The organism is Actinomadura rubrobrunea NBRC 15275 (genome assembly GCF_001552235.1).
Classification (GTDB): domain Bacteria; phylum Actinomycetota; class Actinomycetes; order Streptosporangiales; family Streptosporangiaceae; genus Spirillospora; species Spirillospora viridilutea.
This window is the reverse complement of record NZ_BCQU01000014.1, coordinates 1-57,671: the sequence shown is the minus strand read 5'-3', so window position 1 is coordinate 57,671 and position 57,671 is coordinate 1. Positions and strand designations below refer to the sequence as shown.

General features: G+C 74.7%; 44 protein-coding genes and 2 riboswitches. Of the genes, 14 read left to right on the top strand and 30 right to left on the bottom strand.

Features of this window, described 5'->3' with window-relative positions; translation table 11 throughout:
• Positions 1-953: 953 nt before the first annotated feature.
• The 20 genes from ettA to AR3_RS06380 all read right to left on the bottom strand — a co-directional run bounded on the left by ettA (position 954) and on the right by AR3_RS06380 (position 26,779).
• On the bottom strand, positions 954-2,618 hold the full coding sequence (ettA, locus tag AR3_RS06475) for an energy-dependent translational throttle protein EttA (RefSeq protein ID WP_067909934.1): 1,665 nt from the start codon (positions 2,616-2,618) through the stop codon (positions 954-956).
• A 162-nt stretch (positions 2,619-2,780) separates the two neighbouring features.
• Positions 2,781-4,070, bottom strand: coding sequence for a sensor domain-containing diguanylate cyclase (locus AR3_RS06470; RefSeq protein WP_067909931.1), 1,290 nt, complete (start codon positions 4,068-4,070; stop codon positions 2,781-2,783).
• A 699-nt stretch (positions 4,071-4,769) separates the two neighbouring features.
• Positions 4,770-5,237 carry a single-stranded DNA-binding protein gene (ssb, locus tag AR3_RS06465; protein WP_083951003.1) on the bottom strand — a complete coding sequence of 156 codons (468 nt, stop codon included), beginning with the start codon at positions 5,235-5,237 and terminating at the stop codon, positions 4,770-4,772.
• 80 nt (positions 5,238-5,317) lie between these two features.
• Positions 5,318-7,015: a GTPase family protein gene (locus tag AR3_RS06460; RefSeq protein WP_067909928.1), complete on the bottom strand. Its 1,698-nt coding sequence runs from the start codon at positions 7,013-7,015 to the stop codon at positions 5,318-5,320.
• Positions 7,012-9,171: a GTPase family protein gene (locus AR3_RS06455; protein WP_227023209.1), complete on the bottom strand. Its 2,160-nt coding sequence runs from the start codon at positions 9,169-9,171 to the stop codon at positions 7,012-7,014. Before AR3_RS06455 ends, AR3_RS06460 begins: the two co-directional genes overlap by 4 nt.
• A 64-nt stretch (positions 9,172-9,235) precedes the next feature.
• Positions 9,236-10,492 (bottom strand): uroporphyrinogen-III C-methyltransferase, encoded by a 1,257-nt coding sequence (gene cobA, locus AR3_RS06450; RefSeq protein WP_083951002.1) that lies wholly within the window; start codon positions 10,490-10,492, stop codon positions 9,236-9,238.
• 174 nt (positions 10,493-10,666) lie between these two features.
• On the bottom strand, positions 10,667-12,523 hold the full coding sequence (gene cobT / locus AR3_RS31470) for a nicotinate-nucleotide--dimethylbenzimidazole phosphoribosyltransferase (protein WP_083951001.1): 1,857 nt from the start codon (positions 12,521-12,523) through the stop codon (positions 10,667-10,669).
• Positions 12,507-13,529, bottom strand: coding sequence for an Rv2231c family histidinol phosphate aminotransferase CobC (gene cobC / locus AR3_RS31465; protein ID WP_067910033.1), 1,023 nt, complete (start codon positions 13,527-13,529; stop codon positions 12,507-12,509). Before cobC ends, cobT begins: the two co-directional genes overlap by 17 nt.
• Entirely contained in the window at positions 13,519-14,454 is a 936-nt protein-coding gene (locus AR3_RS06435; RefSeq protein WP_067909926.1) for a sirohydrochlorin chelatase, read from the bottom strand. The genes cobC and AR3_RS06435 overlap by 11 nt, the downstream gene beginning before the upstream one ends.
• A gap of 134 nt (positions 14,455-14,588) precedes the next feature.
• Complete coding sequence (locus tag AR3_RS06430) at positions 14,589-15,185, bottom strand: precorrin-8X methylmutase (protein ID WP_067909923.1); 597 nt, start codon at positions 15,183-15,185, stop codon at positions 14,589-14,591.
• Complete coding sequence (locus tag AR3_RS06425) at positions 15,182-15,409, bottom strand: 4Fe-4S binding protein (protein ID WP_067909920.1); 228 nt, start codon at positions 15,407-15,409, stop codon at positions 15,182-15,184. Before AR3_RS06425 ends, AR3_RS06430 begins: the two co-directional genes overlap by 4 nt.
• On the bottom strand, positions 15,400-17,145 hold the full coding sequence (cobJ, locus tag AR3_RS06420) for a precorrin-3B C(17)-methyltransferase (RefSeq protein ID WP_067909917.1): 1,746 nt from the start codon (positions 17,143-17,145) through the stop codon (positions 15,400-15,402). Before cobJ ends, AR3_RS06425 begins: the two co-directional genes overlap by 10 nt.
• Positions 17,142-18,431 carry a bifunctional cobalt-precorrin-7 (C(5))-methyltransferase/cobalt-precorrin-6B (C(15))-methyltransferase gene (locus AR3_RS06415; RefSeq protein WP_067910030.1) on the bottom strand — a complete coding sequence of 430 codons (1,290 nt, stop codon included), beginning with the start codon at positions 18,429-18,431 and terminating at the stop codon, positions 17,142-17,144. The genes cobJ and AR3_RS06415 overlap by 4 nt, the downstream gene beginning before the upstream one ends.
• 5 nt (positions 18,432-18,436) lie before the next feature.
• Positions 18,437-19,663, bottom strand: a complete 1,227-nt coding sequence (locus tag AR3_RS06410) for a cobalt-precorrin-5B (C(1))-methyltransferase (RefSeq protein WP_067909914.1) — start codon at positions 19,661-19,663, stop codon at positions 18,437-18,439.
• 16 nt (positions 19,664-19,679) lie between these two features.
• On the bottom strand, positions 19,680-20,507 hold the full coding sequence (gene cobM / locus AR3_RS06405; protein WP_067909912.1) for a precorrin-4 C(11)-methyltransferase: 828 nt from the start codon (positions 20,505-20,507) through the stop codon (positions 19,680-19,682).
• Between the two features lie 68 nt (positions 20,508-20,575).
• Positions 20,576-21,934, bottom strand: a complete 1,359-nt coding sequence (gene cobI / locus AR3_RS32040) for a precorrin-2 C(20)-methyltransferase (RefSeq protein ID WP_227023208.1) — start codon at positions 21,932-21,934, stop codon at positions 20,576-20,578.
• Positions 21,931-23,280, bottom strand: a complete 1,350-nt coding sequence (locus AR3_RS06395; RefSeq protein WP_174545424.1) for a cobyrinic acid a,c-diamide synthase CobB — start codon at positions 23,278-23,280, stop codon at positions 21,931-21,933. The genes cobI and AR3_RS06395 overlap by 4 nt, the downstream gene beginning before the upstream one ends.
• A gap of 22 nt (positions 23,281-23,302) precedes the next feature.
• Positions 23,303-23,905 carry a cob(I)yrinic acid a,c-diamide adenosyltransferase gene (gene cobO / locus AR3_RS06390; protein WP_067909909.1) on the bottom strand — a complete coding sequence of 201 codons (603 nt, stop codon included), beginning with the start codon at positions 23,903-23,905 and terminating at the stop codon, positions 23,303-23,305.
• 2 nt (positions 23,906-23,907) lie between these two features.
• On the bottom strand, positions 23,908-25,938 hold the full coding sequence (locus tag AR3_RS06385; protein WP_067909905.1) for a putative cobaltochelatase: 2,031 nt from the start codon (positions 25,936-25,938) through the stop codon (positions 23,908-23,910).
• Between the two features lie 79 nt (positions 25,939-26,017).
• Positions 26,018-26,170, bottom strand: a riboswitch (cobalamin riboswitch).
• Between the two features lie 111 nt (positions 26,171-26,281).
• Positions 26,282-26,779 (bottom strand): ATP-binding protein, encoded by a 498-nt coding sequence (locus AR3_RS06380; RefSeq protein WP_067909902.1) that lies wholly within the window; start codon positions 26,777-26,779, stop codon positions 26,282-26,284.
• Between the two features lie 197 nt (positions 26,780-26,976).
• Here AR3_RS06380 and AR3_RS06375 point away from each other — a divergent pair, with 197 nt between their 5' ends.
• The 3 genes from AR3_RS06375 (at position 26,977) to AR3_RS06365 (ending at position 29,159) form a co-directional block, all read left to right on the top strand.
• The gene (locus tag AR3_RS06375; RefSeq protein WP_067909899.1) at positions 26,977-27,819 is read left to right on the top strand and encodes a helix-turn-helix domain-containing protein; all 843 of its coding nucleotides are present in this window, start codon (positions 26,977-26,979) and stop codon (positions 27,817-27,819) included.
• Positions 27,816-28,016, top strand: coding sequence for a DUF397 domain-containing protein (locus tag AR3_RS06370; RefSeq protein WP_067909896.1), 201 nt, complete (start codon positions 27,816-27,818; stop codon positions 28,014-28,016). Before AR3_RS06375 ends, AR3_RS06370 begins: the two co-directional genes overlap by 4 nt.
• A 126-nt stretch (positions 28,017-28,142) precedes the next feature.
• The gene (locus AR3_RS06365; protein ID WP_067909894.1) at positions 28,143-29,159 is read left to right on the top strand and encodes an LLM class F420-dependent oxidoreductase; all 1,017 of its coding nucleotides are present in this window, start codon (positions 28,143-28,145) and stop codon (positions 29,157-29,159) included.
• A gap of 51 nt (positions 29,160-29,210) precedes the next feature.
• Here AR3_RS06365 and AR3_RS06360 read toward each other — a convergent pair whose 3' ends face one another.
• The 4 genes from AR3_RS06360 to AR3_RS30325 form a co-directional block, all read right to left on the bottom strand.
• Positions 29,211-30,020 (bottom strand): methyltransferase domain-containing protein, encoded by an 810-nt coding sequence (locus tag AR3_RS06360; protein WP_067909891.1) that lies wholly within the window; start codon positions 30,018-30,020, stop codon positions 29,211-29,213.
• 81 nt (positions 30,021-30,101) lie between these two features.
• Positions 30,102-30,341, bottom strand: a complete 240-nt coding sequence (locus AR3_RS06355; RefSeq protein WP_067909888.1) for a hypothetical protein — start codon at positions 30,339-30,341, stop codon at positions 30,102-30,104.
• 185 nt (positions 30,342-30,526) lie between these two features.
• On the bottom strand, positions 30,527-31,351 hold the full coding sequence (locus AR3_RS06350) for a maleylpyruvate isomerase family mycothiol-dependent enzyme (protein WP_067909885.1): 825 nt from the start codon (positions 31,349-31,351) through the stop codon (positions 30,527-30,529).
• A gap of 108 nt (positions 31,352-31,459) precedes the next feature.
• Entirely contained in the window at positions 31,460-31,627 is a 168-nt protein-coding gene (locus AR3_RS30325) for a hypothetical protein (RefSeq protein WP_157406626.1), read from the bottom strand.
• 120 nt (positions 31,628-31,747) lie between these two features.
• On the opposite strand from AR3_RS30325, the gene AR3_RS06345 reads away from it, so the two are divergent.
• The 4 genes from AR3_RS06345 (at position 31,748) to AR3_RS06330 (ending at position 34,835) form a co-directional block, all read left to right on the top strand.
• The gene (locus AR3_RS06345) at positions 31,748-32,947 is read left to right on the top strand and encodes a sensor histidine kinase (protein ID WP_067909883.1); all 1,200 of its coding nucleotides are present in this window, start codon (positions 31,748-31,750) and stop codon (positions 32,945-32,947) included.
• A 19-nt stretch (positions 32,948-32,966) separates the two neighbouring features.
• The gene (locus tag AR3_RS06340; RefSeq protein ID WP_083950999.1) at positions 32,967-33,614 is read left to right on the top strand and encodes a response regulator; all 648 of its coding nucleotides are present in this window, start codon (positions 32,967-32,969) and stop codon (positions 33,612-33,614) included.
• A gap of 136 nt (positions 33,615-33,750) precedes the next feature.
• The gene (locus AR3_RS06335; protein ID WP_227023207.1) at positions 33,751-34,068 is read left to right on the top strand and encodes a hypothetical protein; all 318 of its coding nucleotides are present in this window, start codon (positions 33,751-33,753) and stop codon (positions 34,066-34,068) included.
• 89 nt (positions 34,069-34,157) lie between these two features.
• On the top strand, positions 34,158-34,835 hold the full coding sequence (locus AR3_RS06330) for a DUF4328 domain-containing protein (protein WP_067909877.1): 678 nt from the start codon (positions 34,158-34,160) through the stop codon (positions 34,833-34,835).
• 19 nt (positions 34,836-34,854) lie between these two features.
• On the opposite strand, the gene AR3_RS06325 is transcribed toward AR3_RS06330, so the two are convergent.
• From AR3_RS06325 to AR3_RS06315, 3 genes are all read right to left on the bottom strand, one after another.
• Positions 34,855-38,439, bottom strand: coding sequence for a DNA polymerase III subunit alpha (locus AR3_RS06325; RefSeq protein ID WP_067909875.1), 3,585 nt, complete (start codon positions 38,437-38,439; stop codon positions 34,855-34,857).
• A 12-nt stretch (positions 38,440-38,451) separates the two neighbouring features.
• The gene (locus AR3_RS06320) at positions 38,452-38,727 is read right to left on the bottom strand and encodes a DUF6504 family protein (protein WP_067909872.1); all 276 of its coding nucleotides are present in this window, start codon (positions 38,725-38,727) and stop codon (positions 38,452-38,454) included.
• Positions 38,728-38,888: 161 nt separating this feature from the next.
• A complete protein-coding gene (locus AR3_RS06315) occupies positions 38,889-39,161 on the bottom strand; it encodes a hypothetical protein (protein WP_227023206.1) in 273 nt (90 codons plus the stop codon).
• A 371-nt stretch (positions 39,162-39,532) separates the two neighbouring features.
• Here AR3_RS06315 and AR3_RS06310 point away from each other — a divergent pair, with 371 nt between their 5' ends.
• A complete protein-coding gene (locus AR3_RS06310) occupies positions 39,533-40,495 on the top strand; it encodes a quinone oxidoreductase family protein (protein WP_067909870.1) in 963 nt (320 codons plus the stop codon).
• A 171-nt stretch (positions 40,496-40,666) separates the two neighbouring features.
• Positions 40,667-42,391, top strand: coding sequence for a serine/threonine-protein kinase (locus AR3_RS06305; RefSeq protein WP_067909867.1), 1,725 nt, complete (start codon positions 40,667-40,669; stop codon positions 42,389-42,391).
• Between the two features lie 44 nt (positions 42,392-42,435).
• Here the strand turns inward: AR3_RS06305 and AR3_RS06300 are convergent, their stop codons facing one another.
• A complete protein-coding gene (locus tag AR3_RS06300; RefSeq protein WP_067909864.1) occupies positions 42,436-43,443 on the bottom strand; it encodes an alpha/beta hydrolase in 1,008 nt (335 codons plus the stop codon).
• 127 nt (positions 43,444-43,570) lie between these two features.
• On the opposite strand from AR3_RS06300, the gene AR3_RS06295 reads away from it, so the two are divergent.
• Together AR3_RS06295 and AR3_RS31580 are read left to right on the top strand one after the other, a co-directional pair.
• Positions 43,571-44,971, top strand: coding sequence for an amino acid permease (locus AR3_RS06295; protein WP_217998472.1), 1,401 nt, complete (start codon positions 43,571-43,573; stop codon positions 44,969-44,971).
• Positions 44,972-45,013: 42 nt separating this feature from the next.
• Positions 45,014-47,026: a serine/threonine-protein kinase gene (locus AR3_RS31580; RefSeq protein ID WP_176579567.1), complete on the top strand. Its 2,013-nt coding sequence runs from the start codon at positions 45,014-45,016 to the stop codon at positions 47,024-47,026.
• Positions 47,027-47,057: 31 nt separating this feature from the next.
• Here the strand turns inward: AR3_RS31580 and cobN are convergent, their stop codons facing one another.
• Positions 47,058-50,711 (bottom strand): cobaltochelatase subunit CobN, encoded by a 3,654-nt coding sequence (cobN, locus tag AR3_RS06285; protein WP_067909855.1) that lies wholly within the window; start codon positions 50,709-50,711, stop codon positions 47,058-47,060.
• A gap of 59 nt (positions 50,712-50,770) precedes the next feature.
• A riboswitch (cobalamin riboswitch) is annotated at positions 50,771-50,958 on the bottom strand.
• Between the two features lie 183 nt (positions 50,959-51,141).
• On the opposite strand from cobN, the gene AR3_RS06280 reads away from it, so the two are divergent.
• Complete coding sequence (locus tag AR3_RS06280; RefSeq protein ID WP_067909852.1) at positions 51,142-52,938, top strand: alkaline phosphatase family protein; 1,797 nt, start codon at positions 51,142-51,144, stop codon at positions 52,936-52,938.
• A gap of 113 nt (positions 52,939-53,051) precedes the next feature.
• Complete coding sequence (locus AR3_RS06275; protein WP_067909849.1) at positions 53,052-53,528, top strand: general stress protein; 477 nt, start codon at positions 53,052-53,054, stop codon at positions 53,526-53,528.
• Between the two features lie 8 nt (positions 53,529-53,536).
• Here AR3_RS06275 and AR3_RS06270 read toward each other — a convergent pair whose 3' ends face one another.
• Complete coding sequence (locus AR3_RS06270; RefSeq protein ID WP_067909846.1) at positions 53,537-54,175, bottom strand: LysE family translocator; 639 nt, start codon at positions 54,173-54,175, stop codon at positions 53,537-53,539.
• Between the two features lie 188 nt (positions 54,176-54,363).
• On the opposite strand from AR3_RS06270, the gene AR3_RS06265 reads away from it, so the two are divergent.
• A complete protein-coding gene (locus tag AR3_RS06265) occupies positions 54,364-57,588 on the top strand; it encodes an ATP-binding protein (protein WP_083950998.1) in 3,225 nt (1,074 codons plus the stop codon).
• The last annotated feature ends 83 nt before the right edge of the window (positions 57,589-57,671 follow it).

Here is a 57,671-nt window from a genome sequence, read left to right as displayed (position 1 = left end):
AGCCGGGGCGAGCGGCGCTCCGAAGACCGGGCACCGCCCCACGCCGGGTGGCGGGGGCCGCTACCTGCTCATCGGGTTCGGCCTGGCGTTCGTGGAGGCCGACACGTACTGGCCGCAGGACCACTGGGGCGCGCTGATCCACCCAGGACAGCGCGTGCCCGAAAACCAGCCCCACGAGTCGCCGCCCTCACACTGCCCACCCGCGTGAGCAGCGCACCGGAACTGGCCACCCGAAGGCTGCGGCAGTGGCGCGACACCGACCGCCCCGCCATCGCCGCCTCGAATGCCCCACCCGCGTAGGCAGCACACCGGAAGCGACAACCCCACGGCTACGGGAGCGACGCTGGCGCGACAGCGAGCACCCCGTTGTCGTCGCCCTCAACGCCGCCCCGCAGGTCATGCGGCACTTCTCCGCCACATTGACCCGCACCGAAAGCGACGCCATCGCACCTGCCATCCCCGCGGGGAGCGGGTGATGCGACTGGGCCGATCGCCCAGCAGGCTGCGGGCACCAACGACGTCCGGCGCGGCGCCGGCTCGCCGACTACGACCGCGAACGCGGCGTCTCCTCCTGCCCCAAAGATCCGCGCGGCGTGCGCCGTCCCCGCTGATCCAGCAGCAACAGGAGCATGGCGCCGATCCACCGTTCTGCACCCGCACGAGGCCTGCACCCGCACGAGGCCTGCACGCGCCCAGGTCGGCACGATGCGGAAACTGTGGGATGGCTGTCGTCGCACGGGATGACCGCGTTCCGCTGCCGGGACGGCAGCGGAACGCACCGCGTCATCACAGAACGGGCCCCGGTGCCGGCACGCCCGGGACGGCGGAGCGCCCCGCGGACCCGGGGCGTCCGACGGTCGGGACTGACCGGCCCGAGCGCACCCGCTGCGGGCGGTCAGTGCTCCAAGAAGCGCGCCCCGTCCGCCGCGCGCGGCAGACGGGCCACGTCGACGTCAGTCGCGGGTGAGCTTGCGGTAGGTGACGCGGTGCGGACGCGCCGCCTCGGCGCCCAGACGCTCGATCTTGTTCTTCTCGTAGTCGGCGAAGTTGCCCTCGAACCAGAACCAGTTCGCCCCGCCTTCCCACGCCAGGATGTGGGTGGCGATCCGGTCCAGGAACCACCGGTCGTGGGAGGTGATGACGGCGCAGCCGGGGAACTCCAGCAGCGCCTTCTCCAGCGAGCTCAGCGTCTCGGTGTCCAGGTCGTTGGTCGGCTCGTCCAGGAGCAGCACGTTGCCGCCGATCTTGAGGGTGAGCGCCAGGTTGAGCCGGTTGCGCTCGCCGCCCGACAGGACGCCCGCGGGCTTCTGCTGGTCCGGGCCCTTGAAGCCGAACGCCGCCACGTACGCGCGGGAGGGCATCTCCACCTGGCCGACCTTGATGTGGTCGAGCCCGTCGGAGACCACCTCCCAGACGGTCTTGTTCGGGTCGATGCCGGCGCGGGTCTGGTCCACGTACGACACCTTGACCGTCTCGCCCAGCCGCAGCGCGCCGGAGTCGGGCTGCTCCTCGCCGACGATCATCCGGAACAGCGTGGTCTTGCCGACGCCGTTCGGGCCGATCACGCCGACGATGCCGTTGGGCGGCAGATTGAACGACAGGTTCTCCATGAGGAGCCGGTCGCCGAAGCCCTTGGTCAGGTTCTCCGCGACGATCACGCTGCTGCCCAGGCGCGGGCCCGGCGGGATCTGGATCTCCTCGAAGTCCAGCTTGCGGTACTTGGACGCCTCGGCGGCCATCTCCTCGTACCGCTGCAGTCGGGCCCTGCTCTTGGCCTGACGCGCCTTGGGGTTGGAGCGCACCCACTCCAGCTCCTCCTGCAGGCGCTTCTTGCGCTTGGCGTCCTTGTTGCCCTCGACCTTGAGGCGCTCGGCCTTCTTCTCCAGGTACGTCGAGTAGTTGCCCTCGTAGGGGTAGCAGCGGCCGCGGTCGAGCTCGAGGATCCAGTTGGCCACGTTGTCGAGGAAGTACCGGTCGTGGGTGACGGCCAGGACCGTCCCCTCGTACTTCTCCAGGAAGCCCTCGAGCCACTGCACGCTCTCGGCGTCCAAGTGGTTGGTGGGCTCGTCCAGCAGCAGCAGGTCGGGCGCCTCCAGCAGCAGCTTGCACAGCGCGACGCGGCGGCGCTCACCGCCCGACAGCTTGGTCACGTCGGCGTCCGGGGGCGGGCAGCGCAGCGCGTCCATCGCCTGCTCCAGCTGGCTGTCCAGGTCCCAGGCGTTGCGATGGTCGAGCTGCTCCTGCAGCCTGCCCATCTCCTCCATCAGCTCGTCGGAGTAGTCCGTCGCCATCTTCTCGGCGATCTCGTTGAACCGGTCGAGCATCGCCTTGGTCTCGGCCACGCCCTCCTCGACGTTGCCGAGGACGGTCTTCGACTCGTCGAGCGGCGGCTCCTGCTGCAGCAGGCCGACCGTGTACCCGGGCATCAGCCGCGCCTCGCCGTTGGACGGCTGCTCCAGACCGGCCATCATCCGCAGCAGCGTGGACTTGCCGGTCCCGTTCGGCCCCAGCACACCGATCTTGGCGCCGGGGAGGAAGTGCAGGGTGACGTCGTCCAGGACGACCTTGTCGCCATGTGCCTTACGCACACGCTGCATCGTGTAGATGTACTCGGCCATGCCGTCAAGCCTAGGGGGTTCCGGACACCGTTCGTTGCAGCGTCGACAGGGGTTCGGATTCCCTTGTTCACCACCAGATTCCCGCTCCCGCGGCCCACCACCGGCCTCACCGGCACGGCGCCCGCGACGGCGCGAGGGCGCGCCGCGGGGCCGTCCGACGTCTCAGGCCTCCTCGGCCTTGGAGCCGTCCACGGCGGGCAGGCACACCCGGTCGCGGCCGGACTGCTTGGCGCGGTAGAGGGCCAGGTCGGCGGCCGCCAGGAGTTCGATCAGGTCCTCGCCGTGCATGCGGAACAGCGCCACCCCGACCGAGATGGTCACGCCGACCGTGCCGTCCTCGGCGGGGATGGCCAGCCGGCGCACCCGTCCGCGCAGGCGCTCGGCCACCCGGCACGCCTCGACGGTGTCGGCGCCCGGCAGCAGCACGACGAACTCCTCGCCGCCGAACCGGCCGACGACGTCGTAGTCGCGCAGCTGGTTGCACAGGGTGCTGGCGACCCCGATCAGCACCTGGTCGCCGACCAGGTGGCCATGGGTGTCGTTCACCCGCTTGAAGTAGTCGATGTCGATCAGCAGCAGGGCGAGCGGCTCGTGGGTGCGCTGGGCCCGCGCCAGTTCGGTGTCGGCCTCGCGCTGCCACGCCGCCGCGTTGAGCAGGCCGGTCTTGGCGTCGGTCCGGGCCGCCGCCTGCAGCTGCTGGTGCATCAGGCTGCGCTGGAGCAGCACCACGGGCGGCAGGGCGAGCAGCAGCAGCGACAGCGACAGGGAACTGGTGATCGCGACGAGCACGCCGGCGCACAGCTCCACCACGTCCAGCAGCAGGTTCTCGCGGTTCCACAGCACCTCCCGCCAGCTGCTCTCGGGGTTGGCCATGTACGCCGCGGCGGCGACCAGCGCGGTGTTCATCACCGTGAACAGCGCGGCGCACCCGACCGCGGCGGGAAGGCCCGGGTACCCGTCGATCACCCACTGGGCGCCGCCCTCCAGCGGCCGGGGGACGACCAGGTGGAACAGCATCGAGGCGCACGCGCCGGCCAGGGCGAGCGCGGAGGTCACCATCACCCTGCGGTAGAGCAGAGTGCGCCGGACGCGGAAATGCGACAGCAGCTGCAAGGGGATGGGGATCAGCAGCGCGTACACCGGCGGCAGCAGCAGCGCCACCGGCAGCCACCATGCCGACAGCAGATCCCGCGCCACCCCGGCGGGCAGGCCCAGCCTTCGCGACACCTCGATGCAGGCGGCGCCGCAGACCAGCAGGGCCGCGAAGGTGACCACCTCGTACAGGCGCACCGGGGTGCGCAGCACTCCGACGACGGTCAACGCCAGATGGAGGGCGACGGCCACCGACACGTAGGCCGCCAGCAGGGACGGGCGACCCGGCGCCCCCGCCCGTCGGGGCGTGCGCGCCAGCTCCCCGCCGCGGTCCTCGGCGGACGACTGCACTGCCGTCATCCTTCCCCCCAATGCATCACGTTGTGTAACACGATAATTGCAACGTGTGCGGAGCGGGTCGGAAACCGGTACGTTCGGTGACGCACAATCCGGAGCGGGATACGGTACCTGGCAGACGAAGCGGCGCCATCGCTCTCCTCAGCACCGCCCAGAGAGGGAAGGGATCATGCGAGGCGTTTCCTGGATCTGAGACGGCCGCCCGCCCGTCGAAGCACCGGCCGGACCCGACCGGCGCCCGGTCGACGACGCCGCACGCTCCCATGATCGCCACTCGTGATCCGTGCCCTTCCTCCTCGCCCGCTCTGTCCGCACGGACGGCCCGCCGAGCAGCCGCGCCCGCCGACGTCGTCAACGGCGGCGCTCCAGGCCCGTCGAGCCCTTCGCCCGCAACGGTCGCCCCGCCGCCCCAGGTGCCCCCGCGGCCTGGTCGCTCCACTCTCTAACACCCCGCGGCGAGGCCACCACGAAAAGTGAAAGAGCGTTGAAGAAACGCGATCTGACTGCTCATTCGAGTCCTCAATTCCGTCACCGCTGCCGAAGTCATCGCCCAGATCGGCAAGGGCGCCCCACGCCCGACACCGGGACGACCCGGGGCCCCGCGCGTCGCCGGTCTGCGGGGGCGCGCGGGGCCCCGGGCCGCATGCTCGCCGGATACCTGCGCCTGCGGGGCACACGCCTGCTCGCTGCCCGCTGCGAGCGTCAGGCGGCTTCGGCGGCGGGGTCCTCGGTGACGTCGCCGCCGAGGGCCCACTGGTCGGCGACCTCTTGGGCCTCGCGGCGGTCCTCCTCGGTCAGGGCGCCGCCGCGGTGGACGGGGCGGAACTCCGCGGTGCCGCGGTTGAGGTCGTGCCCGAGCGTGCTGGCCTCGATCTCGGCGGAGAACCGCCACTGGCCGTCCTTCTCGTACTGGCGGATCCGCAGCCGCCCGGTGACCACGACGGGCTGGCCGCGCTGCAGGTCCGAGCCGTGGACGTTGTCGGCGAGGGCCCGCCAGCAGTTCACCGTGAGGAACATGGTGTCCAGGTCCTGCCACTGGCCGGTCTCGCGGTCGTAGCGGCGCGGCGTGCAGGCGACCCGTAACGACAGGAACGGGGTCCCGTTGGCGGTGACGGTGTAGTACGGGTCCGCCGCCACCCAGCCGATCACGGTGATGTGCGCCTCGTTCACCTCGGCCTCCTCTCGTTCGGCGACTCCAGGGTGACGGAGCGCGGCGAACGAGAGAAGGCGTCGGCGAGGTTGTGGAAAACTCAGCCCTGGACGGCGTCGACGTCGGCGCGGAAGCGGGCGCAGACCTCCAGCTCGGCGGCGACCGGCGCGAGCACCTTGGAGTCGGCGACCTGCGCGATCCGCTCCCGCATGTGCTCCTCCATGCGGTCGCCGTGCCGGGCGGACGACAGCGCCACCAGGTTCCGGCACGCCGACGAGGTGAGCGCCCCCATGCCGAGCGTGCAGACGACCAGCACGGCCACGTACGGGATCAGGCCGGTCTCGCCGAGCAGCGGGTCGGACGACTCGCCGCCGGTGACGCCGTAGACCACCAGCAGGACGATCCACGCGACGCCGAGCACGCTCACCAGGGCGAGGAAGTACTGCCACGTCTTGACCAGCCACCACCAGCGCGGCACCTGGTTGAAGGTGGGCAGCGCCTCCCGCACCGCCTCGCCGAGCGCCTCGGGCAGCTCGGCGGCGTGGGAGCGGGCGGCGGCGCGCACCGAGCGGGCCCACGGCTCGGGCAGGGCGGCGGTGACGCCGTCGGTGACGCCCTGCAGGGCGGCGTCCACCTCGCCCTGCTGCGCGCCGACCGGGCCGGTGAACGCGCCGCGCAGCTCCTCGCGCAGCTCGGTCAGCCGCATGCGGCGCAGCGGGTCGCTGCGCAGCCGGGTGATCAGCGCCTGCACCGGCCAGCCCATGAAGTCGGCGGCGCGCAGCTCGTAGGCGCTCTCCATGGCCTCGGCGACGGCGGGCGCCCCGGCGGCGTCGGTGAGGGCCTGGATCAGCTCGTCGCGGCGGACCTGGTCCACGGCGGACGGGAAGTCGTCGGGCGGACGGTGCGCGGCGAACCGCTCGGCGAGCCGGCCGATGTCGGCGGCGAGGCGCTCGCTGCGGGCGCGGCGGGCGGCGACGGTGTCGACCAGGACGTCCCTGAACTGGCGCACGCCGTCCTCCTGCACCGCCGAGGTGGTGATGATGCGGGGGTCGGCCAGGCCCTCGGCCTCCAGCAGGCGGCGCAGGTCGGCGACGCAGTCCTCCACCTCGGCGGGCTGCAGCCGGTCGACCTGGTTGAGCACGATCAGGGTGACGCCCGCGTGCCGGGCGTACGGGACGATGTAGTTGCGGTGCAGGGCCGCGTCGGCGTACTTCTGCGGGTCGACCACCCACACCAGCAGGTCGGCGATGGTGACGAACCGGTCGGCCTCCGCGCGGTGCACGGCCTGGATGGAGTCGTGGTCGGGCAGGTCGATCAGCACCAGGCCCTGCAGGGAGGCGTCGGCGCGTTCCAGGTCGAGGGCGCTGGCGCGGGCGTAGCGGTGCCGCTTGTCGACGTCGAGCCAGTCGAGCAGCGGGCCCGCGCCGTCCAGGCCCCACACGCAGGCGTGCGCGCGGGACGTCATGGGCCGGCGGATGCCGGTGGGCGACAGCTCCAGCCCGCAGATGGCGTTGAACAGCGACGACTTGCCGCTGCCGGTGCCGCCGGCGAGCGTGACGACGGTGTGCTCGCCGGACAGCCGCAGCCGCTGGCCCGCGCGGTCGAGCAGGCGCCGCGCCTCGTCCAGCAGGGACTGGTCGAGCCGGCCGGCGCCGAGGCGGACCAGCGAGTCGAGGCGGTCGAGCCGTTCGGTCAGCGGGGAGGCCGCGTCGCGCGCCGCGCCGGCGGCGGAACCGGCCCCGGGCGGCGTCGCGCCGGAACCCGGCGACGGGTTGACGGGGATCGCCGAGGTGGTCATCGGGCAACCTCGAGATTGTAGGTGGCCTGGTAGAGCTGGACGGGGACGGACTCGTCGGGGATGCCGACCGCGTCGAGCGCCTGTCCGAAGCGGATGGCCTCCTCGTCGAACAGCATCCCGATGCGGCTGCGCAGGTCGGCGCGGGCCTTGGCGCCCATGCCGCGCAGCGACTCGGCTCCGAAGAGCGCCTTGAGGAGCCGCTGCGGCACGGCGCTGGTGCCGCCTTCGACGGAGACCTCGGACGTACCGTAGCCCAGCAGGCCGATGGTGAGCACGAGCGACAGGGCCTCGGTGTCGAACGAGACCAGTTTGGCGACGGAGCGCTTGGTGACGCCCTCCGTGCGGATCAGTTCGTGGACGTGGTCCTGCCAGCCGCTGACGGCGCGGGTGATGCGGCGCGACAGCTCGGGCGAGGCGTGCCCCATCTCGCGGGCCGGCCCGGCCAGCACGTGCGCGCCCGCCGGGTGCTCGCGCCAGCGGGCGATGACCTGCTCGGCGGCGTGCTCGGCCGACGCCTGGATCAGCGACTCCAGCCCGGCCCGCAGCGCGCTCTTGAGGGCGCGCACCCGGGTGGAGGTCCCGCGGCGCCGCCGGTTGGACCGCCGGGCGCCGCGGCCCCGCAGGTGCAGGGAGCGCAGCAGGTCGCCGGTGCCCGCGAAGTCCTGCCAGCGGGCCAGGACCTCGCCGCGCAGCAGCGAGCCGTTGCGGGTGGCCTCGTCCAGCTCGGCCAGGGCGGTGGAGTACGCCGACTCCACCAGCCGCGCCAGCTCGGCGCGCTGCTCGACCTGCGTCTCGACGTGCCGGGCGAGTTCGGGGACGCGGGTGCGCAGGCTGTCGAGCACGCTCGCCAGGGTGTCCTCGATGACCACGTGCCGCCCCTCGGCGTCCTCGGCCACGCCGACCAGCCAGGCGCGCAGGTCCTCGACGGTCTCCTCGGGCAGCCGGGAGTCCTCGACGCGCGTCTCGGGGATGGTGAAGCGGCGCACGTCGCCGACGCCGTGCTCGTCGAGCATCTCGGCGAAGTGGTCGACGACCTCGGCGCCCACGCCCTGCGGCACCCGCGACAGCACGACGCCGACGGTGGCGCCGTTGTCGCGGGCGCGCTGCAGCATCTGCCACACCATGGCGTCGGCGTAGCGGGCGGCGGTGGTGACGCACAGCCACACGTCGGCGGCCGCCATCAGCTTGGTGGCGAACTCGTAGTGGTCCTCGAAGACCGAGTCGAAGTCGGGGCTGTCCAGCAGGGCCAGCCCGGGCGGCAGCGCGTCGGTGGCGATGACGACGAGCTGGTCGCCGGCGATGGCGTCGGGCGCGGGGCCGGGGACGCGGCCCATCCCGGGCAGCAGCGGCCCCTCCAGGAACCACTCGGCGTGGTCCGGGTGGCAGACCAGGATCGGGCTGCTGGTGGTGGGGCGCAGCACGCCGGTGGCGCTGACGCGGGACCCGACGAGCGTGTTCACCAGGGTCGACTTGCCCGCGCCGGTCGAGCCGCCGAGGACCACCAGCAGCGGCGTCCCGGCGGCCTGGATGCGCGGCAGCACGTAGTCGTTGAGCTGGTTGCGGATCTCCAGCTGGGCCTCGCGGGCCTCCTCGACGCCGGGCACGTCCAGCACCAGTTCGAACGAGCCGAGCCGGTCGCGCAGGTCGCGCAGGACCCGGATCAGCTCGCCCTGGCGGACCGTGGTGCGCCGTTCCCGAGGCGGCGGCGTCCGGCCGGACAGCGCCTCGGTCTGGGTGAGGTCCACGGCGCTGGGCGGCAGCGGCTCCTCCGCGGCGGCGGTGGACTCCTCCGGAGGCGTCGCCTGCGCGCGGGTCGTGCGCCGCCGTCTCGGCGGTTCCTCGCCCGCGGGCGCGTTCCGGCGCGCGGCCGTGTCCTCGCGTGCCTCGGTGTTCTCCTCCGCCGTCTTCGTGCCGGCGGAGCTCTCGGCGTCGGCCGCCTTGCCCTTCTTCGAGGACGTCCTTCTGCCTCTGGACGAGCCCTTGGCCTTGGACGTCCCCTTGCCCGACTCCTTGGCGCCCGGGGCCTTGTCCGTGGACGGCGGCCCGCTGGGGGTCGCGTCGGTGTCCGCGGGGACGGGCCGGTCCGGAGAGGTGCTCTCCTCCGCAGCGACGTCCTGCCCGGCGCCACGGCCGGGCACTCCCACCGCGCCGCTCACGTGACACCCCGGCGGAACGCCACGGCCCAGAGGCGGCCGACCGAATCTCCCGTCATGTACCTGGTCACGGATCCCGCCCCATGTCCGCTCGAATCATGTCGATCTCTCGTGCCACGTTCACCACGTCGCCCACGACCACGATCGCCGGCGGCCGGATCCCGGCCGCCGCCATCTCGCCGGCCACCGTGCCCAGCGTGGCCGTCAGCGCCTTCTGCCCCGGGAGGGTGCCTTCCTGGATCACGGCGACGGGCGTGTCGGACGACCGACCATAGCGTATGAGGGTCTCGGCGATCAGCGTCATCCGTTCCACCGCCATGAGCAGCACCAGCGTCCCCGTCGACCGGCCCAGCGCGGCCCAGTCGACCGTGGAGGCGGGGTCGTCCGGGGCCGCGTGCGCCGACACCACGTGGAACTCCTGGGTGACGCCGCGGTGGGTGACCGGGATGCCCGCCGCCGACGGCACGGCCACGGCGCTGGTGACGCCGGGCACGACCGTCACCGGGACGCCGTGGCGGGCGCAGTGCAGCACTTCCTCGAAGCCGCGTCCGAACACGAACGGGTCGCCGCCCTTGAGGCGGACCACGAACCGGCCCTGCCGGGCGTGCTCGACGAGGTAGTCGTTGATGCGCTCCTGGGTGACGGTCCGCCCGTAGGGGATCTTCGCCGCGTCGATCACCTCGGTGTCGGCGGGCAGCTCGTCCAGCAGCCCGCGGGGGGCCAGGCGGTCGGTGACGACCACGTCGGCCTGGGCGAGCAGCCGCCTTCCGCGCACGGTGATCAGGCCGGGGTCGCCGGGGCCGCCGCCGACCAGCGCCACCCCGACCGGCTTGCGGCGGTGGTGGCGGGCCTCCAGGGTGCCGTCGCGCAGCCCGTCGACGATCGCGTCCCGCACGCCCGCGGCGTGCCGGGGGTCGCCGCCCGCCAGGACGCCCACCGTGGTGTCGCCGACCCGCCCGGACGCCGGGGTCCAGGCGGCCGACGACTCGGCGTCGTCGGCGCGCACGCACCAGACGCGGGCCTGCTCGGCCTCGGCGGCGACGGCCGCGTTGACCTTAGCGTCGTCGGTGAGGGCCTGCACCAGCCAGGCGCCGGCGCAGTCTCCGGGGCGGTAGGGGCGGCGGTGCCAGACGATCCGGCCGGGACCGTTCCCACCGCGGGAGACGATCAGGTCTTCCAGGGACGGCGTGACCTCGGGGGCGACCAGCTCCACCGCGGCGTCCGCGGCGAGCAGCGCCGGGACGCGGCGCTGCGCCACCCGGCCCCCGCCGACGACGAGGACGCGTCGTCCGCTCAGTCGCAGGCCTAGCAGGTAGGGGGGCACGTCGCTCTCTCGATCGGGGCTGGGCTGGCGTTCCCGGACGCCGGGGACGGATACGGGTGTTTGTGGACCAAAGGTACTCGGGTTGCGGTGCTCATGGAGAGTGCTCCCTCCAGTCGATAGCCGAGCGTGACTCACGGCGCGCTCGAGCCCCGGCCGACACCGGCGCCGTGCGCCTCACCTCTCGCCGCCGTTCTCGTCACCGTCCCGCCCGTCGCGCTCGTGGCCGTCCTCGCCGCCGTGCGGGGACCCCGCCGTCCGCGGCTGCGCGTCCTTGCCGCTCACCCCGGCCGCGTCGAAGGTGGCGACCTGGTGCAGCACCCGGACCGCGCCCTGCACCAGCGGCAGGGCCAGCAGGGCGCCGGTGCCCTCCCCGAGCCGCAGCTCCAGGTCCACCAGCGGACGAAGTCCCAGGTGAGCAACGGTAGCCGAATGTCCCGGCTCGACAGAACGATGACCGGCCACACACGCCGACAGCGCGTCGGGGCACAGCGCGCCGGCGACCAGCGCGGCGGCCCCGGCGATCACTCCGTCGAGCACCACCGGGACGCGCAGGGCGGCGGCGCCGAGTATGTAGCCGGCCAGGGCGGCGTGCTCCAGGCCGCCGACGGCCGCGAGCACCTCCAGGGGGTCGCGGCCGGCCGCGCCGTCGCCGGCGTCCAGGCCGTGGCGGGCGAGGGCGGCGCGCACGACCTCGATCTTGTGGGCGAGGGCGGCGTCGTCGATGCCGGTGCCGCGGCCGGTGACCGCCTCGGGCGGCAGGCCGGTGAACGCGGCGATCAGGGCGGCCGAGGCCGTGGTGTTGGCGATGCCCATGTCGCCGGTCAGCAGGCAGCGCGCCCCCGCCGAGACCAGGTCGCGGGCGACCTCGATGCCGACCTCGACGGCGCGGCGGGCCTGCTCCGCGGTCATCGCGGGGCCGGCCGTCATGTCGGCGGTGCCGTAGGCGACCTTGCGGGGCAGCAGGCCGGGGGCGGGGTCCAGGTCGCGGGCGACGCCCACGTCCACCACGGTGACCTCGGCGCCGACCTGGGCGGCGAACGCGTTGACGACCGCGCCCCCGGCCAGGAAGTTGGCGACCATCTGCGCGGTCACCTCCTGCGGCCAGGGGCTGACGCCCTGGGCGTGGACGCCGTGGTCGGCGGCGAAGACGGCGACGGCGGCGGGCTCGGGGATCGGCGGCGGGCAGGTCCCGGCGAGCCCGGCGAGCCGCACCGACAGCTCTTCCAGCGCGCCGAGCGACCCCGGCGGCTTGGTGAGGCGGGCCTGGTGGTCGCGGGCGTCGCGCATGGCGGCCTCGTCCAGCGGCCGGACGGCGGCCACGGTCTGCTCGATCAGGTCCATGATCTCCTCTCCTGGCAGGCCGCGTCGCCCGTACCGCTCGTGGTGCACGGCCCAGGCGAGGGGGCGGCGGCGGGCCCAGCCGGTCAGCGCCAGCTGGGGCGCGGGCGGGAATCCGGCGACGCGGCCGACGCACAGGTAGGCGACGACGTCCACGTGGCCGGGGAGGCCGAGTTCGTCGGCCAGCTCGCGTTCGTCGAAGAAGCTGACCCAGCCGACGCCGAGCCCTTCGGCGCGCGCGGCCAGCCACAGGTTCTGCACGGCGCAGGCGACCGAGTAGTGGGCCGTGCGGGGCTGGGCGTGGCGGCCGAGGGGGTTGCGTCCGCCGCGGGTCGGGTCGCAGGTCACGGCGATGTTCACCGGCGCCTCGCGGATCGCCTCGACCTTGAGCCGCTGGAACGCGGCGGCGCGCGGGGCGGTCAGGGAGGCGGCGTACGCGGCGCGCTGCCGGTCGGCGAGGGCGCCGATGCGCGCGCGCAGCCCCGGGTCGCGGATGACGAGGAAGTCCCAGGGCTGGGTGAGCCCGACGGACGGGGCGCGGTGCGCGGCCTCGAGGATCCTCGTGAGGACGGCGTCGTCCACGGGGTCGGGGAGGAACCCGGTGCGCATGTCGCGCCGTTCGGCGATCACCCGGTAGACGGCGTCGCGGGTCGGGTCCGGGTAGGGGGCGGCGGGTTCAGACGCCGAGGTCACCGAGCACCTCCAGGAGGGCGTCGTTGGTGGCGCGGTCGCGGACGGCGATGCGCAGCCAGTCCGGTCCGAGGCCGGGGAAGGTGTCCCCGCGCCGCACGGCGTAGCCGCGTTCGCGCAGCCGGGCGCGGATTTCCAGGGCGTCGGGCACGTTCACGCACAGGAAGGACGCGCGCGCCCCGGGCACCACGTAGAGGCCGCGCGCGTTGAGCTCCCCCGCCAAGCGGTCGCGTTCGGCGGCCATGCTCGCGGCCCAGCGCTCCGCCTCGGCCAGCGCGGACGGCTCGCAGCACGCCTCCATCGCGACGAGGGCGGGCGTGGACACCGCCCACAGGGGTTGCGCCTCGGCCAGGCGTTCGACGAGTGCGGGCTCGGCGAGCACGTACCCGGCGCGCAGCCCGGCGAGGCCCCAGGTCTTGGTGAGGCTGCGGATCACGACGACTCCGGGTGGGAGCGTTCCAGCCAGGCTTTCGGGTTCGCCGGGGACGCAGTCCATGAACGCCTCGTCCACCACGACCGTGCGGCCGGGGCGGGCCAGGGCGGCGAGGGCCTCGGCGGGGTGCAGGACGGAGGTCGGGTTGGTGGGGTTGCCGACGACGACGAGGTCCGCGTCGCGGGGGACGGCGGCCGGGTCGAGCGCGAAGTCCTTTTCGAGGACCACGCGGTCGACGGGATGCCCGGCGGCGCGGAGGGCGGCCTCCGGTTCGGTGAACTGCGGGTGGACGACGACGGCGCGCCGCGGCCGCAGCACCCGGGCCAGCAGGACGAACGCCTCGGCGGCCCCCGAGGTGAGCAGCACCTCGTCCACGGCGCGGCCGTGCCTGCGGGCGACCGCGCGGCGGGCCGGACGGGGGTCGGGGTAGGCGGCGAGGTCGGCGATGGACGCGCGCAACCGTTCGGCGAGCCACTCCGGGGGCGTGCCGGGGCGGACGTTCACCGCGAAGTCGACCAGTCCCGAACCGACCTCCGCGTCCCCGTGGTGGCGCAGGTCGATGTCGTCAGTGCGCATGGACGTGTCCGTGTCCGTGTCCGTGCCCATGGCCGTGGCCGTGGGCGGAGGGGTCGTCGGGGTGGTGGTGCGGCACCTGGGGCGCGCCGACGCGGTCTTCGAAACCGGGCATGGCGATGCGGTAGACGCACGTGTCGCAGTTCATGCGGAGGTCTCCGGCGAGGGCCTCCTCGTAGCGTTCGACCACCACGTCCGCCAGCCCGTCGCAGTCGCCGATGACCTCGGCGACGCGCACGTCCAGCTCCGGGTGCGCGGCACCGTATGCACGGGCCTCGTCGGCGACGCGGTCTGGCAGCACGCCGGGGAACAGGAAGTAGGGCAGGACGACGACGCGGCACGCGCCCAGCCTTCGGCACCGCTCCAGCCCTTCAGGCACGCTGGGACGTGCCAGGGAGATGAACGCGGGCTCCACGCACAGCAGCCCGTGCCCCTGGTCGGGGCCGGAAGCGCCGCGTCCCTCCCAGAACAGCCGGGCCACTTTGTGCACCTCGGCGTTGGCGTCGGGGTCGGTCGAGCCGCGGCCCACCAGCAGCACCGCCGTGTCGGGGGTGCGGTCTTCGGGGGGCAGCACGGCCTCCAGGCGCTCCTGCAAAAGCGCAAGCAGGGTCGGGTGCGGCCCCAGGGGACGGCCGTAGCGGTAGGACAGGCCGGGGTGCCGCACGAGTTCTCGCGCCATGGCCCCTGGGATGTCGCCCTTGCCGTGCCCGGCCGACACCAGCATCAGCGGCACGGCGGCGACGAGGCGGTGGCCGCCTTCGTACAGTTCCGCGACCGCCTCGGTCAGCGGCGGCGGCGACAGTTCGATGAAGCCTCCGGCCACGTCCACCGTCATCCGGCGGCGCAGCCGTTCGACGAACCTGCCGAACTCCGCGACGCCCGTGTCGTCCCGCGTCCCGTGCCCGACCAGCAGCAGGGGCGGTTTCACTGTGCTCCCCGGTCCGCCCGGGGGCGTCCGCGAGGGCGCGCCGGGGGCCGTGTCCCCGTCTTTGTCCCGGTCTTTGTCCCGGTCTTTGTCCCGGTCTTTGTCCCGGTCTTTGTCCCGGTCTTTGTCCCGCACCGTCATGGGGTGTCCTCCTCGAAGTAGAGGAGCGCGTTGACGGCCGCCGCCGCGACGGCGGAGCCGCCCTTCTCCGAGACGTTGCTCAGCTGGGGCAGCCCGCTGGCGCGCAGCGCCTGCTTGGCCTCGGCGGCGCCGACGAACCCGACCGGCAGCCCGACGACCAGCGCGGGCGCGACCTCGCGCTCGATGATCTCGAACAGGGCGGTGGGGGCGCACCCGACCGCCCACACCGCGCCCGGGCCGACCTCGGCGTACGCCAGGCGCACGGCGGCGGCCGACCGGGTGACGCCCTCGGCGCGCGCCATCCGGGCGGCGGCCGGGTCGCCGACGCGGCACAGCGTCTCCCGCGCGGTGATCCCGGCGGCGACCATGGCCACGTCGGTGACGATCGGCGCGCCCGACCGCAGCGCCGCCAGCCCGCGCTCCAGGTGCGCCTCGTCGGTGACGAGGTCCACGGCGTACTCCAGGTCGGCGCTGGCGTGGATGACCCGCTCGGCCACCGCGCGCCGCAGCGGCGGCAGGTGCGACAGGTCGACGCGGGACCGCAGGATCTCGTACGACCGCGCTTCGATGGGGTGGCGCAGGCGCGCGCTCATGGGCACTCCTCGATGGCGTCGACCGGGCAGACCTCGATGCACTCGCCGCAGGCGGTGCACAGCCCGTCCAGCACGATCAGGGGGCGGCCGGAAGGCCCGTCCGGGGGCGGCGGCGCGGGGCGGATCGCGTGTTCGGGACAGGTCAGCAGGCACGCCCCGCACCCTTGGCACCGTTCCGTGACGACCACGCCGCGCCCGTCGCGTCCCGCGGCGTCTACGCCCATCGGTAGCCCCTCGGGGTGACGAAGCGGCCCGCCATGGTCCGGCTGCGGCTGGAGCCGACCAGCACGACGGTGTACATGTCGACCTGCGCGGGGTCCGCCTCCGCCAGGGTGGTGAGGGTGACGGACTCGTCCGGCCGTGAGGCGTTGCGGACGATCCCCACGGGGGTGTCGGGCGGCCGGTGCTCCGCCAGGATGTCCAAGGCCTTGGGCAGCTGCCAGTCGCGGGTACGGCTGCGCGGGTTGTAGAAGCACACCGTGAAATCGCCCTCCGCGGCGGCGCGGACGCGCCGTTCGATGACCTCCCAGGGCGTGTGCAGGTCCGACAGCGACACGTAGGCGTGGTCGTGGCCCAGGGGCGCGCCGAGGAGCGCCGACGCGGCCGCGGCGGCGGTGATCCCGGGGACGCCGTCGACGTCCACGGCGTGCGCCGCGCCCTCCGCGGCGAGCATCTCCAGCGCGGGGGCGGCCATCGCGTACACCCCCGCGTCCCCCGACCCCACGAGCGCCACGGCGCGTCCCGCCGCGGCCTCCCGGACGGCGGTGCGCGCGCGTTCCTCCTCCTGGCCGAGCCCGGAGGCGATCACGCGCGTCCCGGGGCGCAGCAGGTCGCGCACCTGGTCGACGTACTGGTCGAGGCCGACGACGACCGACGAGCGCCGCAGGGTCTCGGCGGCGCGCGGGGTGAGCAGGTCGCGGGCGCCCGGCCCCAACCCGACGATGCCCAGCCGGCCGCGCGGCCGCAGCCGCGCCACGGCCGCCGTGGCGCAGGTGGACTTGGTCTTCTCGGCGACCAGCTCGGCGCCGCGGCCGGACGACCGGGCCGCGTGCAGCGCCGCCGCCTCGGCGACGCTGGGGGTGCCGACCTCGGCGGCCACGACCGGGGACGGGTTGGGGACGCGCACGTCGGCCAGCACGTCGGCCGGGTAGGTGACGACCGGCCAGCCGCGCCGCCGCGCGGCCTCCAAGATCCCCTCCTCGTCGGCCTTCAGGTCCACGGTCGCCACGCAGCGCACGGACGCGGGCGACAGGCCCGCCGACGCCAGCGCCCGGTCGACCAGTTCGCCGACCTCCTCGGCGCCGACGCCCCGCGCCGAGCCGACCCCGACGACCAGCGACGGCGGGCGGTAGACGAGCGGGTCGCCGGACCGGCCCGCCCGAGGGATGTCGGCGGCGTCGGTCACCAGGATCGCGGCGGACGGCTCGTCGCCGCCGAACCGGGCGCGGACGTTCGGCGGCAGCGCGGGCAGCGGCCAGTCGTCGGCGCCTTCCAGCAGCACCGGTTCGCCGGACAGGACGGCCGCGCCGACCCGCGCGAGCGCCCCGGGGTCGTGCACGGTGAAGCCGAGGTCGGCGCCGTAGGAGTCCAGGGGCGCGACATCGGCCTGGTCGCTGGCGGTGGTGACGACGGGAGTGCAGCCGAGCACGCCGGCGAGCCGGTGGGCCAGGTCGTTGGCGCCGCGGTGGCCGCCGAGCACCGCGACGGCGAACCGCCTGCCCTCGTCCACGCACACCACGGCCGGGTCGGCGGCCTTGCCGTCCAGCAGCGGCGCCAGCACCCGCACGGTCGCGCCGACGGCGAGGAAGCCGACGATCGCGTCGCACGTCCGCCACGCCTCGCGCAGCCCGTCGGCGGCCTTCACGTCGGTGAACAGGCGCACCTCGTCGGGCCAGGCGGCGGCGAGCGCGGCGGCGGCGGTACGGCCGCTCGCGGTGGCCGCGACTATGCCGATCGTCACTGTGCGCTCCTCGGGTCGTCCTCGTCCGGCAGTTCGGCGATCGTCTGGGGGCGGCGTTCCGCGCGGTCGTCGGGGAAGGACACGGCCGGGGTCGGCTCGCGTTCGCCCCACACCACGAACACGGGGTTCGCGGCGGCCAGGCGGTGCACGTCCCCCGGCAACGGGGAAAGCCGGTTGGCCTGCAGCTGCACGGCCTGGGCCGTGAAGCCCTCCGCGGTGAGCGCGTCCAGGCTCGGCCGCACGCGTTCGACGGCTGCGAGCGCGACGACGACGCAGCGCAGGGCCCTGGAGGCGCAGGCGCGCACCACTTCCGGTCCGCCGCCGCCCACGAACACCGCGTCAGGGTCGGGCAGATGCTCCAGCACGGCCGGGGCCTCGCCGCGCGACACGGCGACCTTCACCCCGTGAGCCCGCACGTTGGCGCGGATGCGTTCGCAGGACGCCGCATCGCGCTCGACCGCCACCACCGCCGCGCCGAAGCGGGCGCATTCGACGGCCACCGAACCGCTGCCGGCGCCCACGTCCCACACCATGTCGCCCACGCGCGGCCCCAGCTTCGCCAAGGCGAACGCCCGCACCTCCGCCTTCGTCACCATCGAATCGCGGTGGTCGAACACCTCCTCCGGCAGCGCCCAGCCCGCCGGTCCCGGGGGCGCCCCGGCGATCCACCTCTTGTCGCCGACCGTACGGGACGGGTCGAGCACCAGCACCACGTTGGGGTCCCGCCAGGGCCGCGTGGTCGCCTCGGCCGGACGCACGTGCACGACGCGTTCGTCGGGCTCTCCCAGGTTCTCGCACACCACGAACGTGCGGGGCGTCTGGGGGAACAGCTCGCGCGCCAGCTCGGCCGGACCGGCGCCGGGCGCGGTCAGAACCGCGACCTTGGGATGGGCGCGGCACGCGTTCACGGCGCGGCGCAGCTCGCGGCCGTGCGCGGACACCACCAGCGCGTCGTCCCACGGCAGTCCCGCCCGCGCGAACGCCCGCGCCGCCGACGACAGCGCCGGCAGGACGCGCGGCCGATGCCCGCGCTCCCGCAGCGCCCGCACGATCCCGAAGAACCCCGGGTCGCCGCTGGCGACGACCGCGACGCGCGCGTCCGCGCCGGCCTTGTCGATCTCGTCGAGGGCGGCGGCCACGTCTCCCAGGACGACGCGGCGGGCGCCGTCGGGGACGGGGACGGCGGCCAGGTGGCGGGCGCCGCCGACGACGAGCGCGGCCTCCGCGAGGCGCTCGCGGGCCTCGGCGGGCAGCGGCGACCCGTCGTACCCGATCACCGTGATCATGGCGTTCACCGCGGCCGCGCCGTCCGCCCGTACCCGGCGATCCTGCGCTCGCCGGTGAAGTCGACCAGCATCGCCTCCGCCGTGAGCGGGCTGCGGTCCGCGCCGGCGGCCTCGGCGGCGAAGCGCTCCAGGACCTCGGCGACGCGCCGGCACAGCTCCCGCCCGCACGGTTCGAGCAGCCCGGCCTCCTCCCACAGCTCGTAGGCGTGCCGGCCGGTGTTGGCCGCGGCGACCCGCTCGGCGAGGTCCGGCGGGCCGCCCGCCGCGGTGGTGATCTCGCCGAGCAGCCCGGTGTCGACGCGCGAGCGCGTGTAGTGCGTCATCAGCACCCCGGAGGCGAGCTTGGTCAGCTTTCCCGGCATGCCGACGAACACCACGTGCGTCAGCCCGTGCTCGACCGCGCGCCGCAGCGCCGCCCCGGTGAAGTCGCCCACCTCGACGAAGCACACCTCCGGCAGCTCCGGCAGCAGCTTCATCGCGCCCCTCTCGGTGCGGCCGCCCGTGCACAGCACCAGCGTCGTCTCTCCCTGCGCCGCCATCACCGACACCGCCTGCTCGACGCTGGCCCGCCACGACGCCGTGGAGAACGGCCGGACGATGCCCGTCGTGCCGAGGATGGAGATGCCGCCGAGGATGCCCAGGCGCCGGTTGGTGGTCTTGCGCGCCATGCGCTCGCCCTCCGGCACCGAGATCACCACGCGGACGCCCCGCCCGGTGGCGGGGTCGGCGACCGCCTCCGGCGCGGGCGGCGCGTCCAGCGGCGCGCCGGCCAGCGCCTCCGCCACCGCCTGCGTGATCATCCGGCGCGGGACGGGGTTGATCGCCGGTCCGCCCAGTTCCAGGCCCAGGCCCGGTTTGGTCACCACGCCGACGCCCTCGCCGCCGTCCAGGTCGAGGCCGGGCGCGTCCCGCCACGACACGTCCGCGGTGATGTGCGCGCCGTGCGTGACGTCGGGGTCGTCGCCCGCGTCCTTGACCACCACCGCCCGCGCCCGATGGCGGACCGCGTCCAGGCTGCTCTCCTCCACCTTGAACGTGACCCGGTTGCCGGACGGCAGCGCGACCTCCACGTACTCGCGCGGACGCCCGCCGTGCCGCAGCAGCTGCGTCGCCGCCTTGGCCGCCGCGGACGCGCACGTGCCCGTGGTCCACCCGGTCCGCAGCGCCCTCTTGCGCACCTTCATCGTGCGCGGCAGGTCCGGTTCCCGAAGCCGCCTGATGTCGTCGTTCATGGCCGCCCTCCGCCGGTCATTGGCGTCGAGCCTCCGGACGGTCGGCCGCGGCGGGCCGGCCGGACGCGGCGCGCAGCCGGCGGCGTGCCGCGGGGTCGGCGCGCCGGAAGCCGTGGAAGTGCCCCGGGTGGTACAGGTGCGAGCGGGTCCCCCCGGCGGCCAGGGCCGGGCCGACCAGCACCAGCGTGTGCTTCCACAGCCGGTGCGCCTTCATCGTCGCGGCCAGCTCGCCCAGCGTGCAGCGGACGACCAGCTCGTCCGGCCAGGTGCACCGGTAGGCCACCACGCACGGGGTGTCCTCGGGATAGCCGCCCTCCAGCAGCTCGTCCTGCAGCTGCTTGGAGCGGGCCGCGGACAGGAACAGCGCCATGGTGGTCCCGTGCCGGGCGAACTCGCGGACCTCCTCCCCCGGCGGCATGGGCGTCTTGCCCCCGCCCAGCCGGGTCAGGATCACCGACTGCGCCACCTCGGGGATGGTCAGTTCGCGCCCCACCGCCGCCGCCACCGCGCTGAAGCTGGACACGCCCGGGATCACCTCGGTCTCCAGGCCCAGCGCGCGGCAGCGGTCGAGCTGCTCCTGCAGCGCGCCCCACAGCGCCGGGTCGCCCGAGTGGATGCGGGCGACGGTCAGCCCCTCGGCGGCGGCGCGCTCGTAGTACGGCAGCACGCCCTCCATCGGCAGCGCCGCCGAGTCGACGATCTCCGCGTCGGGGCGGGCGTGCTCGAGCACGTCCGGGTGGACCAGGCTGGCCGCCCAGATCACCACGTCCGCCGCGGCGATGGCGCGGGCCGCGCGGAACGTCAGCAGGTCGGCCGCGCCGGGCCCGGCGCCCACAAACAGCACCCTGCCGGTCCCGCCGGAGCCAGTCGCCGCCGGACCGGTCGCGGCGGGACCGGTCGTGCCAGGAGCGGTCATGCCAGCTTGCCTCCTCGGGGGCCGCGGCGGCCGGGCACGATCAGCGTGGACAGGTACGGGACGCGCCGGGGGAGGTCGCGGGCGGGCCGCACGTCCTCGCCGGGCAGGCCGAGCCGCGCGCCGTAGACCGCGTCGTCCAGCCGGCCGGCCTCCTCCAGCGCGCCGACCACCTCGTCGGCGACCGAGCCGAACTTGTAGGCGACGACGGTGTCGCACGTTTTGAGCGCGTCGCGGAATCCGGCGACGCCGCCGATGAGCGGCACCAGGCCCACCGACTCGGCGCCCTCGGCGAGGACGGTGCCCGACCGCGCCGCCAGATCCTGCATGGCGGTGATGCCGGGCACGGTCTCCACCACGGCCTCGGGGAGCCGCTCGCGCACCGTCTGGGCGAGGTAGGTGAACGTCGAGTAGACGTTCGGGTCGCCGATCGTGGCGAACGCGACCGTCCGCGCGCCGTCCCGGAAGGCGCGGACGACGCGGTCGGCCGCCGCGTCCCAGGCCGCCGCCCGCCTGTCCGTCACCCCGCCCCGGTCGTTCAACGCGAACACGACGCGTTCGGCCTTGCCGGTGTAGGCGCGGACGACCGATTCGGCCCGGCCCTCCTCCTCCAGCGCCATCACCGGCACGAGCACCACGTCGGCCTCGCCCAGGATCCGCACGGCCTTCGCGGTGACCAGCTCCGGGTCTCCCGGTCCGACCCCCACGCCGATCAGACGGGGCGCCTCCCCGCCCCGCGCCTCGTCCAGGTCGGGACGCAGCAGGCTGAAGACGACCTGGTCCAGGTGCTCGCCGCCGGGGCCGCGTTCGGCGCCGCGCGCGACGCCCTCGCGCCGGAAGCCGGCCTTCTCGGCGACGCGCAGGGAGGCGCGGTTGCCGGTCACGGCGCGCAGCTCCACGCGGTGCAGGCCGCACGTGCGCAGCGCCCACTCCGACACCAGGGTCAGCGCCTCGGTGGCGTAGCCGCGTCCCCGCCAGGACGGGCGCATGCCGTAGCCGACCTCGCAGCTCAGATGCGACCAGTCCAGCCGGAACAGCCCGATGGTGCCGGCGAACGCGCCGGTCAGGCGGTCGGCCACCGCGAGATGCACGCCGGTGCCGTACCGCTGCGGCTGGTGCACGCCCCGGTCCAGCCACCAGGCCAGCGTCTCGGCCTTCAGCTCGCGCGGGAAGGTCGGCGGCAGGACGTCCTCCCCGGCCCGGATCACCTCGATGAGGGCGGCGGCGTCGTCCAGGTCGAACGGGCGGACCACCACCCGCTCGCCTTCGAGGCGGACCGCCTCGCGGAAGGCGCTCATGCGGCGGCCGTCCGCCGGGTCGCGGACGGGGACGGCGCCGGGGTCGTCGGCGGCGGTCATCGGCAGGCCTCCACCATCCTCTGCGCGAAGTGCGGCGCGCCGGCCCAGTGCAGGTGCAGGTAGGACGCGACGCACGGGCCCTGGACGAACCCCTCCGGCCCGGACGGCGACCACTGCCACGCCGCGGTGGCGCCGTGGCCGGGCGCGGTGACGGTGCGGTGGAACTCGTGGCCCCGCACCCGCTCGCCGGTGCGCGCCACCACCGAGTCCGACACCGCGACGGCCGCCCGGTAGCCCAGCGTCAGCCGCGGGGCCATCGTCGCGGTCACCTCGCCCAGCAGTCCGCACATCGGCACGCCGTCCAGTTCGCGCGCCAGGTACAGCAGGCCCGCGCACTCGGCGTACACCGGGCCGGTGAACGACGCCAGCTCGCGCCGCAGCGGCTCGTTGGCCGACAGCTCGGCGGCGTACATCTCGGGGAAGCCGCCGCCGATCACCACGCCCCGCGTGCCGGACGGCAGCCGCTCGTCGCGCAGCGGGTCGAACCGGACGACCTCGGCGCCCGCCGCTTCCAGCAGCTCCTCGTTCTCGGCGTACCCGAACGTGAACGCCGGGCCGCCCGCGATCGCGATCCTCGGCCGCTCCCCCCGCGCCTCCTCCGCGGCGGGAGGCTCCCAGGGGGCCGCCGCCAGCGGCGGGGCGGAGCGCGCCACGGCCATGACGGCGTCCAGGTCGCAGGACTCGGCGACCAGCTCCCCCATGCGCCGGACCGCCGCGACGGCCTCGGCGTCGCGTTCCGCCGCCGGGATGAGCCCCAGGTGCCGGGACGGGGTGGAGACGCCGTCGTGCCGGCGCAGCGCGCCCAGCACGGGCAGGCCGATGTCGGCCAGGGCGTCGCGGCACATCTGCTCGTGCGCGTCCGAGCCGACCTTGTTGAGGATGACGCCGCCGAAGCGCACGTTCCCGTACGTGCGGAACCCGTGCACCGCGGCCGCCACGGACCGGCCCGAGGCCGCCGACGCGTCCACCACCAGGACCACGGGCGCGTCCAGCAGGGCGGCGACGTGCGCGGTGGACGCGAAGTCGCCGCCGGAGTCGTCCCTCCCGGCGCCGGTGAAACCGTCGTACAGGCCCATGACGCCCTCGATGACGGCCACGTCCGCCCCGGCCGCGCCGTGCAGCAGCAGCGGCGCGACCAGCTCCTCGGACGTCAGCCAGGGGTCCAGGTTGCGGCCGGGCCGTCCGGCGGCCAACGCGTGGTACCCGGGATCGATGTAGTCCGGCCCCACCTTGTGGGGGGACACCGCGAGGCCCCGCGCCGCCAGCGCCGCCATCAGCCCCGTGGCGACGGTCGTCTTGCCGCTGCCCGAGGCGGGGGCCGCGACGACCAGGCGGGGAACGCTCATGACGGCGCCCCCGCGGGCGCGCTCACCATTCGATGCCCTTCTGGCCCTTCTGCCCCCGGTCCATGGGGTGCTTGATCTTGCCCATCTCGGTGACCAGGTCGGCGAACTCCACCAGCCGCGGGTCGGCGTCCCGGCCGGTGATGACCACGTGCTGGCGCCCCGGCCGCTCCCGGAGCGCGGCGATGACGTCGTCGACGTCCACCCAGCCCCACTTCATCGGGTAGGTGAACTCGTCCAGCACGTACAGCCGGTACGTCTCGGCGGCCAGGTCGCGCTTGATCTGCTCCCAGCCCTCGCGCGCGTCGGCCGCATGGTCGGCCTCGGTGCCGCGCCGCCGGATCCACGACCAGCCCTCGCCCATCTTGTGCCAGGCCACCGTGCCGCCCTCGCCGCTCTCGCCGAGCAGCCGCAGCGCCCGCTCCTCGCCGATGCGCCACTTGGCGGACTTGACGAACTGGAACACCCCGATCGGCCAGCCCTGGTTCCAGGCCCGCAGCGCCAGCCCGAACGCGGCCGTGGACTTCCCCTTGCCCGGGCCGGTGTGCACGATCACCAGCGGGCGGTGGCGGCGCTCGCGCGTGGTCAGCCCGTCGTCGGGCACGTACTCGGGTCGTCCCTTCGGCATGCCTAGGCCCCCCTCCTCAGCGCGCGCTCCCGCCAGGAGGCCCTGGCGTCCCGGACGACTCCGGCGAGGGAGCCCGCGGCGAGATCCTCCAGCCGGACGACCTCGGCGCCCAGCCGCCCGCCCAGCTCGGCCGCCAGGCCCAGCCGCACCGGTCCCGACTCGCAGTCGACCACCACCGACGCCACGTCCGCCAGGAGCGCCGCCGCGGCGGCCGGGTCGGGGCCGTGGGTGGCGCGGCCGTCGGTCACCACGACCAGCAGCGGGCGCCGGGACGGGTCGCGCAGCCGCTCGACGCGCAGCACCTCGGCGGCGCGCAGCAGCCCGGCGGCGAGCGGCGTGCGCCCGCCGGTGGGCAGCCGCTCCAGGCGGCGCGCCCCCGCCTCGACCGACGAGGTCGGCGGCAGCACCAGCGCGGCGTCCCGGCCCCGGAAGGTGATCAGGCCGACCTTGTCGCGGCGCTGGTAGGCGTCGAGCAGCAGGCTCAGCACGGCGCCCTTGACGGCGCGCATCCGCCGCCGCGCGGCCATCGAGCCGCTGGCGTCGACGACGAACAGCACGAGGTTGCCCTCGCGCCCCTCCCGCACCGCTTCGCGCAGGTCCTCGGACGCGACGACCAGGCCGGGGCCGGTGCGGCCGCGGGCGCGCTGGTGGGGGGCGGCGGCGCGCAGCGTGGCCGCCAGGTGCAGGTCGCGCGTCCCGGGCCGGGCGCCGGAGACACGGCCGTGCGGGCTGCGCGCCTTGGAACGGCGGCCGGGCGCGCCCGTACCGGTGCCGGGGACGGTGAACAGGCGCGGCTTGTAGGCGGCGTCGGCGGGCGCGGGTTCGTTCTCGCGATCGGCTCCCGCCCGGCCCGACCGGCCGCCGTCGCGCTCCGAGCCCGCCGGCGAACCGGACGGCCGCGCGTCGCCGGACGCGTCGGCCGACGCGTCGGGCCGTCCGCCGCCGGGGCCGCCGGAAGGAGGCGGGTCGTCGTCGGGGGGCTCGGGGGACGGGTCGGCGTGCTCGGCGAGCACCTCGTCGAGCTTGCTCTCGTCCAGGCCGGGGGCGTCGAACGGGTCGCGGCGGCGCCGGTGCGGCAGCGCCAGCCGCGCCGCCGTGCGCACGTCGTCGGCGGTGACCTCGGTGCGGCCGTGCCAGGCGGCCAGCGCGATCGCGGCGCGGGCGGTCACCAGGTCGGCGCGCAGCCCGTCCACCTCGAAGGCGGCGCAGACGGCGGTGATCTGCCGCAGGGCCGCGTCGGTCAGCCGCACCTCCGGCAGCCGGTCGCGCGCGGCGGCGATCCGGGCGGCCAGCTCTGCCTCCCGCTCCGCCCACTCGGCGGCGAACGCGGCCGGGGACTCCTCGAAGCGCAGCCTGCGCCGCACAACCTCGGCGCGCTCGTCCGGGTCGCGGGTGGCGGCGACCTCGACGGTGAGGCCGAACCGGTCCAGCAGCTGCGGACGCAGCTCGCCCTCCTCCGGGTTCATGGTGCCGACCAGCAGGAACCGCGCCGCGTGCCGCACCGACACGCCCTCGCGCTCGACGTGCGACTCGCCCATCGCGGCGGCGTCGAGCAGCAGGTCGACCAGGTGGTCGTGGAGCAGGTTGACCTCGTCGACGTACAGCACCCCGCGGTGCGCGGCGGCGAGCAGGCCCGGCTCGAACGCCTTCACGCCCTCGGCGAGCGCCCGTTCGATGTCGAGGGAGCCGGTGAGCCGGTCCTCGGACGCGCCGACGGGCAGCTCCACCAGCCGCGCGGGCCGCCGCTCCGCCCCGTGCCCGTCGTGGGGTCCGTCGGGGCAGCCGGGGTCGGGGGCGTCCGGGTCGCAGGAGAACCGGCAGCCGGCGACCACCCGCACCGGCGGCAGCAGCCCGGCCAGCGCGCGCACGATCGTCGACTTGGCGGTGCCCTTCTCTCCCCGCACCAGCACGCCGCCCACGCCCGGCGACACCGCGTTGATCAGCAGCGCGAGCTTGAGGTCGGCCATCCCGACGACGGCGGAGAACGGGTAGCGGTGCGGGGCGGTCCGCCGGTCGGTCGCCGGACGGCTCATCGGCCCATCAGACGGGGCATGCCTCATCAATCCTTCCCCTCGGGTGTCCACGCCCGTGGCGGTCAGCTGCGACGGCCGGAGTCTCCTGGCTCCCGGATCACCGTTCCGGCACCGTCCCGGTGAGGGACGGCGCCGCTCCCCCGGCCTTCCAGCGTCGTCGCCGTGGCCTTCCGTGGGGGCGAACTCCCCGGTCACAGTTGCGGGCACAGCCCCGGATTCGCACCGGGTTCCTCCGCATCCGTCGACTGCAAAGCATGGCATACCGCCCGCATCCGCCCAAGTGGCGCCCACCCGGGTGCGATGCGGGCGGGCCCGCGGGGCCGTCGCGCGGGGCCCGGTGCGGTCAGGACGCGCCGGCCACGGCGAACCACACGGCCTTGCCCGGCACGGGCGTGTCCAGACGCGAGAACGTGCGCAGCAGGCCCCAGCGGCCGCGCGACAGCTCGGCGACGATGCTCAGGCCCCGGCCGCAGTCGCCGGACGTCCACGAGTAGCCGGGCAGGGTGGCGTCGCCGAAGGCGTCGAACACGGCGCAGCGCACCTCGGCGGGCGGCCGGGCGCCGCCCTCGTCGGCGCTCAGCCACAGCTCGTGCGGTCCGTGGTCGGCGGCGTGCTGGTAGGCGTTGGTGGCCAGCTCGCTCACCATGACCCGGGCGTCGGCGATCGCGTCCGGCGGCACGGCCAGCGCGGCCAGCGCGTCGGCCAGCAGCGTCCTGGCCCGGCGGGCGCACTCCGGCCCGCGCGGCAAGGTCCAGGCCCAGCCCGATCGGACGTCCGGTCCACCGACGGGCGCCGCGCCCGGCGGAGCGGCGTCATGGATGAGTTCTGACGAGGTGTGCACGGGCCCCTCCCCGCGGTCGAACAGTCTCGGCGGACTACGCGGCCATCTCGTCCCGTTACTGTGGGTCTCCTGGCGGTTACGCTTCCATGCAGCGTCGCGTGAGAATCTCATCCGCGCAACACCGTTCGCGAGATTGCTCTTACCGGGTTCGCCAATCGCGTTGAGAGGTACGGACCGAAACGCCAGACTCTGCCGTCATGACGTACCGGCCGACCGTACGAGGTCGTCGACTGGCCCGGGAGCTTCGCCGCCTGCGCGAGAATCTGGGCCTCACGTTGCAGGACGTGGCGGACCAGCTGAACTGGTCGCGCGCGACGCTGTCGCGCGTGGAGACGGCGCAGACCAGGCCCAAGGTCGGCGACGTCGCGCGGATGCTGGAGCTGTACGGGGTGCCCAGTCCGGAACGGGACGCCCTGATGACGCTGGCCCGCGAGGCGGGCCAGCGCGGCTGGTGGACCGCCTACGCCGACGTCTTCACGGGCAGCTACGTGGCGTTGGAGGACGAGGCGTCCGCCATCCACACCTGGGACCCCCAGCTGGTGCACGGGCTGCTGCAGACCGAGGACTACGCCCGCGCGGTGATCACCGCCGGGCGGATGCTGCCGGGCCCGGTGGAGATCGAACGCCGCGTCGCCGCGCGCAAGGCGCGGCAGGCGCTGCTCGACCGCAAGGACGCGCCCCTGCTGCACGTGGTGCTGGACGAGGCGGTGCTGCACCGCCCCATCGGCGGACCTTCGGTGATGAACGCCCAGCTCAGGAAGCTGGTCACGATGGCCGAGCGCCCGAAGGTGACGGTGCAGGTGCTGCCGTACGGGGCGGGCGAGCACGCGGGACTGGACGGACGCTTCACGATCCTTTCCTTCCCGGACGCCGCCGACCCCGATATCGCCTACGTCGAAGGCACCATGGGTGACGTTTACGTCGAAAGCGCAGAGGAAACAGGCGTACACAGGCGTCGCTTCGACCGCATCGTCGAGGCGGCGTTGTCCCCCGAGGATTCCGCGCACCTCATCATCGAGGCAGCAGGGAGCAGCCCGTGAAGAACCTGCATCGCGAACTCACCCGCGCTCTTTGGCGCAAGTCCACATACAGCGGAAGCGGTGACCAGTGCGTCGAAGTGGCGGCGCTTCCGCACGGTCTGCGCGCGGTCCGCGACTCCAAGGACCCGTCCGGTCCGGCGCTGATCCTTTCGGCGGACGGCTGGCGGGCCCTGGTCCGCACCGCACGCTCCGTATGATCCCCTCGGCGCGGTCGGCGGCCTGCCCTGCCCCGAGCCGCTGACCGCGCCGGCGGACGCCGCCGCCCTTCCCGCCGACTAGAACGTGTTCTAGTATGTGCGCCGTCGATCTCCGGAGGGTGCCTCGTGACCGCGGACCTCAAGCTGGGCCTCAACGTCGGCTACTGGCAGCGCGACCCCGACGACCAGACCGAGACGGTGCTGGCCGCCGAGCGGCTGGGCTACTACGCGGTGTTCACCGCCGAGGCCTACGGCTCGGACGCCTTCACCCCGCTGACGTGGTACGCCGCCCGCACCACGCGCATCAAACTGGGCACCGCGGTGGCGCAGCTGTCGGCGCGCACCCCGGTGGCGACCGCCATGCACGCCCTCACCCTCGACGCCCTGTCGGGGGGACGGCTGATCCTCGGCGTGGGCGCGTCCGGACCGCAGGTCGTGGAGGGCTGGTACGGGGTCCCCTTCCCCAAACCGCTGGCGCGCACCCGCGAGTACATCGACATCATGCGCCAGGTCTGGCGCCGCGAAGCCCCGGTGACCAGCGCCGGCCCGCACTACCCGCTGCCGTACCCGGGCGGCACCGGGCTCGGCAAGCCGCTGAAGTCGATCGTCCACCCGCTGCGCCCCGACATCCCCGTCTACCTCGGAGCCGAGGGCCCCCGGAACGTCGCGCTCGCCGCCGAGCTCGCCCAGGGCTGGCTGCCGCTGTTCATCGACCCCGCCAAGATCGAGCCGCTGTTCGGCGCGTCGCTGGCCGGGCGCCCGCCCGGCTTCGAGATCGCCGCGACCGTCGCCACGATCGTCACCGACGACCTGTCCGCCGCCCTGGAGCTCGCCAAGATCCCGCTGGCGTTCTACATCGGCGGCATGGGCGCCCGCGACCGCAACTTCCACCTCGACCTGATCGGCCGCCTCGGCTACGCCGAGGAGGCCGCCCGCGTCCAGCGGCTCTTCCTGGACGGCCGCCGCGACGAGGCGGTCAAGGCCGTCCCCGACGAGCTCGCCGACGCCGTCTCCCTGCTCGGTCCGATCGGCCGCATCAAGGAACGCCTCCAGCTGTGGCGCGACAGCCCCGTCACCACTCTGCTGATCGCGGGCGTCCGCGACGAGCCCACCCTCCGCGCCCTGCGCGACCTGGTCGGCTGAGCGGCGGCCGAGGGGGCGCGCGAGGCGGTCCGTCGGGGCCGGGCGTGGCGGTCAGGGGACGCGGCAGACGATTTCGCCGTGGGTGACGGTGAACCAGCCGTCGTCGGCGGCCGCCCACTGCCGCCAGCCCGCGTAGATGCGGTCCAGCTCGTCCCGGGTGGCATGGCCGCGGGAGACCGCGGTGTCGGCGATCGAGGAGCGGACCATCCGGCCGCCCCACGACTCGCTCCACCAGCGGCGCTCCTCGGGGGTGGAGAAGCACCAGCTGGAGGAGGTGGCGGTGATGTCGGTGAAGCCCGCCTGCCGGGCCCAGGACACCAGGCGGCGTCCGGCGTCGGGCTCGCCGCCGTTGCCGCGCGCCACCTTGGAGTAGACGGGCAGCCAGGCGTCCATGTCGGGCGGCTCGGGGTACCAGGCCATGGCGCCGAAGTCGGCGTCCCGCGCGGCCACCACGCCGCCGGGCCTGCACACCCGGCGCATCTCCCGCAGCGCGCGCACCGGGTCGTCGAGATGCTGCAGCACCTGGTGGGCGTGGACGACGTCGAACACGCCGTCGGGGAAGGCGAGCGCGTAGACGTCCCCGGTCACGAACGTGACGTTGCCGATGCCTCGTTCCGCGGCGTACCGCCGGGCGTCCTTCACCACCTGTTCGGACGCGTCCAGGCCGGTGACGTGGCCGGGCGCCGCCCGTTCGGCCAGCCCCACGGTGATCGTGCCGGGGCCGCAGCCCACGTCCAGCACGCGGGCCCCGGACCGGAGGTGGTCCACCAGGTAGGCGGCCGAGTTCTCGACCGTGCGCCACCGGTGGGAGCTCAGCACCGTCTGGTGGTGCCCGTGCGTGTAGACGCCTCGTCCGGCCATGGAGCCTCCTCTCGTCCCGGAGGCCCTACCTTAGGCCGCACATTCAGAATCTGAGATCTTCGTCTCACACGACGAACAATGTCAGGCGGCCATGGTCTCGATGAGGGCGTATTCCTCCGGACGCAGCAGGCGGGTCGGAACGAGGACGCGAACGGTGCCGCCCCCTTCGGACGCGGAGACGGCGTCGGACTCCTCCACCTCGGCGTAGGCGTTGAGAACGAGGCCGGTCAGCGAGGTCAGCCAGGGCTCGATGAGGATGCGCTCGGCGGGGCCGTACAGCCACGGGCGGGTGAGATGGAACGTGCGGATCGTCTCGCTCACTGCCACTACCCCTTCCTGTCGCCCCGGAGGGTCGGGCAAGCCGCGCTCCAGCGGGAGTTGCACAGAGATACGTACATGGAAAGACCGCGGGTTCGACGGGCATTCCCGCCCACCCGGCCGACGGCCATGAACCTATCCGCCGCCACCGACATTTTCGAACACGCGTTCGACGGGCGGGGGCGGCGTCAGCGGATGATCGACAGGATGCGGCAGGCGGCGGCGCCGAGCCGCGTGTCGCCCTCCAGCCGGGCCCGGGTGACGGCCTCCGCGGGATCGATCATCCGCACGCACAGGCGCCACGCGGTGGCCGGATCGAGGCGGACGACGGCGGTCGGCGTCGGCGCGGGCGGCGGGGCGAGCGACCAGCCCGCGGCGGTCGCGGTCGCCGTCCACGCGCCGGAGCCGTCGACGCGCACCTGCACCTGCGCGCCCTCGTCCGCCGCGACGTCCCGCAGGGTGTGCGGCAGCGCCCGCATGAAGGCGTCGAGCACCGGCTCGGGCGGGCGTTCGTCGCCCAGGCGCACGGCCAGCCGGATCTGCTGGCGGTGCACCCAGTACTCGGTGTAGTCGCGGGCGCAGTCCAGCCAGAGCGGGGCGGGGTCGGCGCCGGCCCAGCTCACCGGCCGCCCCGTGGCGTGCGGGTCGGACCGCTGCCACAAGTCGGCGATCTGCCGCCCGGTCATCTCCAGCGTCTCGATGAGCGACCGGGTGCTGAGCAGGTCGGCGGCGTCCACCCACTGCTGGTTGACGCGGTGGACGAACGCCGCGAACCGCTCGCCGGGCGCGGGCGCGGTCCACGGGTCCGGGCGGCCGTCGCGGTCGCGCGCGAGCCGCCCGTAGTCGTCACCGAGCAGATGCGCGGCGACGTCCTTGACCGTCCAGCCGGGGACGGCCTCGCGCCTCCAGTCGGCCGGTTCCAGTCCTCGCAGCGTGGCCAGGAGCGCACGCCGTTCGGGCGCGAACAGATGCCGCGCGTCGAGGGGCCGTCCCAGCCAGGCGAAGTCGGTCACGGGTCCGAGTTTCGCGTGACCGGCCCTTCCACGCACGCTTTTCCTCGCCGCGTCGGCCTCCGGCGTCTCGTCGGCCGGGTCGCGTCCGTCGAGGCGACGGGCCGGGGGTCACGGCGCCGTCTTCCCGTCCCGGACGGCGCCGGCGTCCCGCGGGGCCGTCTTGCGGCGGCGCATCGACTCGGCCACCTCGCGGGCGGGCATGACGATCCCGCCGTAGACGACGAAGGCGGCGAAGGCCGCCGCCACCGGCAGGTAGATGAGGGTCGCCGCGTCCATGGCTCCAGCGTGCGGGAGCCGCGCCGTCCGCCGCATCGCACGCCGGTGCGGTCTGTGCGCGGGCGTTATCGGCCGAATGGTGGATCCGCGGGTCCGGCCGAGGTCGTACCCTGCGTGCCCATGAGGGGTCCGGGATCGGGGCGGTCGTGGCTGGAGCGCGTCCACTGGTTCGGCGGCTGCCTGATCCGCGTGACGGCCGCGGGGATCGGCGGGCTGTTCCTGCTGGCGTGCCTCCTCGAGGTCAGACCCGTGGCCGGCCCGCTCGACCTGTGGCTGATCGCCCTCGCCGCCGTCGTCGGCCTGGCGGCGCTGGTCCGCCGGCGCGCCGCCGTCTGGACGGCGGCGGCCGTCGGCCTGTCGGCGTACACCACCGTGCTGATGGGCGTCACCGGCGCCGAGATGCACCAGCCCAGCATGTTCATCGAGATCTGCGGGCTGCTGGTGCTGACGCTGCGGGTGGTCTGGCGCACCCGGTCCGAGCGGCTGGTCGCGGCCACCGTGGCGGTGCTCGTGACGATCGTCACGCTCGCCTTCCGGCTGTCGCCGCGGGAGGGCCTGGTGCTGTCCGCGCCGCTGGCCGTGCTGGCCGCCGCCCCCGTCGGCCTCGGGATCTACCTGCGGGCGCTCGACGCCCGGCGGGCCCGGGCGCTGCGCGACGCGCGCCGCGACGAGCGCCTGGAGCTCGCCCGCGACCTGCACGACTTCGTCGCCCACCACATCACCGGGATCGTCGTGCAGGCGCAGGCCGCCCGGTTCGCGGCGCAGTCGGGGGCCGTGCAGACCCCCGAGCAGATCGACGCGGCCTTCGCCGGGATCGAGCGGGCGGGCACCGAGGCGCTGACCTCCATGCGCCGCATCGTCGGCCTGCTGCGCGACGCGCAGAACGGCGGCCCCGCGGCGCCCCGCGACGAGGGCGGAGGCGAGGAGTCGAGCGCGCGCCCCGTCGGCGACCTGGCGCGGGTCGAGGAGCTGGTCGCCGCGTTCACCGATCCGCCCGCCAAGCTGACCGTCGACCCCGGCCTGGGCGGCCTGCCCCCCGAGATCGCCACGTCGGTGCACCGCATCGTGCAGGAGGCGCTCACCAACATCCGCAAGCACGCCGCCGACGCCACGGAGGTCGAGGTCGGGATCACCCGGGCCGCGGACGGCGTCGAGGTCAGCGTGCGCGACGACGGCCAGGGACGCGGGCGGCGGCTGCCGTCCAGCGGGTTCGGGCTGGTCGGCCTGGCCGAACGCGTCGAGGCGCTGGGCGGGCGCATGCGCGCGGGGCGCCGCCCCGAAGGAGGCTGGGAGGTCGTCGCCGTGCTCCCCGTCGGCTGAGGCTGCGAGAATCGGGTCCGTGACCATCCGTGTACTGATCGCCGACGACCAGGACATGGTCCGTACCGGATTCCGGATGATCATCGATTCGCAGCCGGACATGCGGGTGGTGGGCGAGGCCGCCGACGGCGCCGCGGCGGTGGCGCTGGCCCGGCGGCTGCGGCCGGAGGTCTGCCTGTTCGACGTCCGGATGCCCCGCATGGACGGGCTGGAGGCGACCCGCGCGCTGGCCGGTCCCGACGTCCCCGACCCGCTGCGCGTGGTCATCGTCACCACCTTCGACATGGACGAGTACGTCTACGGTGCGCTGCGCGGCGGCGCGGTGGGCTTCCTGCTCAAAGACAGCGGCCCGGCCCTGCTGGTGGAGGCGGTCCGGGCCGCCGCCAACGGGGAGGCGCTGGTGTCCCCGTCGGTGACCGTCCGGCTGCTGGAGCACCTGGCCGTCCCGCCCGCCGAGCCGCGCCGCCCCCGCGAGGCCCTCACCGATCGCGAGCTGGACGTCGTCCGGCTGGTGGCGCGCGGCCGCACCAACGAGGAGATCGCACGGGAGCTGTTCGTGTCGCTGTCGACGGTGAAGACGCACCTCGGCAGCGTCCACCGCAAGCTGAACGCCCGCAACCGCGTGGAGGTCGCCGCCTGGGCCTGGGAGTCGGGCCTGATGCGGTGAGCGAGGGGGCGGCCCGCCGGCGGGGACCGGGCGCCGCGGACCGGACGAGACAGCAGACGACACGAGCGGACGACGGACGAAGGGAGCGGCGCTGGCCCCGCAGTCGCTGTACGGCCTGCCGGAGGCGGTCCTGGCGGTGTGGCTCGCCGCGGCCGCCGGATGGGGCGTGATCGCCGTGGGGCTGCGCCGCGGCCTGTCCGGCACGGCCCGCCGCGCCGCGCTGCTCGCGCACGCCATGACCCTGCCCGGACTGGTGCTGGGCGCCTCTCTGGTCGGCTTCGGCTCCCTGCACGCCACGGTCGCCGTCGCGGCGGAGTGGTGGGCCCTCGCCGCGGTCACCGGCCTGCGCCCGGAACGGCTCACCCAGCGCGGCGCCCTGCCGCGGCTGGCGGCCTGGCTCGTCCTCGCCGCGGCCGCCGCGGCCGCCGCCACGGCGCTGGTGCTGCCGCCGTGACCGGCCGCCCGGCGAACCTCCGCTGGGCGGAGCTGGTCAAACCTTCGTAGGATCCCGGCAAGGGAGCGCAAAATCCACGGAGGTGGATCATGCCGTGTGCGCTGTGCGGCGACATCATCCCGACGGATGTCGCCCGGTGCCCGGCCTGCGGCGCGTGGGCCCGGCGCCGCGATTTCCGCGCGATCGGCATGGCCGTGTTCATGCTGCTCGGGTTCAACGCCTTCGTCGCTCTCGGGTGCGGGCTGAGCCTGGTGCGGCTGCAGGAGCCGCTGCGGCTCGCCACGCGCGACACCTACGACGCCGCCGTCACCGCTCGGGCGCTGGCGCCCTACTGCGACGTGTTCCTGGTGTGCGGCGTCCTCGCGGGCATCACCGGCCTGCTGTACCTGGCCTGGCTGTGGCGGGCGCACCGGCAGTCGGGCCCGCACCGGTACGGCCGCGCGTGGGTTCTGCTCGGCTGGGTCACGCCGGTGGTCAACCTGTGGCTGCCGGCGCGGATCGTGTACGACGTGTGGCTGGGCAGCGGCCGCCCCCTGCGGCCCGCCGAACGCCACGCCGCCGCCCTGGTCGTGGCGGCCTGGTGGTCGTCCGTCCTGCTCGGCGCGGGGCTCGCCCGCGTCTTCACCGGCCTCGGCGTGCAATCGCTCGCCGAGGCGCGCTTCTGCGTCCACGTCGGCGTCGCCGCGGCCGCCTGCCAGGCCCTCGCCGCCGCGTCGTGCATGGCCACCGTCTTCCACATCACCCGCCGGCAGCTCGACGGCGCCTGACCGGGACGGCCCCCGGGCGCTACGGCGTGGGGCCGGAGCTGCCGCCGCTGGCGTGCCAAAGGCGGGCGGGGGGACGCCTGAAGTCGCCGCCGGCATGGCCGATGTCGGCGTACGGGGACAGCGCGAATCCGTTGGCGTACACGATGCGGCGGCCGACCGGGCGCGCGGAGACCGTGCCGCGCCCGTCCCGCGCCATGGCCTCCCGCACGGCGGCGGGGCCGCCGCGCCGCCACGCCTCGTCCAGCCCGACCAGGTCCCAGCACGCGTACGCGGTCAGCGACGCCGGCCGCGCGCCGCCCGGAGCCCGGCGGACGCGTCCCCGCACCACCAGCAGCCACGAGCCGAACACGATCGCGGCGCAGCGGTCCTGCACGGACTCGAAGAACGTCAGGTCGACGGGGCCGGTGGCGTCGTCGAGGGTGGCGAAGATGATCCGCTGCCCGGACCGCACCGCGGGCGTCTGCGTGGCCACCTTGACCCCCGCGACCAGCACGTCGTCGCCGTGCGGGCGCTCGGCCAGCTCGCGGGAGCGGACGACGCCCAGCTCGCGCAGCATCTCGTCGTAGAAGCTCAGCACGTGGCGGCTCACGTCCATGCCGAGGATGTCCAGCTCCGCCTCGACCACCTCGGCGGGCGTCATGTCGGGCAGCTCCCCCACCGGGATGTGCTCGACGACGCCCAGGCCGCCCTCGGTGCGGTCGTGCCCGAGCGGCAGCTGCCCCTCGATGAGCCCGTCGGGCGGACGCGACGTCGCCCGGTCCAGCGCCCCGACGCGGCACAGCAGGTCCCGCCGGTTCACCGCGGCGGGCCGCCTCCCGGCCGGGGGACCCCCGCCGAGCGCGCGATCGCCGGCCGCGGGGCCCGGGCGCGGCGGCATGAACACCGCCGCGCCGCCGACGGCCGACGAGACGACCCCGCGGCCCCCGCCGCTCCCGCCGGCGACGCCCGGACGGGGCGGGCGCAGGCCGTAGAGGGCGTCGAAGGCCCCGGCGAGCACGAGGCGCTCGGCGGTGGGACGGGAGACCCTGGCGCGCCGCCAGAAGTCGCCCAGGGAGTCGTAGGGGCGGTGTTCGACGATGCGTGCCACCTCGGCCTCGCTGATGCCCTTGACCTCGCTCAACGCGACGCGGATGCCGTGGACGCCGGGGGCGACCGGTTCGACGCGCCAGTCGGCGGCCGAGCGGTTGACGTCCAGCGGCAGGATCGGGACGCCGAAGTGGCGGGCGTCGTCGAGGATGGCGCGCTTGGGGTACATGCCCGGGTCGTGGGTGAGCACCCCGGCGTAGAAGGCGGCCGTGTGGTGGCGTTTCAGCCAGGCCGACTGGTAGGTGGGCAGGGCGAACGCCGCGGCGTGCGCCTTGCAGAAGCCGAACGCGCCGAACGCGGTGAGCGTCCGCCAGACCCGGTCGACGGTCGCCTCGTCATAGCCCTTGGCGAGGGCGGCCTCGCGGAACCACCGGCCCGCCTCGCGCTGCCCCTCCTCGTCGCCGAGCGCGCGCCGCACCGCCTCGGCCTCCGACAGCCCGCAGCCGGTCATGACGTCCAGCACGCGCAGCACCTGCTCGTGGAACACCACCACGCCCAGGCTCTCGCGCAGCGCGTCGGCCAGGTCGGGGTGCGGGTAGGACGGGGGCCGCACGCCGTGCCGGGCCTCCAGGTAGGGGGTGACCATGTCGGAGTTGACCGGGCCGGGCCGGAACAGCGAGATGTCGATGACGAGGTCGTCCAGGTTCCGCGGCTGCAGCTTGCCGAGCAGCTCGCGCTGGCCCGGCGACTCGATCTGGAAGCAGCCCAGCGTCCGGGACGTGCGGATCAGCTCGTAGGCGGCGGGGTCGTCGCGCGGCACGGCCTCCAGGTCGACCCGGGCGCCCTCGACGCGGGCGATCTCGGCGACCGCGTGGGCCATCGCCGACTGCATGCGCACCCCGATGACGTCGAGCTTGAGCATCCCCATCTCCTCGACGTCCTCCTTGTCGAACTGGCTCATGGGGAAGCCGAGCATGCTGGTCTCGACCGGGGTGCGGTCGCGCAGCGCGCCGTTCGACAGCAGGACGCCGCAGGGGTGCATGGCGATGTGCCGGGGCAGCCCGTCGAGCCGTTCGGCGATCCGGAACAGCACCTCCAGACGCCCCTGGGAGAGGTTGCTGCGGCGCAGCTCCGGCAGGTCGTGCAGCGCGGCGCGGATCTGCCGGGCGCGGATGCGCGGGAACGCCTTGGCGATGGCGTCGATCTCCTGCGGGGGCAGGCCGACCGCGTTGCCCACGTCGCGGATGGCGCTGCGGGCCCGGTAGGTCTCCATCATCGACACGCACGCCGTGTTGTCGCGGCCGAACCGGTCGAACAGCGCCTCGTAGGCCTCCAGCCGCCGGGCCGACTCCACGTCCAGGTCGATGTCGGGCAGGCCGGGGCGGCTGTCGGCCAGGAACCGCTCCATCAGCAGGTCGTGCCGCAGCGGGTCCAGGTCGCCGATGCCCAGCAGGTAGTTGACCAGGCTGCCGGCGCCCGAGCCGCGGATGGCGCAGCGGATGCCGCGGCCGCGGATCAGCGCGGCGGCGTCGGCGACGGTGAGGAAGTAGGCGGCCAGCCCCTTGCGGGCGATGACGCCCAGCTCGTCGGCCAGCCGGTCGGCCGCCCTCCTGGAACGCTCCAGGCCGCGCCTGGCCAGGCCCTCGCGGCAGCGCGCGACCAGCAGCGCGTGGGCGTCGCCGGCGACGTCGGGCAGGTGCAGGGCGCCCATGCCGATGTCGGCGGGCGAGTCCAGGGCGCAGCGTTCGCCGAGCCGCAGCGTCGCGGCCGTCAGCTCCTCGGCGGCGTCCGCGCCGCAGGACAGCTCGGCGACGCGCCGCATGTCCGGGATCGACTTGAGGTAGGCCTGGCCGGTGGTGTCGTCGAGGTGGCGCCGGTGCAGCGGGGCCAGGCGCCGCGCCGCGTCCAGCACCTGCGCGACGGGATGGTCGGCCCGGTCCAGGTAGCGGACGGCGTTGCCCAGCACCGCCGGGACCCCGGCCGCGCGGGCCAGGGCGAGCATCCGCGCGGCGCGGAACCCGTCGCCGGGCCCCTGGTGGTCGACGATCTCGACGACCGTCTCGGCCGCCGCCCGCCAGGCCGCCAGCCGGGACGCGGCCAGGTCGGGGCGGCGCTCGGCCACGGCCCGTCCCACGTCCGAGTCGGGGCCGAGCAGCACGACCAGCCCGTCGGCGTGCTCGCCGATCAGTTCCCGGGTGGCGACCGGCCTGGTCCGCTCGCCCGCCGCGTGCGCGGCGGTGACCAGGCGGCACAGCGACGCCCAGCCGCGGCCTCCGTCGGCCAGCACGACCACCCGGTGCCGGGGCTCGTCGCGCGGGCGCGGACGCCGCCTCGTCCCGGCCCCGCCGCCGGACGCCCCTCGCGGCGGAGCCGGATCGGCGACGGCGAGGTCGACGCCGAGCACGGGCCGGACCCCGGCGTCCCGGCAGGCCAGCACGTGCTTGACCGCGCCGTAGAGGCCGTCGCGGTCGGTCAGCGCCAGCGTCCGCATGCCGAGGTCGGCCGCGCGCGCGGCCAGCGCCCGCGGCGGCGCCGTCCCGTAGCGCAGCGAGTAGGCCGAGGCGACGTGCAGGTGCATGACGCACCGCCTTCAGTCCCACACCCGGGAGAGCATCCAGTCGTCCGCGGCCGCGTCGTAGCGCAGCTCGTACACCCCGATCTCCCGGTCCGGGGTCGCCTCGACCCGCCAGAACTCCCGCTCGCCGGTCACCTCCGCCTCCGGCTGCCGCTCGCGCCACCAGTCCCGCGTCGTGACCCAGTGCTCCAGGATCCGCCGTACGGTGTAGAGCCGTCCCCGCCAGACGAACCGGACCGGGCGCCCCTCGGACACCCAGACCTCCACCGGGTCCCCGAATACGCGTGTCATCCGCCTCCCCCGCCTATGGAAAGCAAGCACCGCACGGGGGAAGGCATGCGGCTCGTTCGAACACTTGTTCGCCACAAGTCTAGGGGCGCCGGGGACCGTCCGGCAAGGCGAAAGCGGGCGGCCCGGACCGGGTCGCCCCGAAGAAGCCGCAGGTCAGAGGGTCAGACGAACAGGCGCACCAGCCGGTCGGCGACCGCGGCGACCTGTCCCACGGGGGCGATTCCGCCGCCGGTCCACAGGTAGGACCACCCGTCCCCGACGGGCGTGGCCACCACCATGACGCACCGCCGGGACGCCGGCTCCAGCACGCACAGCACCGACTCCTCGGGCGCGGCCAGCCGCCAGCGCAGGCCCCGCGCCTCCACCTCGTACGCCAGCGCCGCGAGGTGATGCCGCCGCACCTCGGCGATCTTCTGCGCGTCGACAACGGACACCGCGATCAGCCGCCTCACCGTAGCGTGGCCGCCGCTCCCGCGACGCGGCGCGTCCGGACGACGACCTCCGGTAACTGCTCCCAGGATGTCCGGCGATGGAGATCGGCGCCGGAGAACCTGGAACTTCGGTCAACTTTTTTCCTCCCCCGCGCGGCCGTCCGCGGTACGGAACAGAAAGTCACCTCGTCCTTACGCGTCGCATCCGCCGTGGCCGGTGGCGAGCGGATCGCGGCGATGGCCCACGAGGGCCTGAGCGACCGGATCCGTCGGCCCGCCGAGTGATCGGACGGACCGTCGAACGGGAGGATGATTCCGGTCCCCGTCCGCGTTGGGGATGCACAGTCGACCTGAGAGAGGACGAGAACAACGACATGCGCGCGATCGTCGTCAACCGCAACGGCGGGCCCGAGGTGCTGGAGTTCACCGAACGCGAGGACCCCGCGCCGGGGCCCGGCGAGGTGCTGATCGACCTGGCCGCGAGCGGCGTCAACTACATCGACGTGTACTTCCGGACGGGCTCCTACCCTCAGCCGACGCCGTACGTGCCGGGCGTGGAGGGGGCCGGCACGGTCGCCGCGGTCGGCGAGGGCGTGACCGGCGTCGCCCCGGGCGACCGCGTGGCCTGGCAGGGCGTGCAGGGCTCCTACGCCCAGCGCGCCGCGGTGCCCGCCGACAAGGTCGTCCCCGTGCCCGACGACGTGAGCCTGGAGGACGCGGCGGCGTCCCTGCTCCAGGGCATGACGGCGCACTACCTGACGCATTCCACCTACGCCGTGCAGCCGGGCGACACCGTGCTGGTGCACGCGGCCGCGGGCGGCATGGGGCTGCTGCTCACCCAGATCGCCAAGCTGCGCGGCGCCCGCGTGATCGGCACGGTGTCGACGCCGGAGAAGGAGCGGCTGGCCCGCGAGGCGGGCGCCGACGAGGTCGTGGGCTACGACGACTTCGCGTCCGAGGTGCGGCGGCTGACCGGCGGCGAGGGAGTCGCCGTGGTGTACGACGGCGTGGGCGCCGCGACGTTCGACGGCAGCCTGGACAGCCTGCGTCCCCGCGGGACGCTGGCGCTGTACGGGGCCGCCAGCGGCAAGGTCCCGCCGTTCGACCCGCAGCGCCTCAACGCCGCCGGGTCGGTGTTCCTCACGCGGCCGAACCTGGCCCACCACACCCTGACGCGCGACGAGCTGTTGGAACGCTCCTCGGCCGTCTTCACCTGGGTCGCCAAGGGCGAGGTGCGCCTGCACATCGGTCACCGCTACGACCTGGCCGACGCCCGCCGCGCCCACGAGGACCTGGAAGGACGCCGCACCACCGGCAAGCTCCTGCTGCTGCCCTGAGCGCCGCGGACCCCCGTCGTCCCGGCCGGACCGGCGCCGCCGGCCGGGACGCCCTCGGGGGCCCGCCGCGGCGGCGGGCCCCCGAGGGCGTCCGGGTGGCCCGCATTGAGGGTCCCGGTCCCACTAGGGTGGGGTTCCACCAGTTGTCTCATCGATCCCCCCAGGACCAGGATGACCACGCACGCGGGAGAGAACGCCGATTCCCTGCAGCCCGACGACCCCCGGGAGCTCGGCCCGTACCGGCTGCTCGCCCGGCTCGGCCGGGGCGGTATGGGGACCGTCTACCTCGGCGAGCACTCCGCGGAGTCCGGGTCGGGTCGCCGGGTCGCCGTCAAGGTGATCAACCGTGAGCTCGCCAGCGAGGCGGCGTTCCGCGAGCGGTTCCGGCGGGAGGTGACCGCCGCCCGCCAGGTGCGCCGCTTCTGCACCGCGCCGGTGCTCGACGCCGAGCTGGACCGCGATCCGCTGTACGTCGTCACCGAGTACATCGAGGGCCCCAGCCTGGAGCGGGCGGTGGCCGAGCGGGGCCCGCTGCCCGGCTCCGACCTGGAGGGTCTGGCGGTGGGCGTGGCGACCGCGCTGGCCGCGATCCACGGCGCGGGCATCGTGCACCGCGACCTCAAGCCCGCCAACGTGCTGCTGTCGCCGACCGGTCCGCGCGTGATCGACTTCGGCATCGCCCGGGCGCTGGACGCCGCGGACGGCCCGACCCGCACCGGCCAGTTCGTCGGCACGCCCAACTACCTGGCGCCCGAACTGCTGCGCGGCGAGCCGGTCACGCCCGCCTCGGACGTGTTCTCTTGGGGCTGCGTGGTGGCGTTCGCGGGCACCGGGCGGCCCCCGTTCGCGGGCAGCACGGTCCCGGAGATCTTCTACAAGGTGGCGCACGAGGCGCCGCAGCTGGACGGGCTCGACCCGTCGCTGCGCGAGCTGGTGGCCGCCGCCCTCGACAAGGACCCGAACAACCGCCCGTCCGTCGGGGAGCTGCTGAGCCGCCTGGTCGGCCACACCCAGCCGGACCCGGCGCGGCTCGCCGAGACCGTCCAGGCGACCTGGCACGCGGGCGTCGGCGCGCGGGCCGCGACCGCGCCGCCCCTCGGGCCGACCGCCGGCGCGACCCGCGAGGACACGCCGCCGCCCCCGCCCCCTCTGCGCTTCGCCTCCACGGCGGTGAGAAAGCCGCAGCGCCGTCCGTCCCGCCGCGCGACCCTGCTCACCGTCGGCGCGGGCGTCGCGGCGGTCGCGCTGGGCGCCGCCCTCCTGGCCGCCGTCGTCGGCGGCGACTCCCCGCCCGAGGACCTCGCCACCGTCTTCAGCGACGACTTCAGCAACTCCAACTCCGGCTGGGGCGGCGGGACGTACACGCTGTCGAACGGGTACACGAACGAGGGCAAGTACCGGATGGACGCCGACTTCGGCACCCAGCTCCGCGAGCGGTACGCGCCCAAGGAGGGCAAGGACATGCCCGCGCGGGTGCTGGTCAGCGTGACGGGGACGCTCGTCGAGGGCCAGGACGACGCCCAGTACGGCCTGTCCTGCCGGTCCACCGACGACGGCGAGCGCGAGTACCTGTTCCTGGTCCGCAAGGACGGCAAGGGCGGCCTGCTGCGCAAGAAGGCCGGGGACCTCGGCAGCAAGGAGCTGGTGACCCTGGAGTCGACGCCGGTCGAGAAGGACGGCCCCAACCGGCTGCAGATCGCCTGCGAGGAGCAGGACAAGGGCAAGAAGGTGCGGCTGCGGCTGTGGGTCAACGGCGACCAGGTGATCGACCAGACCGACGGCGACCAGCCGCTGCCCAACGGCTGGGCCGGGATCGCGGTGCAGCGCGGCGCCAACGCCGCGCAGAAGGCGATCGCCGACTTCGACGACTTCGACCTGTCGCGGATCGACGGGTGACCGGCCGCTCGGGCGGGTGATCGCGGGCGACCGCGGGCCGGCCGTCAGGAGCCGCCCGCGGCCGCATCCGCCGCGTCCGCGGCGTCCGCGGCGTCCGCGGCGGGCGGCAGGTGGCCCGCCAGCCAGCGGGCCAGCTCGGCGAAGACCCGGTCGCGGACGGGCTCGGCGGACAGCACCACGTCGTGCACCGCGCCGTCGACCCGCACGAGCGTGACGTGCCGTCCCAGCCGGGGCGCCCAGCGGGCCATGTGCTCGACGTCCAGGACGGTGTCGGCGCCGGACAGGCCGGCCGCCCCCGGCTTGGGGCGCACGCTGCGGGCCGAGGTCATCACCAGGACGGGCACGTCGATGTCGAGGCCGCGGTGCACGCGCCGCTGGCCGCGGCGGACGGCCGCCAGCCACCCCGCCCGGACCGGGAAGCCCTCGATGGGCTTCCAGGCCAGGTCGAAGTCCCACTCGCCGTCGTGGTCGGCGTGGATGCTGCGCGGGTACAGGTCCGACACGCCCGCGGGCAGCTTGGCCTTCGGGAACCGCGCGGCCAGCGCGCGGGCGATGCCGGCGCCGAGCTTGCGCAGCGGCAGCGGTTCGTTGATGTCCAGGAACGGGCTGTTGAGGAACAGGGCGTCGACCAGGCCCTTGCCGCGCACCCGGTCGGCCCACAGCACGGCGATCAGCCCGCCGGTGGAGTGGCCGTTGAGCAGCAGGACCTCGTGGTCGTCCTCGTCCCGGACGATCCGGACCGCCGCGTCGATCTCCGGGAAGTGCTCGGTCAGGCTGCGCACGAAGTTCGGCGTCTGGTGGGGGCGCAGCGACCGCCCGTACTTGCGCAGGTCGAGGGCGTAGAAGTCGAAGCCCTGCGCGAGGTAGAAGTCGGCCAGGTGCCGCTGGAAGAAGTAGTCGATGAACCCGTGCACGTAGAGCACGGCACGGCGGCACGGACGCTCGCCGCGGCGCCGGACCAGCGTGGCCACGACCTCGCCTTCGGCGTCGCGGCCCATGGGCAGTTCGATGGCCTCGTACTCGGGGCCCAGCACGTCGGGCGTCGGTTGCATGGGCACAGCGTACGGCCGAGTCCGGTACAGCCCGGAATGCCGTTTACTGTCGGACCGGAACAGGGGCCCAACCACTAGGGTGGGGTCGTCCCATGGCCGCCGATCGATTGGACGGGAACGACCAGGCATGTCCGAAACCCTGCGCACCGGCCTGCGCCGACGCCATATGACCATGCTCGCCATCGGCGGCGCCGTGGGAGCGGGACTGTTCGTGGGCAGCGGCGCGGTGATCAAGACGGCGGGTCCCGCGGCGGTGCTGTCGTACGCGGCGGCCGGACTGCTGGTGCTGTGCGTGCTGCGCGCACTGGGCGAGATGGTGGTGGCGCGCCCGGTGGCCGGTTCCCTCGCCGAGTACGCGCGGATGGCGCTCGGCCCGTGGGCGGGCTTCACGATCGGCTGGCTGTACTGGTACCTCTACGTGGTCCTCGTCGGCGCGGAGGCGGTCGCGGGCGCGGCGATCCTCGGCGAGTGGATCCCCTTGCCGCAGTGGACGCTGGCCGCGGCGCTGCTGGTGGTGATGACCTGCGTCAACCTGGTGTCGGTCCGCTCGTTCGGGGAGTTCGAGTTCTGGTTCGCCTCGATCAAGGTCGCCGCGATCGCGGTCTTCGTCGTCCTCGGCGGGCTGTACGTGGCGGGGCTGTGGCCCGACGCGCCCGGCGGCGCGGCCGCCCTGACCGCGCACGGCGGGTTCCTGCCGAACGGGCCCGCCTCGGTGTTCACCGCGATCGTGGCCGTGATGTTCGCGTTCGGCGGCACCGAGATCCCCACCATCGCCGCCGCCGAGAGCAGCGAGCCGGGACGCGCCGTCGCCCGCGCCACCGGCAACGTGCTGTATCGGGTCGCGCTGTTCTACGTGCTGTCGATCCTGCTGGTGGTGTCGATCCTGCCGTGGAACGACGCCCGGGTCCTGACCAGCCCGTTCGTCAGCACCCTCGACCATCTCGGGGTCCCCGCGGCGGGCACGCTGATGCAGGCGGTGATCCTCACCGCGGTGCTGTCGGTGCTGAACTCGGCGATCTACGTCTCGTCGCGGATGCTGTACGTCCTGACGCGGGACGGCGACGCCCCGGCCGCGCTGGTCCGGCTCAACCGGCGCGGCGTGCCCGTGCGGGCGATCCTGCTCGGCACCGTCGCCGCGTGGGGCGCGGTGGTCGCCTCGTACGTCTCGCCGGACGCCGTCTTCAAGTTCCTGATGAACTCGATCGGGGTCATCCTGGCGTTCGTGTACCTGTCGATCATGGTCTCCCAGCTGCGCCTGCGCGCCCGGCTGGAGCGGGAGGACCCCGGCAGCCTCACCTACCGGATGTGGGGCCACCCGTACCTGACGTGGCTGGTCATCGGCGCCCTGCTGCTGGTGCTGGCGTCGATGGCCTTCATGCCGGAGCAGCGCTCGCAGCTCCTCGCCTCCGCTCTCAGCCTCGCGGTGGCGGCCGCCGCGTACCCGCTGCGCCGCCGCTACGGCAGGACCCCGCCGGTGACCGAGGTCCGAACTCTCGACCACAATGCGCCATTTGCCGGAAATAAGTGAACGTAACGGCCGCGTCCTCCGTCTCACAGTGTGGGAGGACACATGCCGACGGCTCCGCTTGGGCCCGACGACCCTGAACGCCTCGGCCGCTATCGCCTCATCGGCAGGATCGGCCGGGGCGGCATGGGCACCGTCTTCCTCGGTCTGACCGACGAGGACAGCCGGGTCGCCATCAAAGTCATCAATCCGGAACTCTCCGAGGACGCCGCGTTCCGCGAGCGGTTCCGGCGCGAGGTGACCGCCGCGCGCCGGGTGCGCCGCTTCTGCACGGCGGCGGTCCTGGACGCCCGCCTGGACGGCGAGCCGCTGTACGTGGTCACCGAGTACGTCGACGGCCCGACCCTCGCCCAGGCCGTCCGCGAGCACGGCCCGCTGCGCGGAGGCGCCCTGGACGGCCTGGCGGTCAACATCGCCACCGCGCTCGGCGCCATTCACGGCGCCGGCGTGGTGCACCGCGACCTCACACCGTCCAACGTGCTGCTGTCGTCCACCGGCCCGCGGGTCATCGACTTCGGCATCGCGCACGCGCTGGACGCGGCGGACGGCCCGACCCGCACCGGCCAGGTCGTGGGCACGCCCGCGTACGTCGCGCCCGAACTGATGCGGGGCGGCCCCGTCACCCCCGCCGCCGACGTCTTCTCCTGGGGGTGCGTGATCGCGTACGCCGGCACCGGCCGCGCCCCGTTCACCGGGTCCAACGTCCACGAGATCATGCACCGCGTCCTCACCGCCCCGCCGTCGGTGGACGCCCTGGACCCGGCCCTCCGCCCCCTGGTGATCCGCGCCCTGGCCAAAGACCCCGCCGACCGCCCCGACACCACGGACCTCCTCCGGGCCCTGACCGACCACCACCCCCCGGACACCGAGAGGCCCCGCGACGAGACCGGACCGCCCGCCGGACGACGACCACCACCGACTGAGCGAATATCGGCGCTCATACCCCCCGCACAGGCACCCGCGGAGGCCCCGACTACCGCGACGTCAGGGCACCAGACACTGCCTCAGAAACTGACCGGACCGCCGGCCGAGCGGCGCCCGTCGGCTGAGCGAAGGGCGGCGCCCACACCGCCCAGACAGGCAGCCACGGAGGCGCTCACCGCCGAGACCGCGCGGGACCAGACAATGCGTCAGGAGACATCCCGCGACGAAAACGCACTCTCGGCCGAACAAGCGCCCGCCCTACAACCACCGTCCGCTGAACAGCGGCTGCCGCAGACACAGGCAGCCGCAGAGGCGACCACCGCCGAGACGTCGTGGCAGCAGACATCGTGGCAGCAGACGTCGTGGCAGCAGACATCGCATCAGGAGAAGCCCCACGCGGCGGCCGCGGAGGCGCGACGGGGCATAAGCGCCCGGAGGCGCACCCTGCTGATCCGGCTGGCGACGTTCGCGGTGATCGGCGCCGTGCTGGGCGTCCAGCAGATGCTGCCGGACGACGGCGGCCTGGAGGCGTCCGCCGACGACCCGCCGGAATCGGCGGCGACCCTGGTGAAGGACGACTTCGACCACCCGTCCGGCGGCTGGAAGGCCGGTCCGGACGGGTGCGGAGAGTTCCGCGACGACGAATACGTCTTGGACATCGCGCCGCGCGCCGGGGCCGCGCAGACGTGCCGGGCCTCCACGGCCATGCCGTCGCCCCAGCACGGGCTCGTGGACGTGCGGGTCAGGCTGTCGGCGGGGCCGAGCGGCGTCGGCTGGGCGGCGGGCGTGCACCTGCTGGCCGACGGCGACGACCGGTACGACATCGTGCTGCGCCCGGACGGCACGGCCCGGCTGCGCAAGGTCGTCGACGGCGCGGCGGCCGAGCTGGCCTCCGGCCCGGTCCCCGACTTCGAACTGGACGACGCCGACCGGATGCAGGCCGAACTGGACCTGCGCGGCGGCGTCCCGCGCATCGCGCTGTGGGTCAACGGCGACCCGATCTTCGAGTACACCGACCGGCGCGACCCGCTGCTCCAGGGCACGACCGGGCTGGTCCTGGACGACGCCGGGACGAGCGAGCGGGTCACGGCCGTCTTCGACGACTTCGCCCTCTGCCAGGCCAAGGACGCCTGACCTGCCCAGACCACGGGCTAGTACAGAACAGCTAGTCGTCGTCCTCGGCCTCCAGGTCGCCTTCCAACCGCAGGTAGGTCTGCCGGAGGCGGTCGAGGGTCTCGGGGTCGGGCGCGGCCCACAGGCCGCGGTCGGCGGCCTCCAGGAGGCGTTCGGTGATGCCGCGCAGCGCCCACGGGTTCGACTGCTCCATGAACGCGCTGGTCTCGGCGTCGAAGACGTACTCCTCGGCCAGCCGCTCGTACATCCAGTCGTCGACGACGCCGGCGGTGGCGTCGTACCCGAACAGGTAGTCCACGGTGGCGGCCAGCTCGAACGCGCCCTTGTAGCCGTGCCGCCGCATCGCGGCGATCCAGCGGGGGTTGACCACGCGGGCCCGGAAGACGCGGTGGGTCTCCTCGGCGAGGGTGCGGGTCTTCACCTGGTCGGGAAGCGCTGAGTCGCCGACGTAGGCCGCGGGGTTGCGGCCGGTCAGGGACCGCACCATGGCGACCATGCCGCCGTGGTACTGGAAGTAGTCGTCGGAGTCGACGATGTCGTGCTCGCGGGTGTCCTGGTTCTTGGCGGCGACGGCGATGCGGCGGAACGCGGACTCCATGTCGGCGCGGGCCTCCCGGCCGTCCAGCCCGCGGCCGTAGGCGTAGCCGCCCCACACCGCGTACACCTCGGCCAGGTCGGAGTCGTCGCGCCAGTTGCGGGCGTCGATGAGGGGCAGCAGCCCGGCGCCGTACGCGCCGGGCTTGGAGCCGAAGATGCGGGTGGTGGCGCGGCGCCAGTCGCCGTGCGCGGCCCGGTCCTCCAGGGCGTGCCGCCGGACGAAGTTGCGGTCGACGGGCTCCTCCAGCGCGGCGACCGCGCCGATGGCGTCGTCGAGCAGCGTGATGACGTGCGGGAACGCGTCGCGGAAGAACCCGGAGACGCGCAGCGTGACGTCGATGCGGGGACGGCCCAGCTCCTCCAGCGGGACGATCTCGAACCCGGTGACGCGGCGGGAGGCGTCGTCCCACACCGGGCGGCAGCCGATGAGCGCCAGCACCTCGGCGATGTCGTCGCCCTGGGTGCGCATGGCGCTGGTGCCCCACACGGTCAGGCCCACGCCGGCCGGGTACTCGCCGGTGTCGTCCAAGTGCCGTCGGATCAGCGAGTCGGCCAGCGCGACCCCCACCTCCCAGGAGTTGCGGGACGGGATCGCCTTGGGGTCGACCGAGTAGAAGTTGCGGCCGGTCGGCAGCACGTTGACCAGCCCGCGGGTGGGCGAGCCGGACGGCCCGGCGGGCACGTATCCGCCGGACAGGGCGTGCAGCACCGCGCCGATCTCGTTCCGCGTGGCCGCCAGCCGCGGCACCACCTCGGTCGCGGCGAACTCCAGCAGCCGGACGACGCCGTCGATCTCGCGGCCGAGGGCGTCCCGGCAGACGGCGGCGGCCTGCGCCGCGTCCCAGCCGCGCTCCTCCATGCCTTCGACGAGGCGGCGGGCGAGGGACTCCAGCACGTCGACGGCGTCGGAGGCGGTGCGGGCGCGCGTCCCGGCGACGTCGGCGTCCACCCGCGCGCCGGGCTCGGCGAGCAGCGCCTTCTCGTCCAGGCCGTGCTCGGCGGCGAGCGCCGACCGCAGGCCCGGCATGGCGCCGGCGACGCCGCCCCACACCTGGGCGGCGCGCAGCACGGCCAGCACGAGGTTGACCCGGGGCGCGCCGACCGGCTCCTGGCCGAGGATGTGCAGGCCGTCGCGGATCTGCACGTCCTTGACCTCGCACAGGTAGCCGTCGATGTGCAGGATGAAGTCGTCGAACTCGTCCTCGCCCGGCATCTCCTCCTGGTGCAGGTCGTGGTGCAGCTGCGCGGCCTGCACGAGCGTCCAGATCTGGGCGCGCACCGCGGGGAGCTTGGCCGGGTCCAGTTCGGCGACGGTGGCGTACTCGTCGAGCAGCTGCTCCAGCTTGGCCAGGTCGCCGTAGGTCTCGGCGCGCGCCATCGGCGGGACGAGGTGGTCGACGACGGTGGCGTGGCCGCGGCGCTTGGCCTGCGTGCCCTCGCCGGGGTCGTTGACGATGAACGGGTAGACGAGCGGGACGCCGCCCAGCACGGCGTCCGGCGCGCATTCGGCCGACAGCCCGAGCCCCTTGCCGGGCAGCCATTCGAGCGTGCCGTGCTTGCCGAGGTGCACGATCGCGTCGGCCTGGAACTCCTCGTCCAGCCAGCGGTAGGCGGCCAGGTAGTGGTGGGACGGCGGCAGGTCGGGGTCGTGGTAGATCGCCACCGGGTTCTCGCCGAAGCCGCGCGGCGGCTGGATCATCAGCACGACGTTGCCGAACCGCAGCGCCGCCAGGACGATGTCGTCGCCGTCCACGTACAGCTCGCCGGGCGGATCGCCCCAGTGCGCGCGGATGCGCTCGCGCAGCGGCTCCGGCAGCGCCTCGAACCAGCGCAGGTAGGCGTCGAGGGGCACCCGGGCGGGGGCGTTGCGCAGTTGCTCCTCGGTGAGCCACTCCACGTCGTGGCCGCCGGCCTCGATCAGCGCGTGGATGAGGGCGTCGCCCGAGTCGGGATCGCTCCAGTAGGCGTCGTCGTCGCCGAGCCGGTAGCCCGCGGCGGCCATCGCGCGCAGCAGCCGCACGGCCGAGGTGGGCGTGTCGAGTCCGACGGCGTTGCCGACGCGCGAGTGCTTGGTCGGGTACGACGACAGGACGATCGCGACGCGTTTGCGGTCGTTCGGCACGTGTCGCAGGCGGGCGTGCCGCACGGCGATCCCGGCGACGCGGGCGGCGCGCTCCGGGTCGGCCGCGTACACGGGGATGCCGTCCGGCCCTTCCTCCTTGAAGGAGAACGGCACGGAGATGAGGCGTCCGTCGAACTCGGGGATCGCGACCTGCATGGCCGCGTCCATCGGCGACAGCGCCCCGTCCGACTCCTCCCAGGCGGCGCGGGGCGTGGTCAGGCACAGGCCCTGGACGACGGGCACGTCCAGGGCGGCCAGCGCGCCGACGTCCCAGGAGTCCTCCTCGCCGCCCGCGCTCGCCCGGGACGCGACCGCGCCGCCCGCCGCCAGCACCGTGGCGACCAGCGCGTCGGCCTGCTCGAGGAGGTCAAGCAGGCCCGGGTCGGCTCCGCGCAGCGACCCGCAGAACACCGGCAGCGCGTTGGCCCCCTGCTCCTCGATCTGCCGGCACAGGACGTCGACGAACGCGGTGTTGCCCGACAGCTCGTGGGCGCGGTAGAAGACGACGCCGACCGTGGGCTTGGCCGGGTCGAGTTCATACGACCCGTGCACCCCGTACGCCGGCGTCGGGACGGGCGGCGCGAAGCCCTCGCCCGTCAGCAGCACGGTGTCGGAGAGGAACCGCGCCAGCTCCCTGAGGTTGGCGACGCCGCCCTCCCGCAGGTAGCCCAGCGCCTCCGCGGCCACCCCGGCGGGGACGGTGGACAGCGCCATCAGCTCGGCGTCCGGGTCGGCCTCGCCGCCGAGGAAGACCACGGGCAGGTCGCCGCGCCGCAGCCGCTCCACCCCCTCCGGCCAGGTCTTGCGGCCGCCCAGCAGCCGGACGACGGCGACGTCGGCGTCCTCGGCGAGCCGGTCGACGGCGTCGGCGTCGAGCCGCATCGGGTTGGCCGTCACGTAGCCCGCGTCGGCCGCGCGGGCGGCGAGCAGCTCGGTGTCGGCGGTGGACAGCAGCAGAACACGCATCGGCAGGGCCTCCTCCGGGGTCCGCGCCCCGGCTCGGTGACGAGGTCGACGACGGCGCGGAGTCTCCTGGCTCCCGGATCGTCGTCTCGGCCTCCGGCCTTCCAGCGTGTCCGGCCAGGGACGACACCCTGGCCGTGAGGCGATCCTCCCTTCACCGCGAACGCCTCATCCGACGCCGTGGCCCTGCGTGGAGGCGGACTCCCCGGTCACAGTTGCGGGACAGCCCCGGATTCGCACCGGGTTCCTCCCCTGCCGTCGGCCGTCATCGTAGCTTCCAGCAGGGGCCCGCACGGCGGGCGCGTCCGACGGCGTCGGCGCGGCTGAACCGGTCCGGCGGGGGTGCCGTACACAGGATGGGCAGCGCGGACCGGTTTCCCTGCGGGCCGGCATGCGCAGACACTGATCAGCATTGCTTGGCTTGGGAGGCCCCTTGTCCCTCTTCACGCGTTCTCCCCGGGGACCGGAGACGCCGGCCGACGACGGCGCTGCGCCGGGCGAAGGCGCCGCCGCGGACGGCAAGGACGGCGGCCGTGCTCAAGGCGCGGGCGACGGCGAACACCGGGGCACGGCGGGGTGGCTCCGACGGCACCGCGTCGTTCCGCGGACCGTCACCGTCCTGGCGTTCCTGCTCGTCGCGTTCGCCCTGCTCACGCCGAACCGGCTGAGCGAGATCACCCCCGGCGCGTTCGCCCGCGTGCCGATCGAGGGGGTGCTCGGCGTGGTCGTCGTGCTGGCCCTGCGCGGGCGGGCCCGGCGGATCGCGGCGGGGTGCGGCGGCGCCGCGCTGGGCGCGCTGCTCGTGGTGAAGATCGTCGACATGGGCTTCTACCAGGTGCTGGTCCGCCCGTGGGATCCGGTGCTGGACTGGGCCTTCCTCGAGGCGGGCCTGGAGTTCGTCACCGGGGAGCACGGCGGCGCGAGCGCCGTCGCGTTGGCGGCGGGCGCGGCGGCGCTGGCGGTCGGCGTGATCGTCGTCATGGCGCTGGCCGCGATGCGGCTCGCGGGCGTCGCGGCCCGGCACGACGTCCTGGCGGCCCGCGCCGTCGTGGTGCTGTGGGCGGTGTGGAGCGTCGGCGCCGTGTTCGGCGCGCAGCTCGTCCCGGGGGTCCCGGTCGCGTCGTCGAACACCGCCAAGCTCGCCTACAGCCGCGCGCTCAAGGTGCGCAGGGGCCTGCACGACAAGGAGGTGTTCGCCCGGCAGGCGGCCGTGGACGACTTCCGCGCCACGCCGGGCGACAAGCTGCTGACCGGCCTGCGCGGCAAGGACGTGGTGATCGCCTTCGTCGAGAGCTACGGCCGCGACGCCGTGGAGGACCCGCAGTTCTCCGCCCAGGTCGGCGCGGTGCTCGACGCGGGCGGGGAACGCCTGCGCAAGGCCGGCTTCCACGCGCGCAGCGGCTGGCTCACCTCCTCCACGATGGGCGGGGGGAGCTGGCTGGCCCACGCCACGCTGCTGTCCGGCCTGTGGATCGACAACCAGCAGCGGTACCAGAACCTGGTCGCCACCGACCGGCTGACGCTCAACCGCGCCTTCGGCCGGGCGGGCTGGCGGACCGTCGGCCTCATGCCCGCCATCACCCGGGCCTGGCCGGAGGGCCGGTTCTTCGGCTACGACCAGATCTACGACTACCGCACCCTCGGGTACCGCGGGCCGCGCTGGGCGTACGCGACCATGCCCGACCAGTACACGCTGTCGTTCTTCCAACGCGTCGAGCGCGAGCGCGAGGGGCGCACGACGCCGGTCATGGCCGAGATCGAGCTGGTGTCCAGCCACGCCCCCTGGGCCGCCATCCCGCGCCTGGTCGACTGGAAGCAGGTCGGGGACGGCTCGATCTTCCACGCCCAGGGCGGGGTGAGCCTGAAGGCCGCCAAGTGGCCGCCCAACGACAAGATCCGCGGCGAGTACCGCAAGTCGATCGAGTACACGCTGAGCACGCTGATCTCGTACGTGGAGACCTACGGCGACGACGACCTGGTGCTGGTCTTCCTCGGCGACCACCAGCCCGCGCCGACGATCACCGGGGAGGACGCGAGCCGCGACGTCCCCGTCACGATCGTGGCCCGCGACCGCGAGGTCCTCGACCGGATCTCGGACTGGGGCTGGCAGGACGGCCTCAAGCCGGGGCGCCGGTCCCCCGTCTGGCGGATGAGCGACTTCCGCGACCGCTTCCTGACCGCCTTCGGCTCGCAGCCCGTCCGCGCCCAGTCCCAGGCCAACCCGCGCTGACCGCCGCCGAGACGCGGAAGGCCATGGCCGCGGGCCGTTCTCTCCGGACATGTGCGGCATGGGGCGACGTGGGTAGTTCCTGCGGCAACACACCGGAGAGAAGGACGGATGCCATGAACACCCAACCGGTCCCGGACACCGACCGTCCGGTCATCGGGTCGTACCCCACCTACGAGGGCGCCCAGCGGGCGGTGGACTTCCTCTCCGACGAGAAGTTCCCGGTGGAGCGGACGGCCATCATCGGCTCGGACCTGAGGATGGTGGAGACCGTCCTCGGCCGCCTCACCAAGGGCCGCGCCGCTCTGGCCGGCGCCGGGAGCGGCGCCTGGTTCGGCCTCCTGATCGGACTGCTGCTGACGCTGTTCACCGCGAACCACAGCGACGTGCCGCCGCTGCTGGCGGGCGGCATCGTCATCGGGGCGGTGTTCGGCGCGGTGTTCGGCTTCATCGCCCACGCCCTCACCGGCGGGCGCCGCGACTTCGCCTCCCGCAGCCAGATCGTCGCCGCCCGCTACGACGTCGTCGCCGACCCCGAGGTGGCCGAGGAGGCCAAGAACATGCTCATCAAGCTGTCCTGGCGGGAGACCTGACCCCGCGGTCAGTCCGTGCGGCCGGCGGTGGCGACGCTGACGCCGAGGCCGATCATCATGAGGCCCCCGGTGCCGCCGACCGCGGCCAGGCGGCGGGGCGAGCGGGCGAACCAGGCGCGGGCGGTGCCCGCCGCCAGCCCCCACCCGCTGTCGCAGGCCAGCGCGATCGCGACGAAGATCAGTCCGAAGACCGCCATCTGCAGCGGGACGTGACCCTGCTCGGGCCGCGCGAACTGCGGCAGCACGGCGGCGAAGAAGACGAGCGTCTTGGGGTTGGTCACGCCGACGACGAACCCCTGCCACAGCGAGCGCCCGTCGCCCCCGGCGCGGTCGGCGCGCACCAGCGCGTCGTGCAGCGACCGGCGGTGCCGGATCGCCTGCACGCCGAGGAAGACGATGTACGCGGCGCCCGCCAGCTTCAACGCGGTGAACACCACGGCGGACCGCGCCACGACCGACCCGATCCCGAGCGCCACCGCCATGCTCGCCGCCATCGCCCCGAGGGCGTTGCCGACGACGCCGACCAGCGCCGTCCGGCGCCCGTACGCCAGCGCCCGTCCGACGACGAAGAGCACGCTGGGCCCGGGGATCACGATGATGACCGCGGCCATCGCGGAGAACCCCAGGATCTGTTCCATCGACACCATGGCCTCGGACGCTACCGTTCGGCGTCCGCACGACGCACCGCATTAACCGCCCCATCCCGGGCACAGCGCCCGGGCCCGCCCGTGCCTCCCGTCCGGCGGCAGCCGGGGAAATGCGGGCGCAAGGAAATGTCGAAACGGCCGTTACCGTTTTCAGGGGCAGTGAACGCCCTGGAGGACGGCGGCCCATCATGACTTCCACCTTGATCGGCAGGGACCATCCCGCGGCGGTGCTGCGCGCGGAGGTCGACCGCGCGGCGGCCGGCCACGGCGGGCTGGTCCTGGTCGCCGGGGAGGCCGGGATCGGCAAGACCACCCTGGTGACCGAGGCGATGCGGGAGGCGCGGGACAGGGGCGTGCTGGTCCTCGGCGGGTCGTGCTGGGACTCGTCGAGCGCGCCCGGCTACTGGCCGTGGACGCAGGTGGTGCGGGCGCTGCGGCGGTCCGTCGACGCGCGGGAGTGGGCGGCGGCCGAGGAGGCGGCGGGCGGCGGGCTGGCGATGCTGCTGGGCGAGTCGCCCGACGCCGACGCCGACGGCTTCCAGGTGTACGACGCGGTGACCAGCGCGCTGGTGGCGGCGTCGCAGCGGCGGCCGGTCGCCGTCGCGCTGGACGACCTGCACTGGGCGGACGCCGCGTCGGTGCGGCTGCTGGAGTTCGTGGCGCAGCACACCTGGTTCGAGCGGCTGCTGCTGGTCGGCACGTACCGCGACGTCGAGGTGGAGTGGGAGGGGCACCCGCTGCGCTCCGTGCTGCCGTCGCTGGCGGCCAAGGCCACCGTGGTGACGCTCACCGGTCTGGGCCGCGAGGACGTGGGCCGGCTGATCCGCCGCACGGTCGGCGCGGAACCGGACGACGCCCTGGTCGCCGAGGTGCACCGGCGCACGGGCGGCAACCCCTTCTTCGTCGAGCAGGCGGCCCGGCTGTGGCACAGCGGCGGCACCGTCGACGCGATCGCCCCGGGCGTGCGGGACGCGGTGCGGCGGCGGCTGTCGCTGCTGCCGGACGCGGTGGTGCGGCTGCTGACGTCGGCGGCGGTGCTGGGACGCGAGTTCGACCGGGGCGTGCTGGCCGCGTCGATGGACGAGCCGGTGCCGCGCGTCGAACGGCTGCTGGGGCAGGCGGTCGCCGCCCGTCTCGTCGTCGCGCTGGACGACGGCCGGTTCGCGTTCGCGCACGACCTGGTCCGGGAGACCCTGTACGGGGCGCTCGGGGACGCCGACGCGCGCCGCGCCCACGCCGCGGTGGTGCGCGCCGTCGAGGACGCCCCGGCGCTGGCCGGGCGGATCATGCCCGCCGAGCTGGCGTGGCACGCCTACCTGGCCCGCGACGAGATCGACCCGATGCGGGCGGTGGAGCACCTGCGGGCCGCCGCCCGCGACGCCGGCTCCCGGTTCGCCGCCGAGGAGGCGGCCGAACACCTGCGGCGCGCCCTGGAGCGCGCGCCCGCAGACCGGCGCCGCCTGCGCGCGCTGATCTCCCTGGAACTGGGCCGCCAGCTGGCGCTCGGCGGCGACACGGACGCCGCGTGGCGGGTGTTCGAGGACGCCGCGGCGCTCGCCCGGGAGGCGGACGACACCGCGCTGCTGGCCCGGGTGGCGCTGACCGTCTACCCGTACGAACCGCCCGCCGGGTGGGAGGCGTTCCAGCGGGACCTGCTGGAAGAGGCGCACCGCAGGATGGTGCTGGGAGGCGCCCCCGCGCAGGCGCGGCCGCCGGACGTCCAGCTCGCGCAGGAGCTGTCGGCCGCCGTCGCCCGGCAGGGCCGCGGCGACGACGAGACGCTGCTGTTCGGCCTGTGGGCCCGGCACGACTCCCTGCTGGGCCTCGGCACCGCGGCCGAGCGGCTCGCGCTGATCGAGGAGCTGGCCCGCCTGGCGCGGCGCACCGGCGACACCGAGACGATCTATCTGGCGGCGTCGTTCCGCTGGGTGGCCCTGCTGGAGCGGGGCGATCCGCGATATCTGCGGCATTTCAGCCGGTTCGTGGCCATGACGCGGCACGCCGACGTCGCGATGTGGCGCCTGGCCGTGCACACCGACCAGGGCATCGTCGCCGCGCTGCACGGACGCTTCGCCGAAGCGGACAAGCACCTCGACGCCCTGATGACGAGCCTCCCCCGCGAGAGGGGTTCCCACGTCGGTTACATGACGCTCCACCTCCGGTGGACGCTCCAGCTGCTCCAGGGCAGGTTCGAGGAGCTGGAGGACACGCACCGCGCGCTGTTCGAGCACGGGCACCCCTACGCCGAGCTGCTGGAGGCCATCACCGCCGTGCAGCGCGGCGACACCGGCGCGGCGCTTCGGCACCTGGAGGCCGCGCAGGACCGCGAGGAGCCCTATCCGCCGATCGCCGCACCGCTGTGGCTGCGTTTCCAGGCCCAGACCGCGGCCGCCTCCGGGGATCCGCGGCGGTGCGAACGGGCGCGGGCGGCCCTGCTTCCGTACGCGGGGCAGTGGGCCGTGGCGCTGTACGGCTGCGACGTCGGCGGGCCGATAGACCTGTGGCTGGGCGTGCTCGACGCCGCCCAGGAACGCTGGGACGACGCGATCCGCCGGTTCACCGCCGCCGGGGAGTCGGCCGACCGCCTGTCCGCCCGTCCCTGGGCGGTGGAGGCGCGGCTGCGCCTGGCGGAGGCGCTGCTGGCCCGAGGCGGCGACGGCGACGCGCAGGCGGCGCGCACCCTGCTGGACGAGGTCGCCCGCGAGGCCGCCGAGCTGGGCATGAGGCACGTCACCGCCCGGGTCGCCGAGGTCCGGAGCGCGTCGACTACGTCCAGGGCGGCGAGCGGCCTCTCCGGCGGCGCCGCGGCCGAGGGCCGAGAGGCGGACGGTGGTGCCGGCGCGCCGGAGGGCGGGGCCGCCGGCTCCGAGGGCGTGTTCCGATTCGACGGCGAGGTGTGGACGCTGACGTTCGCGGCCCGCACGGTGCACATGCCGGACGCCAAGGGGCTGCACGACCTGCGGGTGCTGCTCGGATGTCCGGGGACGGAGGTCCCTGCGGTGCGGCTGGCCAACCCCGCGGGCGGCCGGGTCGCGGAGGCGGCGCTGCGCGGCGGCGGCGACCCGGTGCTGGACGACGAGGCCAAGGCCCGGTACCGGCGGCGGCTGCGGCGGCTGGACGAGGAGATCGACCGGGCGGCCGCGCTGGGCGACGACCGCAGGGCCGCCGAGTTCGACCGGGAGCGGGCGGCGCTGCTGGCGGAGCTGCGGGCCGCGGCGGGGCGGGCGGGCCGCGACCGCCGCCTGGGAGACCAGGCCGAGCGGGCGCGCAAGGCGGTCACCGCGCGGATCCGCGACACCCTGCGCCGGCTCGACCGGCGGCATCCGGAGCTGGCCCGGCACCTGCGGGCCTCGATCTCCACCGGGGTCACCTGCGCCTACCGTCCGGACTCCGACGTCGTCTGGCGGCTGTGAGGCGGACTGCGCGAGCACCGGCCGCGAGCGGGCCGCGGCGCGGCGCCCGCCCGCGGGGCGGCGCCGTGCCCCCGCCCCCGTTC

Coding starts and splice junctions, on each gene's coding strand:
- AR3_RS06395 (WP_174545424.1), bottom strand. CDS start 23,280: ATGAGCGTTCCCCGCCTGGTCGTCGCGGCCCCCGCCTCGGGCAGCGGC.
- cobC (WP_067910033.1), bottom strand. CDS start 13,529: ATGCGCACTGACGACATCGACCTGCGCCACCACGGGGACGCGGAGGTC.
- AR3_RS06430 (WP_067909923.1), bottom strand. CDS start 15,185: ATGAGCGCGCGCCTGCGCCACCCCATCGAAGCGCGGTCGTACGAGATC.
- ettA (WP_067909934.1), bottom strand. CDS start 2,618: ATGGCCGAGTACATCTACACGATGCAGCGTGTGCGTAAGGCACATGGC.
- cobN (WP_067909855.1), bottom strand. CDS start 50,711: ATGCGTGTTCTGCTGCTGTCCACCGCCGACACCGAGCTGCTCGCCGCC.
- AR3_RS06375 (WP_067909899.1), top strand. CDS start 26,977: ATGACGTACCGGCCGACCGTACGAGGTCGTCGACTGGCCCGGGAGCTT.
- AR3_RS06300 (WP_067909864.1), bottom strand. CDS start 43,443: ATGCAACCGACGCCCGACGTGCTGGGCCCCGAGTACGAGGCCATCGAA.
- AR3_RS06415 (WP_067910030.1), bottom strand. CDS start 18,431: ATGATCACGGTGATCGGGTACGACGGGTCGCCGCTGCCCGCCGAGGCC.
- AR3_RS06410 (WP_067909914.1), bottom strand. CDS start 19,663: ATGAACGACGACATCAGGCGGCTTCGGGAACCGGACCTGCCGCGCACG.
- AR3_RS06265 (WP_083950998.1), top strand. CDS start 54,364: ATGACTTCCACCTTGATCGGCAGGGACCATCCCGCGGCGGTGCTGCGC.
- AR3_RS06360 (WP_067909891.1), bottom strand. CDS start 30,020: ATGGCCGGACGAGGCGTCTACACGCACGGGCACCACCAGACGGTGCTG.
- cobO (WP_067909909.1), bottom strand. CDS start 23,905: ATGCCGAAGGGACGACCCGAGTACGTGCCCGACGACGGGCTGACCACG.
- AR3_RS06275 (WP_067909849.1), top strand. CDS start 53,052: ATGAACACCCAACCGGTCCCGGACACCGACCGTCCGGTCATCGGGTCG.
- cobI (WP_227023208.1), bottom strand. CDS start 21,934: ATGACCGCCGCCGACGACCCCGGCGCCGTCCCCGTCCGCGACCCGGCG.
- AR3_RS06295 (WP_217998472.1), top strand. CDS start 43,571: ATGTCCGAAACCCTGCGCACCGGCCTGCGCCGACGCCATATGACCATG.
- AR3_RS06305 (WP_067909867.1), top strand. CDS start 40,667: ATGACCACGCACGCGGGAGAGAACGCCGATTCCCTGCAGCCCGACGAC.
- AR3_RS31580 (WP_176579567.1), top strand. CDS start 45,014: ATGCCGACGGCTCCGCTTGGGCCCGACGACCCTGAACGCCTCGGCCGC.
- AR3_RS06425 (WP_067909920.1), bottom strand. CDS start 15,409: ATGGGCGTAGACGCCGCGGGACGCGACGGGCGCGGCGTGGTCGTCACG.
- AR3_RS06385 (WP_067909905.1), bottom strand. CDS start 25,938: ATGAGCCGTCCGGCGACCGACCGGCGGACCGCCCCGCACCGCTACCCG.
- AR3_RS30325 (WP_157406626.1), bottom strand. CDS start 31,627: ATGGACGCGGCGACCCTCATCTACCTGCCGGTGGCGGCGGCCTTCGCC.
- AR3_RS06460 (WP_067909928.1), bottom strand. CDS start 7,015: ATGACCACCTCGGCGATCCCCGTCAACCCGTCGCCGGGTTCCGGCGCG.
- AR3_RS06325 (WP_067909875.1), bottom strand. CDS start 38,439: ATGCACCTGCACGTCGCCTCGGCCTACTCGCTGCGCTACGGGACGGCG.
- AR3_RS06330 (WP_067909877.1), top strand. CDS start 34,158: ATGCCGTGTGCGCTGTGCGGCGACATCATCCCGACGGATGTCGCCCGG.
- AR3_RS06310 (WP_067909870.1), top strand. CDS start 39,533: ATGCGCGCGATCGTCGTCAACCGCAACGGCGGGCCCGAGGTGCTGGAG.
- AR3_RS06320 (WP_067909872.1), bottom strand. CDS start 38,727: ATGACACGCGTATTCGGGGACCCGGTGGAGGTCTGGGTGTCCGAGGGG.
- AR3_RS06345 (WP_067909883.1), top strand. CDS start 31,748: ATGAGGGGTCCGGGATCGGGGCGGTCGTGGCTGGAGCGCGTCCACTGG.
- AR3_RS06470 (WP_067909931.1), bottom strand. CDS start 4,070: ATGACGGCAGTGCAGTCGTCCGCCGAGGACCGCGGCGGGGAGCTGGCG.
- AR3_RS06270 (WP_067909846.1), bottom strand. CDS start 54,175: ATGGTGTCGATGGAACAGATCCTGGGGTTCTCCGCGATGGCCGCGGTC.